This is a genomic window from Alkalibacillus sp. S2W, assembly GCF_046764385.1.
Classification (GTDB): domain Bacteria; phylum Bacillota; class Bacilli; order Bacillales; family Alkalibacillaceae; genus Alkalibacillus; species Alkalibacillus almallahensis.
The window spans coordinates 2652490-2710160 of the sequence record NZ_CP177234.1; the positions used below are offsets into that span (position 1 = coordinate 2652490).

Annotated in this window: 59 protein-coding genes (2 of these 59 only partly in view); 26 read left to right on the plus strand and 33 right to left on the minus strand. The window is 38.6% G+C overall.

The features are described 5' to 3' along the window. From ACKXGF_RS13700 to ACKXGF_RS13720, 5 genes are all read left to right on the plus strand, one after another. Nucleotides 1–123 carry the final stretch of an ATP-binding cassette domain-containing protein gene (locus ACKXGF_RS13700; RefSeq protein WP_411954252.1) on the plus strand. The gene continues 726 nt to the left of window position 1, outside the view, so the window shows 123 of its 849 coding nt (coding positions 727–849); its start codon lies beyond the left edge, outside the window; its stop codon occupies nt 121–123. Nucleotides 124–139: 16 nt separating this feature from the next. Beyond that, complete coding sequence (locus ACKXGF_RS13705) at nt 140–1075, plus strand: ABC transporter ATP-binding protein (RefSeq protein ID WP_411954253.1); 936 nt, start codon at nt 140–142, stop codon at nt 1073–1075. Next, nucleotides 1065–2303: an ABC transporter permease gene (locus tag ACKXGF_RS13710; protein ID WP_411954254.1), complete on the plus strand. Its 1239-nt coding sequence runs from the start codon at nt 1065–1067 to the stop codon at nt 2301–2303. Before ACKXGF_RS13705 ends, ACKXGF_RS13710 begins: the two co-directional genes overlap by 11 nt. Before the next feature lie 93 nt (nt 2304–2396). Beyond that, entirely contained in the window at nt 2397–3116 is a 720-nt protein-coding gene (locus ACKXGF_RS13715; RefSeq protein WP_411954255.1) for a DUF421 domain-containing protein, read from the plus strand. 63 nt (nt 3117–3179) lie between these two features. Continuing rightward, the gene (locus ACKXGF_RS13720) at nt 3180–3896 is read left to right on the plus strand and encodes a hypothetical protein (RefSeq protein ID WP_411954256.1); all 717 of its coding nucleotides are present in this window, start codon (nt 3180–3182) and stop codon (nt 3894–3896) included. An 18-nt stretch (nt 3897–3914) separates the two neighbouring features. Here ACKXGF_RS13720 and ACKXGF_RS13725 read toward each other — a convergent pair whose 3' ends face one another. Next, nucleotides 3915–4271 (minus strand): hypothetical protein, encoded by a 357-nt coding sequence (locus tag ACKXGF_RS13725; RefSeq protein WP_411954257.1) that lies wholly within the window; start codon nt 4269–4271, stop codon nt 3915–3917. Nucleotides 4272–4508: 237 nt separating this feature from the next. On the opposite strand from ACKXGF_RS13725, the gene cudC reads away from it, so the two are divergent. Further along, the gene (gene cudC / locus ACKXGF_RS13730) at nt 4509–5072 is read left to right on the plus strand and encodes a choline uptake/conversion transcriptional regulator CudC (RefSeq protein ID WP_411954258.1); all 564 of its coding nucleotides are present in this window, start codon (nt 4509–4511) and stop codon (nt 5070–5072) included. Nucleotides 5073–5333: 261 nt separating this feature from the next. Continuing rightward, nucleotides 5334–5744, plus strand: a complete 411-nt coding sequence (locus ACKXGF_RS13735) for an ester cyclase (RefSeq protein WP_411954259.1) — start codon at nt 5334–5336, stop codon at nt 5742–5744. 84 nt (nt 5745–5828) lie between these two features. On the opposite strand, the gene rlmN is transcribed toward ACKXGF_RS13735, so the two are convergent. The 3 genes from rlmN to ACKXGF_RS13750 all read right to left on the minus strand — a co-directional run bounded on the left by rlmN (nt 5829) and on the right by ACKXGF_RS13750 (nt 9349). After that, the gene (gene rlmN / locus ACKXGF_RS13740; protein WP_411954260.1) at nt 5829–6902 is read right to left on the minus strand and encodes a 23S rRNA (adenine(2503)-C(2))-methyltransferase RlmN; all 1074 of its coding nucleotides are present in this window, start codon (nt 6900–6902) and stop codon (nt 5829–5831) included. 104 nt (nt 6903–7006) lie between these two features. Next, on the minus strand, nt 7007–8062 hold the full coding sequence (locus tag ACKXGF_RS13745; protein ID WP_411954261.1) for a hypothetical protein: 1056 nt from the start codon (nt 8060–8062) through the stop codon (nt 7007–7009). A 120-nt stretch (nt 8063–8182) separates the two neighbouring features. Then, complete coding sequence (locus tag ACKXGF_RS13750) at nt 8183–9349, minus strand: TraB/GumN family protein (protein WP_411954262.1); 1167 nt, start codon at nt 9347–9349, stop codon at nt 8183–8185. A gap of 234 nt (nt 9350–9583) precedes the next feature. Here ACKXGF_RS13750 and ACKXGF_RS13755 point away from each other — a divergent pair, with 234 nt between their 5' ends. The 7 genes from ACKXGF_RS13755 to ACKXGF_RS13785 all read left to right on the plus strand — a co-directional run bounded on the left by ACKXGF_RS13755 (nt 9584) and on the right by ACKXGF_RS13785 (nt 17978). Further along, entirely contained in the window at nt 9584–11188 is a 1605-nt protein-coding gene (locus ACKXGF_RS13755) for a glycoside hydrolase family 13 protein (protein ID WP_411954263.1), read from the plus strand. Between the two features lie 4 nt (nt 11189–11192). Then, nucleotides 11193–12062, plus strand: coding sequence for an ROK family protein (locus tag ACKXGF_RS13760; protein WP_411954264.1), 870 nt, complete (start codon nt 11193–11195; stop codon nt 12060–12062). 179 nt (nt 12063–12241) lie between these two features. Continuing rightward, entirely contained in the window at nt 12242–13546 is a 1305-nt protein-coding gene (locus tag ACKXGF_RS13765; protein ID WP_411954265.1) for an ABC transporter substrate-binding protein, read from the plus strand. A gap of 85 nt (nt 13547–13631) precedes the next feature. Next, entirely contained in the window at nt 13632–14492 is an 861-nt protein-coding gene (locus ACKXGF_RS13770; RefSeq protein ID WP_411954266.1) for a carbohydrate ABC transporter permease, read from the plus strand. Further along, the gene (locus tag ACKXGF_RS13775) at nt 14492–15304 is read left to right on the plus strand and encodes a carbohydrate ABC transporter permease (RefSeq protein ID WP_411955598.1); all 813 of its coding nucleotides are present in this window, start codon (nt 14492–14494) and stop codon (nt 15302–15304) included. The genes ACKXGF_RS13770 and ACKXGF_RS13775 overlap by 1 nt, the downstream gene beginning before the upstream one ends. Before the next feature lie 18 nt (nt 15305–15322). After that, nucleotides 15323–16345 carry a LacI family DNA-binding transcriptional regulator gene (locus tag ACKXGF_RS13780; protein ID WP_411954267.1) on the plus strand — a complete coding sequence of 341 codons (1023 nt, stop codon included), beginning with the start codon at nt 15323–15325 and terminating at the stop codon, nt 16343–16345. 13 nt (nt 16346–16358) lie between these two features. Further along, a complete protein-coding gene (locus tag ACKXGF_RS13785) occupies nt 16359–17978 on the plus strand; it encodes a glycoside hydrolase family 13 protein (protein WP_411954268.1) in 1620 nt (539 codons plus the stop codon). A 160-nt stretch (nt 17979–18138) separates the two neighbouring features. On the opposite strand, the gene ACKXGF_RS13790 is transcribed toward ACKXGF_RS13785, so the two are convergent. Continuing rightward, the gene (locus tag ACKXGF_RS13790; RefSeq protein WP_411954269.1) at nt 18139–19419 is read right to left on the minus strand and encodes a glucose-6-phosphate isomerase; all 1281 of its coding nucleotides are present in this window, start codon (nt 19417–19419) and stop codon (nt 18139–18141) included. 751 nt (nt 19420–20170) lie between these two features. On the opposite strand from ACKXGF_RS13790, the gene ACKXGF_RS13795 reads away from it, so the two are divergent. Further along, a complete protein-coding gene (locus ACKXGF_RS13795; protein WP_411955599.1) occupies nt 20171–21595 on the plus strand; it encodes a DEAD/DEAH box helicase in 1425 nt (474 codons plus the stop codon). 45 nt (nt 21596–21640) lie between these two features. On the opposite strand, the gene ACKXGF_RS13800 is transcribed toward ACKXGF_RS13795, so the two are convergent. From ACKXGF_RS13800 to ACKXGF_RS13810, 3 genes are all read right to left on the minus strand, one after another. After that, the gene (locus ACKXGF_RS13800) at nt 21641–22375 is read right to left on the minus strand and encodes a GntR family transcriptional regulator (protein ID WP_411954270.1); all 735 of its coding nucleotides are present in this window, start codon (nt 22373–22375) and stop codon (nt 21641–21643) included. A gap of 42 nt (nt 22376–22417) precedes the next feature. Continuing rightward, entirely contained in the window at nt 22418–23464 is a 1047-nt protein-coding gene (locus tag ACKXGF_RS13805) for an SDR family NAD(P)-dependent oxidoreductase (RefSeq protein WP_411954271.1), read from the minus strand. A 249-nt stretch (nt 23465–23713) separates the two neighbouring features. Continuing rightward, a complete protein-coding gene (locus ACKXGF_RS13810) occupies nt 23714–25348 on the minus strand; it encodes a BCCT family transporter (RefSeq protein ID WP_411954272.1) in 1635 nt (544 codons plus the stop codon). Nucleotides 25349–25736: 388 nt separating this feature from the next. Between ACKXGF_RS13810 and ACKXGF_RS13815 the strand changes: the two genes are divergently transcribed. Further along, a complete protein-coding gene (locus ACKXGF_RS13815) occupies nt 25737–26369 on the plus strand; it encodes an NUDIX hydrolase (RefSeq protein ID WP_411954273.1) in 633 nt (210 codons plus the stop codon). Between the two features lie 161 nt (nt 26370–26530). Beyond that, complete coding sequence (locus tag ACKXGF_RS13820) at nt 26531–27433, plus strand: MerR family transcriptional regulator (RefSeq protein WP_411954274.1); 903 nt, start codon at nt 26531–26533, stop codon at nt 27431–27433. A 27-nt stretch (nt 27434–27460) separates the two neighbouring features. Here ACKXGF_RS13820 and ectB read toward each other — a convergent pair whose 3' ends face one another. From ectB to ACKXGF_RS13855, 7 genes are all read right to left on the minus strand, one after another. Beyond that, on the minus strand, nt 27461–28738 hold the full coding sequence (ectB, locus tag ACKXGF_RS13825) for a diaminobutyrate--2-oxoglutarate transaminase (RefSeq protein ID WP_411954275.1): 1278 nt from the start codon (nt 28736–28738) through the stop codon (nt 27461–27463). A 77-nt stretch (nt 28739–28815) separates the two neighbouring features. Beyond that, entirely contained in the window at nt 28816–29373 is a 558-nt protein-coding gene (gene ectA, locus ACKXGF_RS13830) for a diaminobutyrate acetyltransferase (protein WP_411954276.1), read from the minus strand. A gap of 228 nt (nt 29374–29601) precedes the next feature. Then, entirely contained in the window at nt 29602–30300 is a 699-nt protein-coding gene (locus ACKXGF_RS13835) for a VCBS repeat-containing protein (protein ID WP_411954277.1), read from the minus strand. A 152-nt stretch (nt 30301–30452) separates the two neighbouring features. Next, nucleotides 30453–31319 carry a MetQ/NlpA family ABC transporter substrate-binding protein gene (locus tag ACKXGF_RS13840; protein WP_411954278.1) on the minus strand — a complete coding sequence of 289 codons (867 nt, stop codon included), beginning with the start codon at nt 31317–31319 and terminating at the stop codon, nt 30453–30455. A 13-nt stretch (nt 31320–31332) separates the two neighbouring features. Beyond that, on the minus strand, nt 31333–31995 hold the full coding sequence (locus tag ACKXGF_RS13845; RefSeq protein ID WP_411955600.1) for a methionine ABC transporter permease: 663 nt from the start codon (nt 31993–31995) through the stop codon (nt 31333–31335). Then, nucleotides 31988–32737, minus strand: a complete 750-nt coding sequence (locus ACKXGF_RS13850; RefSeq protein WP_411954279.1) for a methionine ABC transporter ATP-binding protein — start codon at nt 32735–32737, stop codon at nt 31988–31990. The genes ACKXGF_RS13845 and ACKXGF_RS13850 overlap by 8 nt, the downstream gene beginning before the upstream one ends. A 266-nt stretch (nt 32738–33003) precedes the next feature. After that, nucleotides 33004–34554: a malate:quinone oxidoreductase gene (locus tag ACKXGF_RS13855; protein WP_411955601.1), complete on the minus strand. Its 1551-nt coding sequence runs from the start codon at nt 34552–34554 to the stop codon at nt 33004–33006. Nucleotides 34555–34877: 323 nt separating this feature from the next. Here ACKXGF_RS13855 and ACKXGF_RS13860 point away from each other — a divergent pair, with 323 nt between their 5' ends. After that, nucleotides 34878–35396 (plus strand): DinB family protein, encoded by a 519-nt coding sequence (locus ACKXGF_RS13860; protein ID WP_411954280.1) that lies wholly within the window; start codon nt 34878–34880, stop codon nt 35394–35396. 130 nt (nt 35397–35526) lie between these two features. On the opposite strand, the gene ACKXGF_RS13865 is transcribed toward ACKXGF_RS13860, so the two are convergent. The 3 genes from ACKXGF_RS13865 to ACKXGF_RS13875 are packed head-to-tail and all read right to left on the minus strand — an operon-like array spanning nt 35527 to nt 38502. Next, nucleotides 35527–36018 carry a cupin domain-containing protein gene (locus ACKXGF_RS13865; protein ID WP_411954281.1) on the minus strand — a complete coding sequence of 164 codons (492 nt, stop codon included), beginning with the start codon at nt 36016–36018 and terminating at the stop codon, nt 35527–35529. A 14-nt stretch (nt 36019–36032) separates the two neighbouring features. Continuing rightward, nucleotides 36033–37553 carry an ABC transporter permease/substrate-binding protein gene (locus ACKXGF_RS13870; protein WP_411954282.1) on the minus strand — a complete coding sequence of 507 codons (1521 nt, stop codon included), beginning with the start codon at nt 37551–37553 and terminating at the stop codon, nt 36033–36035. After that, on the minus strand, nt 37546–38502 hold the full coding sequence (locus ACKXGF_RS13875) for an ABC transporter ATP-binding protein (RefSeq protein WP_411954283.1): 957 nt from the start codon (nt 38500–38502) through the stop codon (nt 37546–37548). Before ACKXGF_RS13875 ends, ACKXGF_RS13870 begins: the two co-directional genes overlap by 8 nt. A 251-nt stretch (nt 38503–38753) precedes the next feature. Here ACKXGF_RS13875 and ACKXGF_RS13880 point away from each other — a divergent pair, with 251 nt between their 5' ends. The 3 genes from ACKXGF_RS13880 to ACKXGF_RS13890 all read left to right on the plus strand — a co-directional run bounded on the left by ACKXGF_RS13880 (nt 38754) and on the right by ACKXGF_RS13890 (nt 41332). Continuing rightward, nucleotides 38754–39647: a fructose bisphosphate aldolase gene (locus tag ACKXGF_RS13880; protein ID WP_411954284.1), complete on the plus strand. Its 894-nt coding sequence runs from the start codon at nt 38754–38756 to the stop codon at nt 39645–39647. 327 nt (nt 39648–39974) lie between these two features. Further along, nucleotides 39975–40322, plus strand: coding sequence for a DUF4260 domain-containing protein (locus ACKXGF_RS13885; RefSeq protein WP_411954285.1), 348 nt, complete (start codon nt 39975–39977; stop codon nt 40320–40322). A gap of 203 nt (nt 40323–40525) precedes the next feature. Continuing rightward, nucleotides 40526–41332 carry a helix-turn-helix transcriptional regulator gene (locus ACKXGF_RS13890; RefSeq protein ID WP_411954286.1) on the plus strand — a complete coding sequence of 269 codons (807 nt, stop codon included), beginning with the start codon at nt 40526–40528 and terminating at the stop codon, nt 41330–41332. Here the strand turns inward: ACKXGF_RS13890 and ACKXGF_RS13895 are convergent. Continuing rightward, a complete protein-coding gene (locus ACKXGF_RS13895) occupies nt 41273–42508 on the minus strand; it encodes an MFS transporter (protein WP_411954287.1) in 1236 nt (411 codons plus the stop codon). The genes ACKXGF_RS13890 and ACKXGF_RS13895 overlap by 60 nt on opposite strands. A 186-nt stretch (nt 42509–42694) precedes the next feature. On the opposite strand from ACKXGF_RS13895, the gene ACKXGF_RS13900 reads away from it, so the two are divergent. Together ACKXGF_RS13900 and ACKXGF_RS13905 are read left to right on the plus strand one after the other, a co-directional pair. Further along, nucleotides 42695–43249, plus strand: a complete 555-nt coding sequence (locus ACKXGF_RS13900; protein WP_411954288.1) for a short-chain dehydrogenase — start codon at nt 42695–42697, stop codon at nt 43247–43249. Between the two features lie 182 nt (nt 43250–43431). Beyond that, entirely contained in the window at nt 43432–44418 is a 987-nt protein-coding gene (locus ACKXGF_RS13905) for a quinone oxidoreductase family protein (RefSeq protein WP_411954289.1), read from the plus strand. 199 nt (nt 44419–44617) lie between these two features. On the opposite strand, the gene ACKXGF_RS13910 is transcribed toward ACKXGF_RS13905, so the two are convergent. Together ACKXGF_RS13910 and ACKXGF_RS13915 are read right to left on the minus strand one after the other, a co-directional pair. Continuing rightward, nucleotides 44618–45706 carry a LysM peptidoglycan-binding domain-containing protein gene (locus tag ACKXGF_RS13910; protein WP_411954290.1) on the minus strand — a complete coding sequence of 363 codons (1089 nt, stop codon included), beginning with the start codon at nt 45704–45706 and terminating at the stop codon, nt 44618–44620. Between the two features lie 232 nt (nt 45707–45938). Next, nucleotides 45939–46373: a VOC family protein gene (locus tag ACKXGF_RS13915; RefSeq protein WP_411954291.1), complete on the minus strand. Its 435-nt coding sequence runs from the start codon at nt 46371–46373 to the stop codon at nt 45939–45941. Between the two features lie 169 nt (nt 46374–46542). Here ACKXGF_RS13915 and ACKXGF_RS13920 point away from each other — a divergent pair, with 169 nt between their 5' ends. The 3 genes from ACKXGF_RS13920 (at nt 46543) to ACKXGF_RS13930 (ending at nt 48466) form a co-directional block, all read left to right on the plus strand. Next, a complete protein-coding gene (locus ACKXGF_RS13920; RefSeq protein ID WP_411954292.1) occupies nt 46543–46980 on the plus strand; it encodes an NUDIX hydrolase in 438 nt (145 codons plus the stop codon). A 23-nt stretch (nt 46981–47003) separates the two neighbouring features. After that, nucleotides 47004–47726, plus strand: a complete 723-nt coding sequence (locus ACKXGF_RS13925) for a DUF3784 domain-containing protein (protein WP_411954293.1) — start codon at nt 47004–47006, stop codon at nt 47724–47726. Nucleotides 47727–47809: 83 nt separating this feature from the next. Continuing rightward, nucleotides 47810–48466, plus strand: a complete 657-nt coding sequence (locus tag ACKXGF_RS13930; RefSeq protein ID WP_411954294.1) for a DUF4396 domain-containing protein — start codon at nt 47810–47812, stop codon at nt 48464–48466. A 74-nt stretch (nt 48467–48540) separates the two neighbouring features. Here ACKXGF_RS13930 and ACKXGF_RS13935 read toward each other — a convergent pair whose 3' ends face one another. The 12 genes from ACKXGF_RS13935 to ACKXGF_RS13990 all read right to left on the minus strand — a co-directional run. Then, nucleotides 48541–49278, minus strand: coding sequence for an SDR family NAD(P)-dependent oxidoreductase (locus ACKXGF_RS13935; protein WP_411955602.1), 738 nt, complete (start codon nt 49276–49278; stop codon nt 48541–48543). Nucleotides 49279–49447: 169 nt separating this feature from the next. Next, the gene (locus tag ACKXGF_RS13940; RefSeq protein WP_411954295.1) at nt 49448–49816 is read right to left on the minus strand and encodes an iron chaperone; all 369 of its coding nucleotides are present in this window, start codon (nt 49814–49816) and stop codon (nt 49448–49450) included. Between the two features lie 297 nt (nt 49817–50113). After that, complete coding sequence (locus ACKXGF_RS13945) at nt 50114–50878, minus strand: putative hydro-lyase (protein WP_411954296.1); 765 nt, start codon at nt 50876–50878, stop codon at nt 50114–50116. Nucleotides 50879–50890: 12 nt separating this feature from the next. Then, nucleotides 50891–52168: a TRAP transporter large permease gene (locus tag ACKXGF_RS13950; protein WP_411954297.1), complete on the minus strand. Its 1278-nt coding sequence runs from the start codon at nt 52166–52168 to the stop codon at nt 50891–50893. After that, the gene (locus tag ACKXGF_RS13955; RefSeq protein ID WP_411954298.1) at nt 52165–52620 is read right to left on the minus strand and encodes a TRAP transporter small permease; all 456 of its coding nucleotides are present in this window, start codon (nt 52618–52620) and stop codon (nt 52165–52167) included. The genes ACKXGF_RS13950 and ACKXGF_RS13955 overlap by 4 nt, the downstream gene beginning before the upstream one ends. Nucleotides 52621–52699: 79 nt before the next feature. Then, entirely contained in the window at nt 52700–53707 is a 1008-nt protein-coding gene (locus ACKXGF_RS13960; protein ID WP_411954299.1) for a TRAP transporter substrate-binding protein, read from the minus strand. Nucleotides 53708–53710: 3 nt separating this feature from the next. Continuing rightward, a complete protein-coding gene (locus tag ACKXGF_RS13965; RefSeq protein WP_411954300.1) occupies nt 53711–54514 on the minus strand; it encodes a carbon-nitrogen family hydrolase in 804 nt (267 codons plus the stop codon). Beyond that, on the minus strand, nt 54514–55185 hold the full coding sequence (locus tag ACKXGF_RS13970) for a DUF2848 family protein (protein WP_411954301.1): 672 nt from the start codon (nt 55183–55185) through the stop codon (nt 54514–54516). The genes ACKXGF_RS13965 and ACKXGF_RS13970 overlap by 1 nt, the downstream gene beginning before the upstream one ends. Before the next feature lie 27 nt (nt 55186–55212). Further along, a complete protein-coding gene (locus tag ACKXGF_RS13975) occupies nt 55213–55875 on the minus strand; it encodes a GntR family transcriptional regulator (RefSeq protein ID WP_411954302.1) in 663 nt (220 codons plus the stop codon). Nucleotides 55876–56005: 130 nt separating this feature from the next. After that, nucleotides 56006–56470: a pyridoxamine 5'-phosphate oxidase family protein gene (locus ACKXGF_RS13980; RefSeq protein ID WP_411954303.1), complete on the minus strand. Its 465-nt coding sequence runs from the start codon at nt 56468–56470 to the stop codon at nt 56006–56008. A gap of 95 nt (nt 56471–56565) precedes the next feature. After that, nucleotides 56566–57237, minus strand: coding sequence for a GOLPH3/VPS74 family protein (locus ACKXGF_RS13985; RefSeq protein ID WP_411954304.1), 672 nt, complete (start codon nt 57235–57237; stop codon nt 56566–56568). A gap of 74 nt (nt 57238–57311) precedes the next feature. Next, nucleotides 57312–57671 carry the final stretch of an OsmC family protein gene (locus tag ACKXGF_RS13990; protein ID WP_411954305.1) on the minus strand. The gene runs 417 nt beyond the window's last position, so the window shows 360 of its 777 coding nt (coding positions 418–777); the start codon falls outside the window, past its right edge; its stop codon occupies nt 57312–57314.

Consider the following 57671-nt stretch of genomic DNA (forward strand, 5'->3'; position numbering starts at 1 on the left):
CAATCGATTATTACAGATCAGCCAGCATCATTCGAACAGTATTTAAATCAACATGATCAGTCATGGTTTAAAAAGGAATCACTTAGCTTGGAAGACACCTTAGCTTTCATGCTAACCATATAAAAAGGGGGAGAATCTTATGGAATCAGTTTTAACTGTGCAAAACTTGCAAAAATCATTTAAAGACACCCAAGTCCTACATGACATTTCTTTTTCCGTGCAAAAAGGTGAAATCATGGCGATTTTAGGGCCTAACGGAGCCGGAAAATCAACGACTATCCGTAACATTATGGGGATTATGTACCCAGATGAAGGTGAGGTTATTTTTCATAATCATAACGGTAACAAAATCCCACGCCATAAAGTAGGTTATTTACCGGAAGAACGCGGTTTATACAAAAATGTCAAAGTCATGGATATCTTACTTTATTTCGCTGAATTAAAAGATTATCCACTCGATAAAGCAAAAGAACGTGCCCTGACTTATTTGAAGAAGTTCGACCTTGAAGGGAAAGAAAATGTTGTTGTCGATGAATTATCAAAAGGGATGGGGCAAAAAGTTCAGTTTATTGGTTCGATTATTCACGAACCAGAACTACTGATCTTAGACGAACCATTTTCTGGTCTAGATCCATTAAGCCAAGATGTGTTCAAGCGTGAAATCCGCGAGCTTGCTGAAAATGGCACCGCTATACTACTAAGTTCACACCAAATGAATCTTGTTGAGGAAATGTGTGACCGCTTGTTTTTAATTAATAAAGGTCAACAAGTGATCTACGGCAAGATGAAAGATGTCAAAGCAGAGTATGCGAACTTCAAGTGTATGATTTATGGCGAGAATGACGTTCAAACGCTCGAAGCCATACCTGAGGTAACCCGGGTGGAACAAGATGGTGATACATCTGTTTTATATCTAGAACCAAGCGCAACATTACCCAATTGGTTAGGCAATATTCCGAAAGATTTAGATGTCCAAGAAATCTCTGTCGACCGTATTTCCTTACACGAAATATTTGTCGATGTTGCTTTAGGACGTTCAATCGCAGAAAAGGAAGGTGTTTTAGATGCGCAATAGTTTAAAAGTCGGTAAATGGGAAATGAAACGTAATCTCAAAAGTAAATCATTTTTAATTTCGTTATTTTTAACGCCTTTAATCTTTATCTTCTTTGCGACTGTTCCATCCCTCTTAATGGATGATGGTGGCGATGAGGAAAGTGGCACAACGGTTTACGTTAATGACTCAATCGGTGCTTATTCCATGCTTGAATCAATCGCTAAAGAACAGTCATTTCTGTCGTGGAACCTTGAAGAAACTGACCAAAGCCTAGATGAAGCTCAATCAGCTATTGATAGTGAAGATGCTTTCATTCAGTTAAATGAAGAAACTCTGGAAAATGGTGTCGTTTCTTATGTCACAGGTGATGAGGTCAGCAATCAATTCATGACCCAACTCCAAACACTAGAACAACCTATTAAACAAATGCAAATCCAACAGGCAGACTTAAACGAAGAACAAATGGCATTAGTATCTAGCCCAATTCAATTCCAAGTCGCTGAAGCAAGCGCAGGATCAGAATCAGTTGAAATGAGTTCATCACCGTTCTCTGAGGATCCATTTGAGAATGGTATTCCTGCCTTATTTGCAGGTATTGTCTTGTTCTCAATCGTCATTACAGGGATGATGATATTCCAAAGCGCTTCACAAGAAAAGAAAGAAAAAGTCGCCGAAATCGTGCTATCATCCGTGACACCTAACGAACTCATGCAAGGCAAAATCATCGGATATTTCGCACTTGGCCTCATTCAAGTGACAGCATGGATGGTGTTTATTATCCCGTTAGCTTTATATTTAGTGGATGACATTCCAATTATGGAATATCTCTTAACACCTCAGCTGCTGTTATTTGTCTTGATCGCGATTCTAGGTTACCTATTATTCGCGTCATTATTTGTTGGCTTAGGGGCAACATTAGAAGATGCTAGTTCAGGTAGTAACTTCCAAGGTATGGTGATGATGCTTCCGTTCTTGCCAGTCGTATTAATCGGTCCTATTCTTGCCGATCCAAACGGCTTTGCAGCACAAATCGGAACATATATACCATTCACATCACCAGCTGTCTTATTGATGCGATTAGCCTTAATCGACCAGTGGCCATGGGTTGAAATCTTGATTGGTCTAGCGATTTTAATCGTCAGTATCTGGTTATTTATGAAACTTGCTGGTAAGATCTTTAAAGTCGGTATTTTAATTTACGGTAAAAATGCAACACCACAAGAAATTTGGAAATGGTTAAGAGCTTAAAGATAAACGGACGTCTAATTTGGCGTCCGTTTTTTATGTTTTCATCAAGTTTGTCACATACTAACGGCAAATATGTTTCGAGGAGAATCAACTATGATGGAAACTTTACAACAGTCACTCGTTGTCATCGGTCGTGTTGTCACGATTTTACCGTTATTGTTACTGATGACGCTCTTTATGGGTAAACGAACGATTGGCGAAATGCCCGTTTTTGACGTTCTAATCATTATATCGCTAGGGTCCATTGTTGGGGCCGATTTAGCTGATCCATCCATTAGTCATATTTATACAGCTGTAGCAATCGTCGCTGTTGCTTTTTTACAGAAAACGATCACGGCATTAAAATTACGTTTTCGAAAATTTGGCCGCCTCATTACGTTTGAACCGACAGTTGTTATTCAAAATGGCCAAGTGTTAAAACGAAATATGAAGCGAATCGGTTATTCAATCGATAACGTGCTACAATTATTACGAGAAAAAGAAGTTTTCGATATTAGTACCGTTCAAACTGCCGTCATTGAACCTAGTGGTCACCTAAGTGTTTTAAAAACTTCTGCCGATAGTCCTGTTACACGTGAAGATCTGTCCATTACGAATCAACCAGCACAGATTGCTTTACCTGTAATCCTTGAGGGTAGAATTTATGAGCAAACTCTGGCTGAAGTGGGCGTTGACCAAGCATGGCTCATGGATCAGTTGCAGTTAAGAGCCATTAAATTCGAGGATATTTTTTACGCAACATTAAACAAACAACAGGAATTAAACATTTCATTGAATCAAGATCATCAACGAATACCAAATATTTTACACTAGAATGCATAAGTCACCTCGCTTATCGATAAGATACAGTAATCCATTATTCGCGAGGTGTTAAGTATGACGAGAGTCGAACCAAATCTGGATTTACAATTTAACGACGAACGATTAGTTGAAGCTGAGTTGTATTTAAACAATCAATATATGACAACGATTGATACCCAAACCACAGGAAAATTAGATGATATCAATAATTTAACCATTGTCGCTACGACGGCATCTGGTGAACACCAATCATTTACTATACCTGTCGTCACAAGAAGGCCAAACGATTTTCGTCCAGGAGATATTTTAGTTGCAAGTGATAATTTTGGTGATATTTTTCCATCAGGTTATATTGGCCATTCAGCCATTGTTGTGGATGAGCTCCATATTATTGAATCTGTTAGTTCGCATCCACAAGTACGTCGATTACCTGCTTATAACTTTTTATCGGTTCATACACAAGTGATGCACGCTCGTCCTAAAGATGCCTCTATCGGGTTGGCTGCTACAGCTTATGCAAAAGAATATTTAAAAGCGTATAATAACAATTTAAAACAAGGGAAACCCGTTCCGGAGTATTCATTCACTATTCAAGTTCCTTTAAACGATCCTAATGAAGCCATTTATTGTTCAAAACTAGTCTGGCTCAGCTATTATTACGGCGCAAATATAGAGTTTGATAATAATTTCTTTTTATTTGCACCAGTTGATTTAGAAATCAATTTAGAAAACGACGATCGCTTTGATGTGCTTTATAAACATCCTGATTTTGATTTTAAAATTAACTTTTAACTAAAAAAACGTCTCTAACTAGTCGTTAGAGACGTTTTCTTCTACTTCTGGCGGCTTAATAATTTCATACTGTCCGATAAGTGGTAATGGTTTGACCTCTTCTTTTGCTGCATTTAAAATACCAATGACCCATAGCACAAAGACAAATAAATTTCCTAGTGGCAGGATCAATAGCCAGCCAATGATCGGAATGGCTGAGCCGATAATGTTTATAATAATAGCTGTAATGAGTAACAATAATCCTTGATTCGCATGATACATCGCATAATAGGATTCTTTTGCTGCGATTAGTGGAATGAAGAAGATAATATAAGCGACAATTGCTAAGCCTTTGTGATCATCAATATCTTTCTTCGACGGCTGATGACCAGACATAAAATCCCTCCTCCCCTATCAAGTTGTATAATTTATTATATGTTACTCTTGGAGCACATTATCATAATATTTCTAATTTTCTTTCATTTTATATGACCCATTTTAAAATGTCAACAAATCAACACTTGAACTGATCAAATGGCACCTTTTTAGCTTGTTTATTTACAAAAATATGGTATAGTTAAATAAGATAAATATGTACTTAATAAACTTAATGGAATGATTAGGAGGTCTTTCATGGCACAATCCGATAAAAAAGCACAACAATCAGTTGATCAAGCTAAAGACTTTGTCATTGAATCAATTGGTGAAACAATGGATTTGTACGGTGTCACTCGAAGTATCGGAAACCTCTACGGAACCATGTATTTTGAAGATAGTATGACACTAGATGAAATGCGTGAAAAATTACAAATGAGTAAGCCGAGTATGAGCACAGGCGTTAAGAAACTGCAAGAATACGATATTGTCAAACAATCATTCAGACGGGGATCACGTAAACAGACGTTTGTGGCTGAGAAGAATTTCTTTAACTTCTTCAATAAATTTTTCACGAAAAAGTTAGAGCGTGAATACACACTTAACTTGAGTGCAATTGCTGAGTCACAACCCATTTTAGAAGATGTGATGAATGATGAAGGCGTATCTGAGGAAATACGCGAAGAAGCTCGGGAAATTTATGATCAATTAGAAAATTCCAAAGCCTATTTTCACTGGTTAGAACAACTTGTAGAAGGTATTCGAAACGGCAAAATCTTTGAATGTTTCCCACCTCCTGAAAATCACCATCACGAAGAATAGATTGGCCTTACCTTTTATCTTAGGTAAGGTTTTATTTTTAAGCTCGGTTAAAGATTGTTGTTGATATTTGATTTCTTAAACACATACGAATTAATACCACAATAAACGTTTCTATCATCAAAAGGAATTTAATCCCAAATATCAAAACTTATGACAATATGATGATCTGAATTTTACTGCATAAAGTTATAACTTCTATTCAATTAACGGACAGGTTAACTTAATACTATATACTTATATGAAGAAATGGGGAGAAATTGAATGGACAAGAAACGAGTGGTTGAGAGATGGTTTAGTGAAGTTTTCACGAAAGGTGATATCAATACATTAAAAGAGATAACTGCACCTAACTTTGTAAGCCATGTTCCAAATCATGACTTCAAAGGACATGATGAGTTTATTAACGATTTCATGAAATGGTTTAGAACAGTGTTCACAAATGACGTTTGGAGCATTGACGATTATTTGGAAGAGGATAATAAGGTGGCTGTGAGATATACAGGACACATGACTTACAAAGGTGGCTGGGAAGATATTCCGTCCTCTGACCAGCGTGTAAAAGAAACAGGTATGATGATTATTAGATTTGAGTACAGTTTGATTAAAGAAATGTGGTGTGAAATGAGCGACCTTGATGTTATGAATCAATTAAAAGATAAAAATAGGCAATAAATTGATCAAGTGATGTCCAAACTACCTGAAGTTATAAAGAAGTCACTAAAAAAGCACCCAGCGGCGGCTGGGTGCTTTAATTATTTAGGCATTGGTTTTTTCTTTTTGCTTTTTGTTCATCTGCTTACTTCTTAACTGTCCGCAGGCTGCATCGATGTCACTGCCTTGTTCAACACGGACGCCACAGTTAATATTGTTCTCAAGCAACGTCTCATAGAATGTTAAGATATTTTGCTTACTGCTTCGTTCATAAGGATGGTCCGCTACAGGATTATACGGAATTAAGTTCACATAGGATAAGTGACGTTTGTCTTTTAGCAGTTCCACCAACTCAAGAGCTTGCTCACGTTGATCATTCACATCATGTAGCAGAATATATTCAAACGTAATTCGACGATTTGTCTGCTCCAAGTAATAATCGACTGCATCCATCAATTGTTCAACTGGATAGGCACGATTAATCTTCATAACGCTCGTCCGCAGTTCATTATTCGGCGCATGCAGAGATAACGCTAAGTTGACTTGCAATCCTTCGTCTGCGAATTCATACATTTTCGGTACAATACCACTTGTTGAAATCGTGATGTGGCGCGCTCCGATTGATAAGCCTTTTTGATCGTTAACAACCTTAATAAAGTCAAGCGTGTTGTCATAGTTATCAAACGGCTCGCCGATACCCATCACAACAATATGACTGACGCGTTCGCCGTCTCCACGCGCATCTAAGTCATGTTGCACGTTCATGATTTGCTCAACAATTTCACCGCTTGATAAATCACGATTCTTCCGTAAAATACCGCTAGCACAGAATGAACAACCAATATTACATCCGACCTGTGTCGTCACACAAACGGATAAACCATAATCAAAACGCATTAAGACTGTTTCAATATGATTGCCGTCTGGTAATTCAAATAAAAACTTAACCGTGCCATCGACTGATTCTTGTTTGATTGTTTCATTCAACGACTGAATTTGATAATGTTCGTTTAATAAATCAATCGTAGCCTGGTTGACGTTTTTCATCTCTTCAAACGACTTAACGCGTTTTCTATATAACCAATCCCAAACTTGATCAGCGCGGAAACGTTTTTCACCGTTTTCGACCAACCAATTCTGTAATTGTTCTTGTGTTAAACCATAGATTGATGGTTTCATGTTTATACCTCATTTCAAACCTAGTTACTTTGTATATCGTAAGGGATAGAAGCCAATCATTCAAGCCAAAACTATTGACGTTTTCTCCCAGTTTTGCTATAGAATTATTTCATTTTCTTTGCAGCCGAGCGAAGTGCAAACAATACCAATAGTAATGTAAGCACACCTGTTACGACATATAACCATATAAATCGAGCCGTAAATTGCTTTTCACTATCAAGATTGAGCGCCATAACCATCATACGATCTTGGTCTAGTGGCTGATATAATTTACGATAAGATGCACCTTCATGTTCAAAATCAAACGATTGCCTGGCATCCTCTTTCATAGCCGCTTCAACATTCGATTCATCTTCCGTGACATCAAGTGTTAAATGACCATATAAAACCGGAATATCCGTTGATGGTTCAATCACCTCATGATCATCACCAGCCAACCATGCAGGCCCATTAAGCACCGCAATCTCTTCAATCACATCATAATTTGCCTCTAAATGCGAAATCATTTCAGACGGTCCAGATTCAAATGTCATCCTATATATTTCTTCATCTTCTATATAGGCATTGACCATGTAATCAGTCGTGCCATCATAATAATAAGCAAACTTATAGTAGAGTCCCTCAAATAACTCCGCTTGTGAAATCGGACCTACCCAAAAGTTCTCTCTTGCATACCCTTCATCAATGGTCACGGTTTCCCCGGACATCAACTGATCAAATGCCTGATACCAATAACCCCAATCACGAGCGGATAGGTTGATTTGTGAGTTGTCAGTCGATTGTGTCACCGTGATATCATTTTCATTTCGTTCCCATAAAGAAATTTCTTTTACATCCCAATCATCTGCAATATCTCTTAGTTCATCTTGTTGAATCTCATCAATACTGCGCCCTCTTAAATCGGTCATAATTCCTTTAGATGATGTATAAAGTCGCTGTTCAATCATGTGTTCAATTGTCTGAGTAGACTCTTGTGACGTTTCCATTGCCGTTCTGACACTATTAAAAGCTGTATTCGCTTGATCTTCTTGGAAAGTTGTGATTCGTGACTGTAAAATTAAAGCTCCTACTAGAAATGCGACTGTGACTATGACGCCGATGAAAATTCCCATTTTAATAATCGTTCGTTTAGAATTGTGCTTCATTTCAATCTCCTTCACAAACTAGTTCCTATTTAACTAATTCCTATCATAACAAAATCATAAATTTATAGTAGGTTGTTTTTAAAATTTTTCCAATAAAAAACATGCCGTAGCCATAACGACATGTTTCAGATTAATTTATAAATTTTCAAAGAAAACGCGAATCACATCAGCTCCACCGATAAATGTTCCGAGTGAGCTGCCAATATTCGTTAAAACCACAATCAGTAAAATTCGAGTGACTTTGTTTTGCCAAAAGCCTTTTAATGATTGTACGTCTTCTGATAAATTCTCAAAATGTGACACATTCGGTTTTCGAATCCATGTCTGCATCAATCCTGCAAACCACCCCGCTGCAAGCATTGGATTTAAAGAACTTAACGGTGCGACTAAGAAGGCAGTTATGACTGTTAACGGATGACCCAAAGCAACAGCTGCCCCAATCGCCGAAAGCGAACCATTCCAAATAATCCAGCTTAACGTCTGTTGATACGCCGCTTCAGGATTGTTCATCAATGTATACAAAATAATCGACACAATGACAATCGGAATCGCCCAGCCAATCATTTTAGGCACTTTGGATTTTGGAGGAATTGTTGTTAGTTGCTCCAAGCTCTGCTCACGATGAATTTCCCGCTTCACGCCAGGTACGTGTGCTGCCCCTAAGACAGCCACCACCTTTTCACCAGGTGCTTGCTTAATCTTCTCAGCTAAGTATTGATCTCGCTCATCAATTAATGGCTTTTTCAATCGTGGAAATGCTTCAGTAAATTCTTGCATGACTGAATTCAGCATATCTTGTTGCTTCATTTTCTCAAGCTCTTCCTCTGAAATCGTCTCACGGTTAAAAATGCTATAAAACACCGACATCATTAATTTCGCTCGACCAGAAAAGCCGATACTACGCCATACCCTTGCAAATGTCGTTTGAATATTACGGTCAGCTAAGACAAGTTCCGCTCCGATTTCGTCGGCTGAATCAATTCCTTGGACCATTTCTTGCCCTGGATTAATGCCGAATTGTTTTGCAACACGATTTTGGAACGAAGAAATCATCATATTCATTAATAATAGCGTTGACTTCTTTTCTTTAACGACTTTGAAAATATTCATATTCTTCCACTTGTTTCCCTCACGAACAGATTCATAACGCTGTTCATCGAGTTCCACACAAACTGAATCAGGTTGCTCAGCTTCGATTACGTCTTTTACTTGCTCGGCGCTCTGTTTAGACACGTGAGCTGTACCGATTAAGACAACTTCTTTATCATCTAATTGAATTCTCGTTATATTGGCTTCCGTCATCCCGAACTCCCTTTTCAACGAATTTAACTCTATCTTACAGTCTAACATTATTTGGGCTTATTTATGGTAACGATTTTCTTACAAATTATAAATAATCAACAAATGATTTAACTTCAATTAAATTCTGATTAACCCCTCTCCCTCAATAACTTCTAAAAACCATTCGACAATCGCTCAAAAGGTGTTATAATAATCGCAATGAAATCGCATCCATACATATGGAGGAGGTATTTGATGACATCATGGTGGCAAAATGTGACGGTTTATCAGATTTATCCACGGAGTTTTAACGATTCGAATGGTGACGGAATTGGCGATATTCTAGGTATAATCCAAAAGCTTGATTATTTAAACGATCTCGGAGTTGAAATCATTTGGTTAAGTCCTGTTTATGACTCCCCTAATGATGATAATGGTTATGACATAAGAGATTATTACCAAATCCATGCTGATTTCGGGACGATGAACGATTTCGACAGGTTGCTTGAGGAAGTTCATAAACGTGGGATGAAGCTTATTATGGATTTAGTCGTTAACCATACCTCTGATGAACATCCGTGGTTTAAAGAACGTCCTGATTTTTATATATGGCGTGATCAACCGAATAATTGGAACTCCATTTTCGGAGGTCCAGCTTGGGAGTTTGATGAAACGCGTAGTCAATACTACCTGCACTTATTTAGCTCAAAACAGCCAGATTTAAATTGGGAAAACCCTAAGCTTAGAGAAGCGGTTTATGACATGATGCATTGGTGGCTACAAAAAGGGGTTGATGGGTTCCGAATGGATGTCATTAACTTTATATCCAAACATCCTGACTTACCAAATGCTGAAGGTGGTGATGGCAGTCCTTACTTTATGAACGGCCCTCGCATTCATGAATTTTTGCGTGAGATGCACAATGAAGTGCTGAAACATTATGATTGCATCACAGTTGGTGAAATGCCTGGCACGTCACCTGAAGACGCACAAATCTATACAAATCCAGCTAACCGTGAAGTCAATATGATTTTCACGTTCGAACATATGGATTTAGACCATGCACCGGGCGATAAGTTTCACTATCTACCACTTAACTTAATCGATTTAAAAGAAAACTTAAATAAATGGCAACAAGCTTTGCACGAGCACGGTTGGAACAGTTTATATTGGAATAACCATGACCAGCCAAGAATCACATCACGTTTCGGCGACGACCAGACGTATCGTTATGAATCTGCTACAATGCTTGCCACTTGCTTACATATGATGCAAGGTACACCTTACGTTTATCAAGGTGAAGAGATTGGCATGACAAATGTCGCTTTCCCATCAATTAACGATTACCGCGACATCGAAACTTTAAATACTTACGAGGAAAAGCGATTAGCCGGCGTTGAAGAAAGCGTGATATTAGATCAAATCCACCACGTCAGCCGTGATAATGCGCGTACACCCATGCAGTGGACAGATGAGGATAATGCAGGCTTCACGACTGGTACACCTTGGCTTTCAGTCAATCCAAACTACAGAACGATTAATGTTGAACACGACCTTAGACACGACCAATCTATTTATCGTTATTATCAACAGCTGATTGCGCTTCGGAAACAACATGATGTGATTACGACAGGGGATTTCACCTTAATCGAGCGAAATCATCCTGAGCTTTTCGCCTATGTTCGCGAAAACGACAAGGAATATTGGACGATTTATTGTAACTTTAGTGAACAATCCATCACACTTAACGACATACAAAGTGGTGACATCATCATCCAAAACTACAATGACACCCTTTTAACAGACAACACACTACGGCCGTATGAAGCGGTCGTCTTACGAAACGCTAAGGAGGCCTAACCTAATGAAAGTACTAGGCATTGATATTGGCGGGACAAAAATTCGTTTCGGCATAGTCGACGAGAGCTATACAGTCCATCTCGATACGAAAGTGCCCACGAGCTTTCCGCTTTATGACACATTAGAAAAAGAAGTTTTAACCTTATTAGAAAAGCACCCAGAAATCGAGAGAATTGGGATTGGCACACACGGTTTTGTAGACTCAAAACGGGGACGTGTCGTGTATGCCACTGACCTCCTACCTGGCTGGTCAAATACAGAGGTCAAAGCTCAACTCGAACTTTCAACCAACCGCCGTGTTGAAGTTGATAACGACGCTAATGTCGCCGCCCTAGCTGAAGCTAAACTTGGGGCTGCGCGCTCATCAGAACGCACCGTTTGTTTAACACTTGGCACAGGATTAGGTGGTGGTATTATTTTAGATGACTATGTTGTAAGCGGTGGACCGAACGGCGGAGCCGCTGAGATCGGCCACACAATCTTGTATCCGCACGGCCATCCATGTCCATGTGGCCATAACGGGTGCGCAGAACAATACGTGTCAGGCACCGCACTAAAACGTCGAATTGATGAAGCCGGTTTACCTTACACTCCTGTAACATTATTCGAACACATGAAAGACGACCCCAAGGCAGAAACTCTCGTTCAGGCATTCACGAGCGATTTAGCCGTAGTCATAAGTTCACTACAAGCAATTTTTGATATGGACACAGTTGTCATTGGTGGTGGTGTATCGGAATCAGCAGATCGTTGGTTCGATTATTTGCACGCTGAACTTGAACAACATTTACTCAACCCGATCCATGTCACAACGGCTCAATACGAAAATGATGCTGGCATGCTAGGCGCTGCATCGCTCGTATTAGATGGCTAATCACCTTTCACAAGGTATGCTTAAGTGCCTTGTGAAAATGTTTTGAATAATAACGTTGCGCAAACGTTTTCATTGTGATAAGATATGACTTACAAAACATGAAAGCGTTTTCGCACACTCTTTTTTTACCCATTTGTGCAAACGTTTTCACTATTATTCATTTAGGGGGATTTTGTTCAATGAATTGGAAGAAATGGAGCACAGGCGTATTAGGAACATTAGTGTTGACTGGCGGTCTACTTGCTGGTTGCGGAGGGGATGACGGTGAATCATCTAGTGGTAGTGATGGTGAACAGGTTGAGATCGACGTTTTCCAATTTAAAGTAGAGTTCCGTGAGCAATTTGAAGAATTAGCAACAACATACGAAGAAGAAAACCCAGATGTCGATATCAATATCACGACCGTTGGTGGCGGTGAGGATTACGGTTCAGCACTCCGTTCACGTTTCAACTCTGGTAATGAACCATCGATTTTTAACGTCGGTGGACCACAAGACGTTGAAGATTGGGAAGAATACTTAGCCGAACTATCTGATACTGAAGCAGCTGATGCAGCACTACAGGGAACGCTTGAAGGTGTCACAGTTGATGATGGTGTTTACGGGTTACCATATAACCAAGAAGGTTACGGCTTCATTTATAACACACGTGTATTTGAAGAAGCTGGCCTAGATGCTGAAGCTATTCAAAGCTACGATGATTTAGTCGAAGCAGTTGAAACATTAGATTCCCAAAAAGAAGACTTAGGACTTGATGCTGTATTTGCATTCCCTGGTTCAGAACAGTGGGTAACAGGCCTACATTTATCGAACACGTTTTTAGCACCTGAATTCGATCACAATGTGATGAACGCTTTTAATGCGGATAGTGTTGACTTTGAATACGGTGATGCTTACAAGTCAATTGTTGACTTACAAAACGAATACTCGGTTCAGCCCACTGTAAGCTTAAACTACTCACAACAAGTTGAAGAGCTATTCTCACTTGAGCGTGTCGCGATTATTCAACAAGGAAACTGGGTTTACCCATCGATCGAAGGTATTGACCCAGAGTTTGCAAGTGACAGTATTGATATGATGCCAATCCCAGTAGAAGGCTATGAAGAGAATGCATTGCCAGTTGGAGTACCAATGTACTGGGCTGTAAATAGCAATAAAGATGATGATGAAGTTCAAGCTTCGAAAGATTTCTTAGATTGGTTATACACTTCTGAATCTGGTAAAGAAGCAGTCGTCAATGATTTCAATTTCTTACCAGCCTATGAAGGTTATAATGCAGAAGACGTTTCTGACCCATTATCACGTACAATCTATGAGTACTCTGAAGATGAACAAACAATCGGTTGGGTCTTTATGGGTTACCCAACAGGTTGGGGAGAAGATCAACTCGGTGCTAATATTCAAAAGTATTTAAGTGATGAAGCGAGCTGGGATGAAATTATTAGTGAAACTCAAAAAGCTTGGGAAACTTCACGGTCAGAATAATAACGGTTAAAACTAGAAATTCAAAACAAAGTAGCAACCTTGCTACTTTGTTTCGTTTTCTAGCGAATAAGAGGGAGAGATTGTTGTGCGTACGAAAGATTTATCATATTGGCTATTTCTTACACCTGTACTCTTTGCACTCATTACCGTTGTCATCTTACCACTCGGTGTTGGTACATACTATTCATTTACAGAATGGAACGGCATTGAAACAGGTGATTTCATAGGATTCGAAAACTATATCAAGGCGTTACAAGACGAACGATTCATTGATTCACTTTGGTTTACGATTAAATTTTCAATCGCTAGTGTTATTTTAATAAACGTAATCGGCTTATCACTTGCTTTAATTGTAACTTCGAAAATTAAAACAAATAACCTACTGCGGACCGTCTTTTTTATGCCAAACTTAATCGGGGGTCTTATTTTAGGGTTCATTTGGCAATTTATTTTCATTCGTGTATTTGCCAATATTGGGCAAGCATTTGGCATTGAAGCAATGCAAGGCTGGCTATCAACGACAACAACTGGATTCTGGGGTTTAGTAATCCTCATGAGTTGGCAAATGTCTGGTTATATCATGGTCATTTACATTGCCTATTTACAAGGAGTTTCAAAAGATTTAATTGAAGCTGCTCATATTGACGGTGCTTCAGCTTGGCAACGTTTTCGTCACATCTTGTTTCCTCTCGTTGCACCTGCATTTACAGTCAGTATGTTTTTAACATTATCTAACACATTTAAACTGTACGACCAGAACTTAGCCTTAACCGATGGTGGACCTTATAACTCAACAGAGATGCTCGCAATGGAGATTTATAATACCGCCTTTGTACAAAACTCATTTGCTTATGCGCAATCTAAAGCCGTCATTTTCTTCATCGTTGTCGCAGCTATTACACTAGTACAAGTGTACTTTAATAAAAAACGGGAGGTGCAAATGTGATGAAATGGAAAAAATGGCGTCTTGAAATACTTGGAGTTGTTCTTGGTATCATCTGGCTTGCACCATTCTATTTAATGTTTGTGAACTCCTTTAAGTCACAACGCGAACTATTCGAAGGAACGTTGAACCCGCCTTCTTCATTCAATTTCGATAATTACATTGAAGCGTTTCAAGAAATGAACTTCTTACAAACTTTGTTTAATTCGGTTTTAGTAACAGGCTTAAGCATCGTGTTCATTATATTTTTCTCGGCGATGGCTGCCTATGCTTTAGCACGTACAAGAAGTAAATTAAGTACTGTAATCTTATTCGTGTTCATTTCAGCCATGCTGATTCCATTTCAATCTGTTATGATACCGTTAGTTTCCTTATTCGGTGAAGTCAATTTATTAAATCGTGGTGGGTTAATCTTTATGTACCTTGGTTTTGGATCAAGTTTATCAATCTTTCTCTACCACGGTGCATTAAATAATATACCGGAAACATTGGATGAAGCAGCACGGATTGATGGCGCTAGCAAATTCCAAATTTTTTGGTACATTATCTTCCCGATGTTAAAACCCATTACAGTAACGGTGGGTATTTTGAATACGATTTGGATTTGGAACGATTACTTATTACCATCTCTTGTCATTAATAACCCTGGAAGTGAAACGATTCCGCTTAGAATGTTTTATTTCTTCGGCCAATATACAACGCAGTGGCATCTTGCTATGGCAGGTTTAACTTTAGCTATCTTGCCAGTTATTATCGGTTACTTCTTTGCTCAACGCGCTATTATTAAAGGGGTAACAGATGGAGCGGTGAAATAAGATCGAGGAGTGACAATGGTGACAATTACAATCAAAGATGTTGCGAAAAAAGCAAATGTATCACCTTCTACAGTATCGCGTGTTATTGCGAACAATTCACGGATTACAAAAGAAACGAAGCAACGCGTGCGTGATGTAATGGAAGAGCTAGGCTATTATCCAAACTTTCAAGCACGTAATTTAGTGAGTAATAAAACGAACACGATTGGCATTGTCATGGCTAATTCAGCGACCTTATCCTTTCAAAACCCGTTCTTCCCTGAAGTACTACGCGGCATTTCGGAAGTTGCTCACGACAATCAATACGGCTTGTACCTAACGACTGGCGGCACTGAACAAGAAGTGTATGATGAAGTGGTGTCGATGGTGCAAGGCAAACGGGTTGACGGTATTATTTTACTATATTCACGTAAAAATGATGCAACCATGAATTACTTAGCTCAATCTTCTATTCCGTTTACGATTGTCGGTCGACCGTTTGAAAACCCGGATCAATTCACGTATGTCGATAATAACAACGTTGACAATGCTCGAGAAGCGGTTAGTTATTTAATCAATCTCGGTCATAAGCGGATCGCATTTGTCGGAGGTGGTTTAGATTATATTGTGTCGCAAGATCGTTTAAAAGGCTATAAACAAGCACTTGCCGATGCTAACATCCCGTTTGATGAACGCTATTTCATCAATGAGGAAGAAACCGCAAGCTTGAGCCGTGAAGCAACCATTGACTTAATGACGATGACAAAACCACCAACTGCGATTGTCACTCACGATGACCTCGTTGCATACGAGATGATACGTTATTTAGAAGAATTAAAAATGACTGTGCCTGAAGATGTCTCGATTGTTAGCTTTAACAATCACAAGATTTCTGAACATCTTCGACCACCTCTCACATCAGTCGATATTTCGATTTATAACTTAGGGTACGAAGCCAATCGGCTACTTATTGACAAAATCAATCAACCTGACATAGAGAAAAAGAAGATCATCGTACCGTCTACACTGATCAAACGTGGGTCATGTAAGCGGCTAACATAGAAAGGACGATCATATGAAAAACAAAGTTTGGTGGAAAGAGGCAATTGCCTATCAAGTGTATCCACGTAGCTTTTTCGATTCAAATAATGATGGCATTGGTGACTTACAGGGTATCATCAAAAAATTGGACTATTTAAAAGATTTAGGGATCGATGTCATCTGGGTATCTCCGTTTTATGAATCACCTAATGATGATAACGGCTATGACATTAGTGATTATCAAGCGGTGTTAGCTGAATTTGGCACGATAGATGATTTCGACAGACTACTAGATGAAACGCACAAGCGCGGCATGCGACTCATCATCGACCTCGTCATCAATCATACGAGTGACGAACACACTTGGTTTATCGAGTCGCGCCAAAGTCGTGACCATCCTAAACGGGATTGGTATATTTGGGCTGATCAACCAAACAATTGGCAAAGCATTTTCGGTGGACCTGCTTGGGAATACGATGAGTTAACTGGGCAATATTACTTACACCTCTTTTCCCGGAAGCAACCTGATTTAAATTGGGAAAATCAAGATGTTAGACAAGCGATTTATGACATGATGAACTGGTGGCTTGATAAAGGGATCGATGGATTTCGAGTCGACGCCATTACTCATATGAAGAAAACGGAGGACTTACCAGATGCCAAAAGTGATTCTGAGCCACCGTGGGAACATATGATGAACGTCGATGGGATTCATGACCATTTACAAGAATTGTACGATCATACGCTAAAACATTATGACGTGATGACTGTCGCAGAGGCCAACGGAGTTGGAACGGAAGACATACATCGCTGGGTTGGGAAAAGTGAAGGTAAGTTTAGCATGATTTTTCAGTTTGAGCATTTAAATCTTTGGGGCCAAGAAGGCAAAACAGGTGTCGATGTCCCGCAATTAAAAGAGGTGCTCACTCGCTGGCAAAAAACACTAGAAACAGATGGTTGGAATGCATTATTTATAGAAAATCATGACATTCCACGTTCGGTTTCAACGTGGGGAAATGATAAGACGTATTGGTTCGAATGTTCAACTGCTTTAGGCATGATGTATTTTTTCATGAAGGGAACACCCTTTATTTATCAGGGACAAGAAATTGGAATGACGAATAATTGTTTTCATTCAATTGACGAATTCAATGATGTTAAAGATCACAATTATTACCGCAACCAGCGTGAGAAATGCGTTAGCGAAGAGACAATTATCAACACGCTAAACATTACCAGCCGTGATCATGCTCGCACACCGATGCAATGGAACCGAAGTAAAAACGCTGGATTCACAACAGGGGATCCTTGGTTGAAAGTGAATCCAAATTATTTATCCGTTAATGTGGAAGATCAGCAAGACGATCCGAATTCTATTTTATCATTTTATAAACATATGATTGCATTACGCAAAAAGCATGAAACGCTAATTTATGGTCAATACGACCTCGTCTTAGCCGAACATCCACAATTATTTGCTTATACGCGTACATTAGGTGATGAACAGTTTTTAATTATATGCAATTTAAGCCCGTCTTTGGTCGAGACTGATTATCTCGATCACTATGACACAGCGTTAAAACTATTAAGTAACACTAATCAATCTTCTAAAACATTTAAACCTTATGAAGCACGGCTTTATCAGTTACGTTAAGAAGATATGCCAATATAGATTCAGGTAATTAAACCCGAACGATTTTATCGTTCGGGTTTTTCACTTAAAAGACGCTTCATCAAAACATTACGCTTGGTCCTTTCAACATAAACTCAACACCAGCTCTGCTAATGCAATCACACAGTTTCTTAATTAATCGTTAATTCTCAAACCCTGGTTTCTTTAGCAGTTTAAAAATATTCGTCTTATACGCTTCAACGCCAGGTTGATCAAACGGATTAATCTCTAACTGATAAGCACTAAAGGCACATGACAACATGTAGAAATAAAGCAAGTAGCCTAAGTGATACTCATCTAATTCAGGTATGCGAATAGTCACTTGTGGCACACCACCTGATAAATGGGCTTGTGACGTACCTTGATAAGCCACTAAATTAAACTCATGAAGCGATGTTCCCGCTAAATAATTGAGTTGATCAGCGTCATTTTCCTTTTCTAAAACTTGAAGATCCTCATCGACTTCATCAACAATCATAAACGTTTCAAATAAGTTGCGTTTTCCGTCTTGGATATATTGACCTAAGGAATGTAAATCAGTTGTATACGTGACAGACACAGGGAAAATGCCTTTATGTTCTTTCCCTTCACTTTCACCAAAGAGTTGTTTCCACCACTCTTGTACATATGCTAAGGCTGGTTCGAATGTTGCGAGTACTTCGTTCGTGTAGCCTTGTTCATATAAGTGATGACGTAAAGCTGCATATTGTAAAGCTGGATTCTCCTGACCAAATTCACTTAATTCAACTTCCGCTGCTTGGCCACCTTCAAGTAGTAACCGAATATCAAACCCAGCGGCTGCAATCGGAAGTAATCCTACGGCTGTCATAACAGAATAACGACCGCCTACATCATCTGGAACAACGAAACGCTGATAACCTTTTTGAGTCGCTAAATCCAGTAAGGCGCCTTTATTCGAATCTGTCGTGACGTAAATTCTTTCTGACGCTTCATCGCCGTAACGCTCTTCCATATACTGCTGTAAGAAGCGAAACGCTAAGGCTGGTTCAGTTGTTGTACCTGATTTAGAGATCACATTCAACGCGACATCACGATCTTCAACATATGCCATCAGTTGTTTAAGATAAGCGCCACTTACATGTTGGCCAGCAAAGATCACTTCAAACTCTTGCTCAGATTTAAAGTATGGACTCAATGCTTCAATTACTGCTTTGGCCCCTAAATAAGATCCACCAATTCCAATGACAATCAGCACGTCTGCTTGCTGTTGAATTTGTTCAGCTGTTTGTTGAATATGATTAATCCACTCATCTGTTGAACGGCTTGGCCAGTCTAGCCAACCTAAGAAGCTATTCCCCTTCCCTTGTTTTTCATATAAGTTATAATGAATGGATTCGAGCTCTTGCCATTTGTTTTCCGTTAAAACGTCAGATAAATTGCCTGAATAATTAACTTGTAGCATACTGTAATCTCCTTTAGGATAATTTGGCTCTGTTAAAGTTTAGTATTGCCTTGAAATTTATTTATAAGCTCATAGTTGTTGAATTGTGAGAAGCGAAGGTGGCGACTCCTGGTCGACTAAGTTCGGTCACGTCCTGTGACCAACGTCGACATTAGGCCGTCCGGGCCGTCACGGGAACAGCACGTGTCTCGAGACCCCCAGAGGCCCACAGGATGTGGGTCACTTCGGCGTTCGGACAGGACGTCCGGAACTTAGCCAAAGTTCCTTTAGCGGCCGAGGAGGCTCGAGCCGTGCCCGCGGAAAGCGTCCACCGAGAGCGGATCACAATATCAACAACGGATTTTAACAGAGCTAATAATTTAACGCTATTATACCAAAAATATTTCATATCAGCAGTGAAGTTGGTGATAACGATGGGGTACATTTCATACATGATTGACTTTTTCCATAATACGGGTTATAATTAATCGTCTTAACAACTATTGATATGAAGAAAAGTTACGTGGCTACTAATAAATGGTGGAAGGCACTTTTTTTCCTCATTTACAATGGGCTACTTTTTTTATGTATACGGATAAAATGAATATTAAATAAACAAAATATTATTAGCTCATGAACAAAGCTATATGGTAAATGACATCAACATTATTGTTAAAGATAAAATTTGAAAGAATCATTTTTAGGAGGAACAAGTTTGAAAACATTTAGTGAATTGAACATTGAAAGCGATGTGCTTAAAGCCATCGAGAATATGGGGTTTGAAACAACAACACCTATTCAAGCAGAAGCGATTCCAACCGCAATCGCAGGAAAAGATTTAATTGGGCAAGCCCAAACCGGTACGGGTAAAACAGCAGCATTCGGGGTACCAATGCTCCAAAAAATTGACCCAAACAATCCAAATATTCAAGGGATCGTCATTGCGCCAACGCGTGAATTAGCGATCCAAGTGGGCGAAGAATTGAATCGTATTGGCCAAAACAAAGGTGTTAAAACGGTACCTGTTTATGGTGGCCAAGATATTAATCGACAAATCAAAGCATTAAAACGCCGTCCACAAATTATTGCCGCGACACCTGGTCGTTTACTCGACCACATCCGTCGCAAAACGATTAAACTACAAAACATTCATACAGCTGTTCTTGACGAGGCTGATGAAATGCTTAATATGGGCTTCATCGAAGATATCGAAGCGATTTTGGCAGAGATTCCAGCTGAGCACCAGACATTGTTATTCTCAGCCACAATGCCAAAACGAATTCAACTTCTAGCTGAGAAATTCATGCAACAACCTGAGATTGTGCGCGTGAAATCAAAAGAATTAACCGTTGACCATATCGACCAATTTTATTACGACGTTAAAGAAAACCAGAAATTTGATGTCTTATGCCGTTCATTAGACATTGAATCACCTGAACTAGCAATCGTCTTTGGTCGTACGAAAAAACGTGTTGATGAACTCGTTGAAGGCCTAATGAAACGCGGTTATTCAGCTGAAGGAATTCATGGCGACATTCAGCAATCTAAGCGTGAGAAAGTCATTCGCCGTTTTAAAGAACAAGCGACTGATATTTTAGTGGCAACGGATGTTGCTGCACGTGGTTTAGATATTTCAGGTGTGACACACGTTTATAACTTTGATTTACCACAAGATCCTGAAAGTTACGTTCACCGTATAGGACGTACAGGACGCGCAGGTGAAAAAGGGAATGCTTATACATTCGTTACACCTCGTGAAATGGATCATTTGAAATCAATCGAAAAATTAACTAAGCGTCAGATTGATAAAAAACCAATCCCATCTTATGAAGCTGTTTTAGAAGGATTGCAAGAAGGTGCCGTTGAACAGTTGCGCCAGGCGATCTGGGCAAATGAAGGTGAAAGCTACCAAGAAGCAGCGAAACGCCTATTATCAGAAGAAGAAGCTGTTGATATTGTATCATCAGCGATCAAACTTCTAACAAAAGAACCGAGCCAAACGCCGGTTAAACTTACAGCTGTTGAACCATTACGCGCGAAAAAAGCCAAAGGTCAACAAAATAACCGTAATCGTGGTGGTCAAGGTTACAAAGGCGGCAACCGTAACCGCAACTATAACCAAAACCGCAATAAGCAACACAATAAACAAGGCGGCCAGAAACGCCAACAACGTAAAAACCAAAACCATTCTTCATAACAAAAAGGTCACCTCGTCTAATTAACTTAGATGAGGTGACCTTTTTTAACGTTTTAAAACAGATGTTAATTCATATTGATCAGATCTTAAGACGATTTGTGAGCATTCTAAAGGAATATCATATGAATTAAAGGTTTGCTGACTTAAATGAAGCGCTGGATCACCCATCGTCAAATTCAGTAATTTCGCTTCTTCAGCATTTAGAGCTTTCGCCGCAAACTTACGCACACCATATGAGATTGGCGAGCTAGAAAACATTTCAATTGATTTAAACAACCCATCTTGATTAAAGTTAGCTCGTTCAATTCCAGGACAGCGATCAACCGCAATCCAACTTTCTATAATCAACGCTGGCTCACCGTCAATTCTTCTCACACGTTTAATATAAAACACTAGATCATACAGACTAATATTAAGATAGTTTTGCACCCATTCTGGTGGTTGAACAATTTTTTGTGTAATAATGTCTGTATCAAAATTATAATCTTTCATTTCCATAGCTTCAGCAAAGGAAATCAGCTCTTGCGCAAAGGGATAAGAGATCTTTTGTTGCCTAACATAAGTCCCACTACCCTGCTTTTGCTCTAACAAACCCTGCTTCATTAATCTTTGGATAGCTTTTCTTAAGGTACCACGACTAACATCCATTTCTTTAGCCAAGAATTGTTCTGGTGGTAAGCGATCGCCACCTTCCCATTTTCCATTCTCAATTTGTGCAGTCATCCAGGATTCAATCTGTTGATATAGGGGTTTTGATCCTTGCTGTCTTTGAAATTCCATTTCATTTCTCCTCCAAAAATGAAATACAAACATGTCTTAGCTTTATAGATCTTCTAAAAATCCATCAACAATTCGCAGTAACATGTCATGATCCATATTTAAATCCTTTTGATTCGTCTGATTTAATAAGGCTGTAACATTCGTACGATCAAATGTGATGGATCGGTTTAAATATTGCTTAAACACCTCTAATGGTTGATTAAGACGTTGCTCTTCTTCTGACAATTCATCTTTTTCATTATAAGACACAATCTTAACTTGATCAAAATCCATGCCCTCTTTAATAGCTGTGAATATTTCACCATTTGTTGGGGGATTCGGATTTGTCGCATGATAAATCGTTCCTGCTTGGCCATGCGTTAGACTCGCATGGAGTACCCCGATGACAAAATCGACAGGTACCAAATTTGAAACAGTGTCTTCCTCTATTAACAAGTGGAAAATATGGTCATCTGATTTCCGTTGAGCTCGCTTTTTCAATAAATAGACGGTTCGTAAAATGCCATATAAACCAAACGTTGTATCAGCTTCGCCTGATTGAGAATTGCCAATAATAATAGCGGGTCTTACAATCATTGTCTTAAGATTGTCTTGTTCTGCCATCACTTCATGCTCTGCAAAACACTTACTTTCTTCATACGTATTGACGAAAGCTCCGTCTGTTGGATGAAGCGTTTCATAACCTGTTGTTGCCTCACCTAGGGTATAGGCCGTACTGACATGGATGAACGTCTTGATCCCAATCGATTTCGCAAAAGCCAATGCTCGTTTAGTTCCATGTAAATTTATATCAAATACAAGGTCTCGCTCCGCCTCATCAAATGATAAATAAGCTGCTGTATGATATAGCGCATCGATTTGTCCAAGTAAAGTTGCTTTCTTTTCAGGTGTTATACCTAACTCTTCTTGTAACAAATCCCCTTCGACGACGTGTACTAACTCTTGTTGTTCATCTGTAAGTGATTGATAGAGGGGTTCGAGTTTTTGTTGGTTACGAACTAATAAATAGACATGGTGATGATCATTAACGAGTTTCTGTGTTAATTGTGTCCCTAAAAATCCAGTCGCTCCCGTAATTAAAATATTCATAAATGCGCTCATACCTTCCTTTATTGCTGTCAATCTCTAGTCATAGTGTATATGGTTAATCGACAAAAATCTACCGTGATCAATAAATAATCATGAACTCATCTCTATTATATAACAAACCGCCACGATCTTTCATTTCTAATCGTCCTATTTTACTTTTTAAACAAGAACCCTAATACATATCCTGAAAGTCTAACCAATAAATTTAACCTCCCAGCAATAGCTGAGAGGTTAAAGTGTTGGATTCGATTAATTATTGTTCTGCTCGTATTCGTCTGTAATGACGTCATCAGCAACTTTATTTTCGTCGCTAAGGTCTTCAAGTGCTTGATAAATACGTTGACGTTCACGTGGTAGTGAACCATCATCGAGTTCTTGATAAAGGGCATATATCAAGCTATACATCATCAGGAACATGATAACCATGAATGGGAAGCCACCAATTAAGGAAGCTGTTTGTAAGCCTTCTAGTCCGCCTGCTGCTAATAGTACAGCGGCGAATAAACCTTCAATGATTCCCCAAGTGATACGTAAGCCGATTGGTGGGTTCATGTTACCCTTCGACGTTAACATACCAATGACATACGTACCAGAGTCAGACGATGTGATAAAGAATACTGTTAATGAGATCATCGCAATCACAATTAACACTGATGAGAATGGGAAGCCTTCTAGCATTGCAAAGAACCCTTGTGCCTCATCTTCCATGACAGCATCCATAATACTATTATCTGTAAAATGCTCGTTATATAGTGCCGTACCACCAAAGACACTGAACCAGAAAATACTGACAGCCGTTGGTACGAGCAGCACGCCGATTGCAAAGCTACGGATTGTACGACCTCTAGAGACACGGGCAATAAAGGAACCTACGAATGGCGCCCAAGCAATCCACCATGCCCAGTAGAAAATCGTCCAGGCATCATACCAGCCATCTGCACCTTCGCCTGCTGCATCAATTCCGAAAGACATGGAGAATAGGTTTTGTAAATAACCACCCGTACCATGTGTCATTGCTTCCAAAATAAATAATGTTGGACCTAAGATAAAGACGAACACTAGTAGCATGCCGGCAACACCTAAGTTGGCCTGACTTAACCACTTAATCCCTTTATCTATACCTGTAGTCGTTGAAAGAATGGCTAATGTTGTCACAACTGCAATAATAACCATCCAAAGACCTGTTTCATTTGGAATACCAAACAATCTCTCAAAGCCACCACCGATTTGCATAACACCTAAACCAAGTGATGTCGAAATACCAAATAATGTTGAGAATACACCGATAATATTAACCGTATTTCCCCAGAAACCATTTAAGTTGTCACGACCAATTAATGGCTCTAGCGCTGAACTTAATAGCATCGGTAAGTTTTTACGATAAGAGAAATACGCTAGTGATAATGCTACAACTGCATAAATCGCCCATGGATGTAAGCCCCAATGGAAGAATGAATATTGAAGAGCATCATGAAGGGCTGCAGCTGTACCACCTTCACCACCATTTGCAGGCCAATCATAGTGATTAATTGGTTCTGATGCACCCCAGAAAAGTAAACCAATACCCATACCAGCACTGAATAACATCGCAAACCACGCTGGCGTGGAATACATCGGCTTTTCATCATCTTCACCCAACTTAATTTCACCTAACGGGCTTAAAATTAAAAAGACGGTTACAATAATAAAAGCACTAGCACCTAAAATAAATGACCAACCGAGATATTCGATGATCCAATTGTAAGCACTATTAATATAAGTATCAAATCCAGGTAAAAATCCACCTGCCAAAACAAATAACAAACCTATTGTTATTGAAATTATAAATGCTGGTGTTTTGACAGCTTTACTAAAGGAAGTAATTCCTTTTGGTTTCGCTGACATAAACTTCTCCTCCTTATAAGTTTGATCTGGTGTCAATGAATTACCTAGTATGTCAGTTAAAATATGATATACATAACGATATACCCTTATTTACCGTTATAAAACATTTTCTTAGAAATAATTGCACTGTTCACATACTAGTAGGGAATCCTTGACCAATATTTTGATGGTATACTAGCGACATACGTTCAAAACCTTAACATAAAGAAAAATTTTAAACAACCCAACCTGACATCGCTCAACTATTGTCAACATCATTCAACGGTGAAATTCTCACTCATTCTATAATTTATTACGTAATTCGACATCATCTGATTTCATATCAAAGTTCATGCAAACTAATTATGAATCCGTTATGCTAGAAGAAACAGGAAGAAAGGGGATAGTCATGCAAGCAGACAATATTCATCACATTCTGAAACATCACCAACCCACATCATTAGGTCCACATAAACCACGTGAGTCAGCTGTCATTTTGCCACTTATTGAAAAAAGTGACGGTTTGCATATACTCTTTGAAGTCCGTTCGAAAACCATGAGAACTCAACCAGGTGAGATTTGCTTTCCTGGAGGGCGAGTAGATGAAGATGATGACAACGCGAATGAGGCTGCTTTACGTGAACTTAATGAAGAACTGGGAGTTGATCAAGATGGGCTTCTTTATACACAATCACTCGGCTGGGTACAGACACCCTTTGGATTGAACGTACATGTTTATGTTGGCCTATTAACAAATACGTCTGAGTCATCATTTGAGCTTAACCCTGGTGAAGTTGACGATGTATTCACTGTTCCTCTTCACTTCTTTTTACAAAACGAGCCAACCATTCATTATATGAATATGGCGATCGAACCCGACGAGGCGTTTCCAATAAGCGATGTCCCGAATCAGTCGCTTTATACGAAACAAACCTTTCAAATTGAAGAACATTTTTATTATTACGAAAATCGGGTCATTTGGGGGCTTACAGCAAGGATATTGAAAGAATTCATCCATATCTTGACCTCAGCAAAGACCTGATCTGCAATCATTATAAAAGGGAATTTAAGGTCACAAATTAAATATAGGAGTGATATAATCCCTAATGTCATACGCGTTCCAAATATTAAATACACCTCATCAGATATTTATTTTGCCTTATGTTGTATAATTTATGTATAATAAATATGAGGTGAGGAATTATGTACTCCATTAAAAAAGTAGCAGAGTTAACTGGAATCCCAACAGTCACCATTCGCGCCTGGGAGAACCGTTACCATATTGTCTCACCTTCCAGAAGCGAAGGTGGGCATCGAATATACAGTGACGAAGATGTTCAGTTGTTAAAATGGCTTAAGTATAAAACCGAATTTGAAAACTATAAAATTAGTGATGCAGTGAGGCTATGGGAGGAACAAGATGGTGAGATAACGCCTGTTTATAACACTCAAAACAGTCAATATTCTGATACGATTTACAAGCTTTATAACCATCTAACTGGGTTCAATACGAAAGAAGCGAATGATACCATAAACCTCGCTTTTTCTCAGTACGATTATGAAGATGTTATCCATCATATCTTTGTACCGATATTACATCAGATCGGAGATGAATGGGAGAAAGGCACATTGTCCGTTGCTCAAGAGCATTTTGCTTCTGAATTCATCATGCAACGATGTACAGAATTTTTACGAATATTACCTATTGATCATTCACTACCGAAAGCCCTTGCTTTTACACCTGAAAACGAACTCCATCATATTGGCTTACTTATGTTCAGTTTATTTTTACGAAAACAAGGGATGGAAGTACTTTACTTAGGTGCAAATACACCAATAGACCATGTCACACATGTGCTTGAGTCAAATGATATTAAATTAATCGTGACTTCTCTTACGTACCCTGATGATGAGCAACTCAGTAAATTAAAAGAGGGAATCGAGGAATTTATTCATCACTATCCAGAACTGGAAATAGCAATAGGTGGTGCTGGCATCTCTTCTAATACCATGCCACTTTCATCCGATCGTCTTCACCATTTAAATCAGAAGTCTTGGGATACCTGGTTTCAACAAACCATAAAAAAGTCTGACGCAACTATTTAGTTGTACGTCAGACTTCTTTTCTGTGATTTAGTTTAATACAGGTTCTTTCACTAGCGTCTTCACGCTTTCTTCAATAATCGCTAGACCCTGTTTCAATTCATCTTCACTAATTGTCATAGCTGGGAATAACTTAAACACTTCATCATTCGCACCAGCTGTCTCCATAATTAAGCCAAGTTCAAACGCTTGAGCTGCCACTTTTTCCGCCATGCCTTCATCTTCGCATGCAATCCCAACCATCAAGCCTCGACCTTTTACCGTCCCTTTTAATTCAGGATAATCTTTAACGAGACGGTGTAAGAATTCATGTGTCACATCAACCTTTTGTTTAATCGATGCCTCGAATTGGTCATCTTTCCAATAATCAAGTGCGGCTGTTGCTGTCACAAACGCGTGATTATTACCACGGAAAGTTCCATTGTGTTCACCAGGTTGCCAAATATCAAGTTCAGGCTTGCTTAACATAATCGCTAGTGGTAAGCCGTAACCACTTAATGATTTCGATAAGCAGACAATATCAGGGTCAATTCCTGCTTCTTCAAAGCTGAAGAATGTGCCTGTACGCCCAATTCCTGCTTGAATATCATCAACGATTAAGAGAATATCCCAACGTTTACAAATCTCGTCTAATTTCTTCAACCATTTAAAGCGCGCTGCGTTAATACCACCTTCACCTTGCACTGTTTCTACGATCATCGCCGCTGGAATATCAACGCCACTACCACCGTTTTCTAAGAAACGCTCTAAATATTCTAATGTCTCTAAGTCTTCACTAATGAAACGATCATATGGCATTGTTACCGCGTGCTCAAGTGGCACACCTGCACCTTTACGTTTCATTGCATTACCTGTCACTGACAGTGAACCAATTGTCATACCGTGAAAACCGTTCGTAAAACTAATGACATCCGTGCGGCCTGTTACCTTACGTGCTAGTTTTAAGGCACTCTCTACAGCATTTGTACCAGTCGGACCTGGGAACATCATTTTATAATCCATTTCACGCGGCTTTAAAATGATGTCATTAAATGCTTCAATAAACTGTCCTTTTGCAGTCGTTGCTTTATCCAACGAATGTGTAATGCCGTCTTGTTTAATGTAATCGATTAATGCTTCTTTCATGGTCTCATTGTTATGTCCATAGTTTAAAGCACCAGCGCCTGAGAAGAAGTCAATATATTCATGTCCTTGTTCATCCCACATTTTAGAGCCTTTAGCTTCATGAAACACTGTCGGAAAGCTACGGCAATAACTGCGCACCTCTGATTCGTATTTTTCAAAAATAGTCATATCTGTACGTGTCACAATCAAATCCCCCTAAATTACCCCTGCGGGTATATTGGTGTATATAATATTTCACCGAACGAACGATCAAAGTAAGCTTATTTTTCGATTGGCCCGATCAAAAAGCTTAATTCCGCTTCATGTTCATCGCTCGGGAATAAATCTTTTGAAAAGCATTCTGTTACTTCGCAAGTCGTATGATGTTCTGTTGCGAATTTCTTAAATAAAGCTTGGGATGCTTCATTAGATGGAGTAACCGTGGCTTCTAAATAGCGGACATCACGGCAAGCATCACGATCAAACAGTTCGTTTAATATTTTCGACGCCAGTCCTTTTCCACGTTGTGATGAATCGACGCCAATTTGCCAAACGAACACGACATCTTGCCTTTCTGGAGGTATAAATGCGGTGACAAAGCCTACCACTTTGCCTTCTTCCTTCGCTACAACACATGTTTCTGCGAAGTGTTCACACATCATAATGTATTTGTATGCTGAGTTCTGATCTAAAGACGAGTTGTTAACAAGTTCCCACATAGCTGACCCATCTTCAACACTTGGCTTCTCAAGCACCAGTGTATCAGTCGGGTTCAAAGTAGCTGTTTGAGTGTTAATGGTAACGACTCCTTTCAAATTTTGGTTAACGATTGTTTCCATAATTAATCATAACGAGCGCACCATTTTTTATCAAACAGGTTTAAGCTTGATTAATCATCATTCAACAAGCTTATTCGTGATGAGCCAAACTAAGAGTTAGGAACTTAATAAATGCTACCGTATTGTTTCGATTGCTTAGAATTATTCAAGATTTAATGATTTTTTCGAAAATTCGCTTTATGGAATGTTTTGAGGTGAAACATTAAAGGGTTAAAGATTTGAAGTGAATTAAACATTCGGTTGACCAAATACTTCTACATATTGTTGACTAAGTTCAAAATAATTGTCTTGCCAATCCAGAACCGTTTGAACATAACCAATCGCATCAGCATTATAACGACCAGCAATTCGTTGCAGAATCATTAGTTCGTACACACCATCGCCATCAAAATCGACTGGATACAATCCACTCATTGGATTGACCCATCCCTCAATCGGCTCTAGCAGAACACCGTCTTGATCATAAATCTCGTTTAAATACTCACTAGGTCGCAACGATAAATCTATACTATAAAGCTCTTGGTTACTCTGACTTAATACATGCACAAGATATTGATCCTGATAATTGACTTGATAAGCATACTGATTCTGAAATTGTTCACTATCAAATAACGTCGCTAACCGCTGAGGCTCATATTGAAAAACATAAGCATTAATTGTGGCACCACTGCCTCCTGTTTGAATCGTTAACACAATATCATCGACACCATTACCTGTTACATCGCCAAGCCAAATACTTGGATCATAACCTTCAGATTGACTGAGAGGTTGCCGAGCTATCTCGCCTGTAACCCCATTTTGAACATCAATCGTTAACCCCTCCCAATAAGGCGTATCAGGCTTATGCCATCCCCACACGATTACAACATCAAACACGCCATCACCTGTCACATCCCCATAAACCATTGTTGCTACTTCATATTGCATACTCATCGCTCCTTTTACTTTAATATAAGGTTTTCAAATTTGATGACTCATCATCGAATAGGCGTTACAGCAAATATGATGTCACCATTTTGAAAGCAAAAAAATCCCTCTAGCATCACTATATGCTAGAGGGACCATTAAGCATGATTATATTAGAATGCAGGAACTGATGCGCCGCCTTCACGTGATTCTAAGAATTCACGCACTTCTTCACTCGTCATCGCCTCAGCTAATTGTTGAATAAGTTCTGAGTCAGCATTATCTTCACGCGCAACTAATGTAATCGCGAATTTACTATCTTCTGTTTCTGTTACTAGAGCATCATCCGCTGGTGTTAAGTCAATATTGCCAGCATGCGTTGGGTTCAAGATAACCCCATCAACATCTTCATACAAACGAGCTAAAGCCGCAATACCTGCTTGCTCAAAGCTGTAGTTATGAGAATCTTCTTTAACATCTTCTAACCCATATTGTTCGCTGTCTGTATCCTTCATTTCGATCAGGTCATGAGCTGCTAATAATCGAAGGGAACGATCAATATTGGATGGATCATTCGCAATACCAATCGTCGCATCATCCGGAAGAGCTTCTAGACTATCATATTCTTTCGCATAAAGACCGAAATTCGCGAAATAAATCGGTTGAACTTCAGTTAAATTAGCGTCTTGATTGTTATTATATTGTTTCATAAACGGGACGTGCTGAGAAAAGTTAGCATCGATTTCTTCATTCGCAAGTGCTTCGTTCGGCTGAATATAGTCACCCATTTCAACGACTTCAACTTCAATATTCTCTTCAGCTAAGTTTTCTTTTGCAATCTCAACAACATCTGTCATGGGTGATTCAACAGCTGCCACACGCAATGTTTGTGTCTCACCTTCACTGTTACTGCTTTCATTCGTTTCTTCTGAAGAATCATTTGTTGATTCATCTGCATTTTCACCGTTGTCATCACTGCCACCACATGCAACTAATACTGTCACAAGGGTAACCATCATGATTAATAACCATTTTTTCATTTGAAACTCCCCTTTATCGTTTATCAATTTTTCGAGCTAACGTAATGCCAGCGTATTGGATGAATTGAACGAATACCAAAATAATAATGATGACATAAATCATCAAATCAGTGCGAAATTGTTGGTAGCCATAACGAATGGCAAAGTCGCCAATTCCGCCACCACCAACAACGCCCATAATCGTTGAATACGATATAAAGCTGATTGTTGATGTTGTCATGCTTAACACAAGTGCTGACCTTGCTTCAACATATAGAAATTTAAAAATAATATCCTTAATTGACGCACCCATCGATACAGCCGCTTCCATGACACCCTTTGGCACATCAAGCAGTGACTGCTCCACTAGACGGGAATAATGCGCCATCGCAATAATCATCATGGGTAAAGTCGCGGCTACTGTTCCAATTGCCGTCCCCATAACAAATCGTGTGAAAGGAACCATAAATATGACAAGTAATAGAAACGGAAAAGAGCGAATTAGATTTACAATTAAATTAAGTGATGAGAACACAAACTGATTTTCGAGTAGCTGGCCTTTACGACACAGAAATAGAAATGTTCCGATTGGAAGACCTACTAATAGGGCCGCTAAAATCGCAAACCCTACCATAACAAAGGTCTCACCGATGGACACCCAGATTTCGCTTTGATACTCGACTAAAACATCAGGAATCATTTGCGTCACCACCTGACCGTAGCCGTTTTACAAATCCTTCTGCACTATGCTCCATATGCTGTACGCCTGTTGGGTTATTCTCTACAGTATCGTATACTTTACCATCAGCCATTACCGTAACACGCTGACAAAGACTTTTAATAACCTCCATCTCGTGACTGACGATTACGATGGTGACCCCTAATCGCTCATTAATCCGCTTCAAGACCTCGAGCACTTCTGCGGTTGTATTCGGATCTAATGAGGATGTCGGCTCATCACACAAGAGCACACTCGGATTATTTACTAATGCGCGTGCAATGGCCACTCGTTGCTTCTGACCACCACTTAACTGACCAGGATATTGATTTTTTAATGTTTCTAAACCAACAAACCGTAAACTTTCTAATACGCGTTCCGCACGATCTCTCCTAGGCACTTTAGACAATTCAAGCGGCACAGCGACATTGTCGTAGACCGTTTTGTTTCCAACGAGATTGTACCCTTGGAAGACCATGGCTAACGACTGACGGATGTGACGAATTCGTTTATGCTTCACTTGATCTAACGCTTCACCATCAATGACCACACTACCTTCGTCTGGCCTTTCGATATAATTCATCATACGAATCAACGTCGATTTGCCTGCACCGCTAGCGCCAATAATGCCATAGATTTCGCCTGATTTAATACTTAATGAGACGTTCTTTATCGCTTCGAACGATTCGAACTGTTTGCTGACATTATGTAATGTAATCACAAAAAAACCCCTTTCTTAGATGAAAGGTGATTGAGAACTACTTTATTATAACTTACGTCCATATTATTGTCATTAGTTAACAGTAACTTTAATAGAGCACCGCGCTAAATTTTTAAATAATCCCTTTAAGTTTCGAAATAACTGAGATCAGTTATTTCAAAACTAAAGTTATTTATCTCATAAATTAGCGAATTCATCTAATAAATGAAAAGCTCATACAAAAGGCCCTTACGCACTAACAATACGTAAAGGCCTTCTATGATTAACTATTGATGAACTGTTTTTTCACTTAAACCAAGCGTCTCGTCAGTCGTCTCATGAACTTGACGAATCAACTCTGTATCATTACGCAACTCTGAACCGTACGACGGAATCATTTCTTGAAGTTTTGGCTTCCAATCATCCATGTAATCTGGGAAACACTTTTCCATAATTTCCAGCATGACATTTACTGCTGTCGAAGCACCAGGTGATGCACCTAATAAAGCTGAGATCGTTCCATCACTTGAACTGACGACTTCTGTTCCGAATTGGAGTGTCCCTTTACCGCCTTCTTCAGTATCTTTAATCACCTGAACACGCTGACCAGCTACAACAATCTCCCAATCCTCACTTTTCGCTTCAGGAACAAACTCACGTAATGTCTCCATGCGTTGTTCTTTTGACTGCATCACTTGGGAAACTAAATATTTCGTTAAGCCCATTTCCTTAGCACCCGCTGACAACATCGTAAACATATTGCTTGGACGAACAGATGTCATTAAATCACTTAAAGCACCTGTTTTTAAGAAGCGAGGTGAAAAGCCGGCGAACGGACCAAATAACAACGTCTTCTTACCATCAATATAACGTGTATCAAGGTGAGGCACCGACATAGGTGGCGCTCCAACTGGGGCTTTCCCATACACTTTCGCCTGATGCTTTTCGATCACATCTGGATTGTTACAAACCATAAACAATCCACTAACAGGAAAACCACCAATGCCTCTACTTTCAGGAATACCAGACTTTTGTAATAAATGCAGACTTCCACCACCTGCACCAATAAACACGAATTTCGCAGAATGATGTTGGATATCACCTGATCTTAAGTGGCGAACTTTTACATCCCAAGAACCATCCGCATTTTGAGTCAGATCATCGACATTCTGATTATATTGGACATCAACGCCTTGATCCGTCAGATGATCAAACAATTTACGCGTTAGAGCACCAAAATTCACATCCGTGCCACCGTCAATCTTCGTCGCAGCCATCGGTTCCTGATCTTGGCGACCATTTAGGATAAGCGGGAACCATTCTTTCAATTGCTCTGGATCTTCAGAAAACTCCATCGTATCAAACAATGGATGGTTCGACATTTTTTCATAACGTTTCCGTAAGAATTCAATATTGTCACGACCACGCACCATACTCATATGTGGAAGTGGCATTATAAATTCTTGTGGATCTTCTAATAGCTGACGATTAACGAGATAGGACCAAAATTGTTTAGACACCTGGAACTGCTCATTGATATTAATCGCCTTCTGAATATCAACTGATCCATCAGCTTGTTCCTTCGTATAATTCAACTCACATAATGCCGCATGTCCTGTTCCTGCATTATTCCATTCGTTCGAGCTTTCATCACCTGGTGTATCCAATTGTTCGAACACTCTAATATTCCAATCTGGCGCAAGTTCCTTTAACATTGTGCCTAATGTCGCACTCATAATGCCTGCACCAATTAGGATGACGTCTGTATTATTTTGTTCATCACTCATGTCAATCTTCCTATACTTGTAGTTTTTATTTAATAGTAATACTCTCTTAATCTATTATATAACAGTTACTATTGATTTAAAAGTAAGATTGATTTTTTGCTCGTAATTGTAGATTTTCTATCTAAGTTTATAAAACGACATTCCGAGCAAATTCTTAAACGAATTACTCGAAATGTCGATTCATTGTTTCGTATTGGAAGTAGAATCTAACAGACTATTCGTTAGATAAGAATGCAATCTCTGAAAGGTAGCTTGTAATAAAGCTACCTTTTTTGAATCTAATTACATCATAACATTAATTTCCATAAAATATCAGACTTTATTTTTTTCCATTTATTGATAAACTTTATATAGACTTGATGGGAGGTAATTGTGTGATTGATTATCGGATTAAAAACATTGGAAACTTCTCTCCAAAGATTGGTGAACTTGCATCGATGTTAGAGCATACAAGAGCAGTTACATTGCAAGAAATAAAGGATCTTAGTGAAAAAGATTTGGATTATTTGGTAGAGGAAAGCTCCAATACTATAGGTTCACTTTTGCTTCATATCGCCTCAATTGAATTTGTACATCAGGTTATATCTTTTGAAAACCGAGATATTAATGAAGAAGAACTGAAAAAATGGAAGTCTGCATTAGTACTTGGTGATGATGCTAGAAAAACAATTAATAAAAATACTATCAATTATTATATTGATGAATTATCTAAAGTCAGAGAGAAAACTTTAACACGCTTCAAAGAGTTAAACGATGATTGGTTATACGAGGAAAAGGAATGGGGAAATGGAGTTCCTTATAATAATTACTTCCTTTGGTTCCACGTATTTGAGGACGAAATCAGTCATCGTGGTCAAATTAGAATGATCAAACGTATGCTTCCGAAAAACTGATACGCTTTTTATCTATTAAATAGAATGACGTTAGACATATGTTTGAAAAAGTTGATCAATATAAAGTCTTCTTAATAAAAACACCAGAACGATGCAGTAATCATGCATCATTCTGGTGCTTGTCATTCCTTTATTCTTCAGGCGTTAACCACTTAATCACGTCCTCATGCTCTGGATATTGCTCCAACAAGTCCGCTTCATTAAACAATTCAAAATCCGCAAAATCAAATCCTGGTGCGACCATACAGCCGACAAGCGAATACGTATCACCTTCCACGACTGACGAGCCGAAAATCGTGTGCTTCGGGACTAATAACTGTGGCGTTTCACCATTCTCCAAATCCAAACCGAGCTTATGCTTCTGATACTCGCCATCTGGACTAATCGTGTGCACATACAGTGGACTTCCGCCATGAAAATACCATAGTTCATCAGACTGCAAACGGTGAAAATGAGAAACGTCTTGTGAGCGTAATAAGAAATAAATACTCGTATATAACGATCTTTCCGCACCACTTGCATCTGTCGTCAAATCCGATTGATAAGTCCCTCGGAAAAAGCCCCCTTCTGGGTGAGGCTCCAATCCGAGTTGATCAATAATCGTTTGGGCTGATTGTTTCATATCACGACCTCCTCTTACTCATCTAACAATCCTTCTTCAACTAAATACTCACGGGCAACCTCTTCTGCTGCTCGTCCTTCCGCTCCGACTTGGTAATTCATTTCTCGCATTTGATCACCAGAAATCTTACCTCCAAGTTGATTTAAGACTTCTTCTAATTCTGGATGTTCGTCCAGCGTTTCCGCACGCAATAACGGCGCTCCCTGATATGGCGGGAATAAATTTTGATCGTCTTCTAGGACGACGAGGTTATAACGTCTTAACTCGCCATCTGTCGCATAAGCGTCCATTAAATTGATATCGCCTTCTTCAATTGCTGTATATCGAAGCTGAGGCTCCATCGTGGTAACATCAGGGAACTCCAGACCATACACATCTTGAATACCAAGATAACCATCTTGTCGGTCACTAAATTCTAGTGTAAACCCAGCTTCAATCTCATTTTCTACCGATTGCAGATCAGAAATTGTTTCTAAATTGTATTCATCCGCAAACTCTTGCGTCGTCGCTAGCGTATACGTATTGTTAAACGCCATTGGTTCTAAGAAACGTAGGTCATACTCTTCTAACAAACCAGCACGTGCTTGATTATAGACAACTTGTGCATCATTACTATCAGCTGTTTCGTCTAAGAACTGTGATAATGCTGTACCCGTAAATTCTGGATACACATCAATACTGCCTGTTTCTAGAGCATTAAATACAAATGATGTTTTTCCTAAACCTGTTTCAAGTTCAACATTCAAATCAGTATCTTCTTCAATTAATAACTCGTACATATTAATTAAAATCTCTGGTTCAGTACCAAGCTTACCACCAATCACGATCGTATCATCATCTTGGCCTGTCACATATGGTACGACAATAAATAATAGAGAGATTAACACAATCACAATCATAGTAATGATCGACTGTTTGAATGATAAAGTTTCCATTTTGCGTAATAAACGATCGAAAAGTAAAGCTAGTAACGCCGCTGGAATCGCTCCTAAAACAATCAACGCAGTATCATTACGATCGATCCCGAGCAAGATTAAGTCACCTAAACCGCCTGCTCCAATTAAAGCAGCAATCGTTGTCGTCCCAACTATTAGAACCATTGAAGTACGAATACCAGCCATAATAACGGGCAACGCAATAGGAAGTTCGACTTTCATTAACCGTTTCTTCGTATTCATCCCCATGGCAGTCGCCGCTTCAATTAATGAACGATCCACTTCTAAAATCCCGGTATATGTATTGCGCAACACCGGTAATAATGCGTATAAAACTAAAGCAATCACAGCAGGTACTTTTCCAATCCCAAACAACGGAATAAATAAACCAAGTAACGCTAAGGACGGCACTGTTTGCGCTACGGCCGCTACACCAATAATCGGCTCAGCGATACGCCCTTTCCGTGTTAAATAAATCCCTAGTGGCACCGCAATTAACACGGCGAAAAACAAAGCAATAAGCGAAATTTGAATATGTTCGATTAATGCCTGCCACAACTCACCTTGCCTATTTTGAAATACATTCCACAATTCACTCATGACGTTCTCCTCCTTCATTCAAGGATGAAGCCACGTAGTCAATCATATGTTGGCGATTAATTAAACCTATAACATCTTGCTCGTCTTGGACATAAATAGATTCATCTTGTGATAATGCGCTCAACGTTTCTTCTAATGTCGCATCCACATCAATCACATGAGAGGGTTCGCCGCTTAACTCAACAGGTTCAACCATGTTGCGCAAATCAAAGCCAACTTCAAGCCCTTCTGGTGCTCCCACGAACTGCCTAACAAAATCATTCGCTGGGTCAGTCAATAATTCATGCGGCGTTCCTAATTGCACCATTTGACCTTCCTGCATAAGGCAAATCCGATCACCCAACTTCATTGCTTCCTCAATATCATGCGTCACGAAAATAATCGTCTTATTAATTTGATTACGTAACTCAATCAAGTCATCTTGTAACTTCTCTCGACTGATGGGATCAAGCGCACTAAAAGGTTCATCCATCAAGATCACATCAGGATCAGCTGCAAGTGCCCTTATCACGCCGACACGCTGTTGTTCGCCACCTGATAATTCATGGGGATAACGATAGCGATACGTCTCAGGATATAGACCCACCATCTGTAATAACTCCGTTACACGAGACTGGATATCACCCTTATTCCACTGCTTTAACTCAGGAACTACTGAAATATTTTCTTCAATCGTCATATGAGGGAATAGTGCAATTTGTTGTAAAACATAACCCATATTCCAACGAAGTTCATTAATATCATAATCACTGATCCGCTTCCCATCGACAAAAATCGTCCCCTCCGTCAATGGAATAAGCCGATTCATCATTTTAAGTGAGGTTGTTTTGCCACAGCCACTCGGACCAATCAAAACGAAAAATTCACCCTTCTCAATAGAGAAGTTCATATCATCAACAGCCAATGTACCATCTTCAAATTGCTTAGATACATGTTCAAACGTAATCAATCGCCTGTCCCCCTTCAGTAAACACCTTGTATTGTCATAAAATTATAACTACTTTATTATCATAACAAGAAATGATGATTAATCCCATTCAAATACTATGAAACATGCTATTTTTTGTCTAAAGCAAACAATGATACAATAAAATTACGAAAAAATGCCGAAAGTTCGAACCTTACTCGTACCATTTCAAGCTATTCAATGTTAAAATGAAAGTATGTGAGTCAAGATTATGTATTTTAGGAGTGAATAACATGAATCAAAAGCATTTTGACAAAATGAAAAACGGGCAAGGGTTTATTGCAGCACTTGACCAAAGTGGTGGCAGTACACCTAAAGCACTTGCAGGATATGGCGTCACAGAAGATCAATATTCAAACGAGAATGAGATGTTCGACCTCGTACACCAAATGCGTACTCGTATCATCACATCACCAGCTTTTAACACAGAGCAAATCCTTGGTGCTATTCTGTTCGAACAGACGATGGACCGGGAAATTGAAGGACAATACACAGCGGACTACCTAGCAAGCCAAGGCATCGTTCCTTTCTTAAAAGTCGACAAAGGACTAGCTGACAAAGAGAACGGCGTACAGCTTATGAAGCCAATTCATGACTTAGACGAAACACTTCGTCGTGCCAATGAGCGCAATATCTTCGGTACGAAAATGCGTTCTGTCGTTCATGAACCAAATGAAGAAGCCATCAAAGCTGTTGTCGACCAACAATTCGAAGTCGGTAAACAAATTATTGAAGCTGACTTAGTTCCAATTATCGAACCTGAAGTTGACATTAACAGTTCTGACAAATTGAAGAGCGAAGAGATTCTTAAAGACGAAATTCTTAAGCATCTAAACGCACTTAACGACGATCAATACGTGATGCTTAAGCTAACAATCCCAGAACAACCAAACCATTACAAAGAATTAATCGACCATCCAAATGTTGTGCGTGTTGTTGCGCTATCAGGTGGTTATTCACGCGACGAAGCGAACAACCGTCTTAAAGACCATGTCGGTTTAATCGCAAGCTTCTCACGTGCCCTTGTAACAGAGCTAAACGTCAATCAAACAAAAGAACAATTCAACGACGCTCTACAAGCAGCGGTTAATTCCATTTATGATGCGTCAGTTAATAAAAACAAATAAAAGCTATTAAAAAAGTAGCATTGATCATTAAGTAGTTCAGTTTTGGAGTGCAAATTTACAGTTTGCACCCTTAATTGAACTACTTTTTTATTTGAAATTGTACACTAAAATATGAATTTAATTATGTGAATTTTATAATTATTGGCAAATATATGGTAAGATAAGTTAAAAGATGTTTTTCAACTAACAATCGCAAGAATGCAATAAGGGGTTGTCGTTTCGGCAACTCTTATTGCGATAAAGGCAGTTGTTAGTGTAACAGTAGGTATTAACGGAATGAAGAATACAATATATTGATTAAATGATATTTTAGGGGGAGATGAGAAATTGAATAAAATCCTATTGCATATAGAAGGTCTAGCACTCCTTGTATTAAGTCTTTATTTTTACGGATATAGTCAATTTAGTTGGCTATTATTTTTTATCTTATTGTTAGCACCAGATATTTCAATGCTTGGTTATTTAATTAATAATAAGATTGGTGCAAGGCTTTATAATTTTTTTCATACTTTTACCATAGTGATTATAGTTATCTTTTGTGGGCTATTATTAGAGAATCAAACAGCTTTAGCAATTGGTTTAATATGGTCGGCCCATATTGGAATGGATAGAATGATTGGATATGGATTAAAGTACCCAACGAATTTTAAAGACAACCATATGAATCGAGTTTAAGTCTAAATTTCAATATTAATAACTAAGTATACTTTCACTAACGAGAGTATGAGATAAAAAACGGTTGTTACTTGATCATGTTAGAAAATCGCTGAAGAGTTATTTAAGAAATTTGAATTTTAAAGCAGAGTGGATATAAAAACCGAACTCTATTGGTTATAGAGTGGATGATTGAATAATAATTTTGGAATGGCGGGACTAAAATGATATTAAATAACCATAATGGCCTTCTTCTTATGCGCCATGATCGCTTACATGAACGAGACTGGAGAAACGATGATTCCTACAAAATTATTTTCTCTCCATATGGACAAGCTGAATATCAATTAAAACAAGGCGATGTTTCTATCCAACAAAATGAATTTTTCATTTTTAACCCAAATATTGATCATAAACAATTAAAGACTACAAAGGAAAAATTCCTAGTTGAGATACAACCATCATTACTAAAAGAGACAGCACAACAAATAGGATTTAAAATGGTGGAACCTGAATTTTCTATGCTTTCATACCGACATCCCCAGATTCAACAATGGACATCATTCATAAGAGAGTTCTTAATAATAAACAAGAATTCTGATCCAATGTCAAACCAACTTTTTCTTGAAAATAGTTTAGCGCAAATTTCTATTTTAATGCTTCAATATGGTTCTGGTTCACACCAAAATCAGTTTCCAAAGATAGTTAGTAAGCAAAATATTAATTTTGTATTAGACGCACTTAAGGAAAGCTATCAGGAAGATTGGACGTTGGATCAGATGTCTCTAGTCGCAGGCATGAGTAAATACCAGTTCGCTCACTTATTTAAGGAGGAAACTGGTATATCTCCATATTCATGGCTTCAGCTCTATCGCTTATTTAAAAGTCAACACGCACTTATTTTTACAGAGCAAACAATTTTAACAGTTGCTCTTGAACATGGTTTTAATAGTGTGTCTTCTTACAATCATTTATTTCGAAAAATCTATAATAAAACGCCGACGCAATTTCGTTCTATTCACGGAAAATAATAACCCTATAACACTGCTTATAATTATTAGAATACCACTAAACAACATTAGATTTTGTATTGAAACGAAAGATACTAAAAAACCGTAGACTCCTAAAGAAATCGTATTGGAAAAATACAATAAAACTGCATTAAAGCTAAAAGCTCTCCCCATTTTATCTTCAGGTACGAGTGATTGAATAAGGTAAATGCGTGATAGCCCAGCAATTGGTAACCCAATTGCTACTATTGCGCTGCCAATAAAAAAGTGGTTTATACCGTAATAGAGACCATAGTAAGCTATCCCCATTCCCCAAATCATTGCCCCAATAAGATGGATCTGTAGGGTCATCTTCTTTAAGAATATTGGTAGGATGATATTGGTTAATATAACCACTCCTCCAAAAATTCCTTGGAGCATACTGTACAACTCTTCACTTTCGCGACTCATTTCACTCAGCGCAAGTAAAAGCCCTACTTCCCACACCCATGTGTTAAAGAAAACTGTTACAAAAGTGAAAAGAAAGAGTTTTCTTATGCTAGTGTTTGTTTTAGCCCAATAGGCAAATTCTGCGATAGAACTATAAACTTTCTTAACTGATTTGTTAACTACCTTTTTTCTTTCCTTTAAATATAGCTTTGAAATACAGTATGTACTAACTGCGTATGATAAAGCATCAAGGGTAAAGAAATGGATAGCTCCATAACTGTTTAATAGCCAAACAGATAGAAATGGACTTAAAACAGTCACCCCTCTAGTTAGGGTGTCATTCAAACTGTTTACTTCAGTTCTTTCTTCCTCTGCTGTAATCATAGGCAAGACCGTTCTGTGGGTCGGATTAAAGAAGCAACCAATACTCTGAATAAGAAAACTAACAACTAACAAGTAAGAGTAGGAGAGTAATTCTAAATAGAACAGGCATACAATGGAAAATATTAAAGGGATCCGGATCATATCTAAGACAATTAATAATTTTTTCTTAGGTAGCCAGTCTGCTGTCACCCCACCAATTAGGCCAAACACTAAATAGGGTAATGTTTCTGCAATTGCCATACCAGTTGTAAGAACTTTAGATCCTGTTAAGTCGTAAGCCAAAAATAGAAAGGCCATCCCCGATAGAACATCCCCAAGCTTAGAAGTACCTCCTCCAAGTAAGTAGTACCGTATATTTTTATCTTTCCAAATCCTTTTAAACAATTAAACCACCTCAGAGACAACTATAAGGATAAAGCTAATTAGAATCTGTTTGATTATTGTTGTAAAAAAGGACAATTTGCAGCAAGAATATTCTTTCTTAAAAGTATATTCTAATTTTAAGGAGGATACTTTTCATATTCACTTAATTCTTTTTTTAATGAAAGTAACTATTTTAAAAACTGGGGAGTGGATCAATTGAAGCATGCATTGGTAGTTGGTGGTACTGGAATGTTAGCAGATTTAACGATTTGGCTAGTTAAGAACAGTTATCATGTATCTGTAATTGCAAGGGATAACAGTAAAATGGAAAACTTAATTCAAAGAACTGGCAAGCACAATGTCACACCAGTATTAGTTGATTACAAAAAAGATAAAGAATTAAGATACAAACTAAAGGAGATTAATCAAATAAACGGTAAGATTGATCTTGTTGTAGCTTGGATTCATTCCAATGCAGAAAACAGACTTGAAATAATTACTAAAGAATTAACCAACAAAGCTTATGATTGGGATTTATTTCATGTTTTAGGGAGTAGCACTGATCCTGAGGACCTAAAAAAGACTATAAACCTTCACGAAAATTGTATTTATCACACTATTCAACTCGGTTTCATTCTTGAGGAGAACCACTCAAGATGGCTAACTAACAAAGAGATTTCTGAAGGAGTTGTTGAAGCAATCGAAAATGACAAGTCAAATCATGTTGTTGGGGTTATTGAACCTTGGGAACGTCGCCCTTAATGAGGTTTTTAGCATAACTAAGTAAATAGCATGACGGTTTGCTTATTTGACCTTTATTAAAGAACAGAAAAAATTAGTAATAGATACGTAAAAAAGTTTTAACTTATTGTTTTAAAAAGTGATAATGAAAAGTTCGATTATGTAGCTAAAATATAATATTAGATTCTAAACAATTGAAGGGAATGAAAAAAATGAAGGCCGTGGTTCAATATGAATATGGAGATGCAGATGTACTAACATACACCGATGTTGAAATACCGAAGATAGGTGAAAACGAAGTCTTAATAAGAGTTGCCTACTCGAGTGTGAATTATGCAGATATTAAAAAGCGTACAGGAAATAAAGGAAAAGATGAATTCCCCCTAATGTTAGGATTAGATGTTTCGGGTAAAATTGAAGAAGCTCCATCTAATTCCACACTTTTAAAAGGTGATAGGGTAATAGCTTTTCCAAAAAACGGTTCATATGCAGAATATGTAGTAGCAAATGAACAATTGGTTTTTAAAATCCCTCATAGCCTCCCACTTGAGAAAGCTGCAACTATGCCAACAGTGTCTGTTTTATCTTACATTCTTCTATATGAAATCGGCCAGGTTCAAGAGTCAGATACCATTGTTATACATAGTGCAGCTGGTGGTGTGGGCTCAATGCTTGTACAATTAGCAAAGTTAGCTGGCATCCAGAGCATCATCGGTACAGTAGGAGATATAGGTAAAGAAGATTATGTGAAAGCATTAGGAGCTGATACAGTATGCACTTATGAAACATTCGCACAGGAAGTATTAAAGCTGACGGACGATCAAGGAGCTAATGTTATTTTTGACTCTGTTGCAGGTGAGATTAGCAATAATAGTTTAGATTGTTTAGCATTATTCGGAACACTTGTCCAATTTGGCAATAGCAGTGGTAAAGCTGGTACTTTTAAAACCAGCGACGTACATAGTAGTTGCAGGACTATTAAAGGGTTTAGTTTAGGAACAACTAGAAAGCATAATCCAGCACGTTTAGCACCTGTTGCAGAAAAAGTCTTGAAGCTATTTGATTCCAATGAAGTTACTCTTCCTGTTACACAAGTGTTCAATTTAAATGATGTTGAAAAAGCTCATAAACTAATTGAAAGCCGCAGTTATAAAGGAAAAGTTTTAATTAAAATTAATCATAGTCTTTGATGAACTAAAAGGAACAATTAAATAATAAGGGATCTTCGATTAATAAACCCCAAAAGTTAGAGCTTTTACTCTAACTTTTGGGGTAAAATACCTGCAATATTCATTTTATAAAACATCTGTATCGTTCGTACTTCAAAACCGAATTACTTACAACTTAAAAACAAATCTTTCACCTAAAGAATTAATACGCTACCTTCCCTTAGTAGAAACGTTTGAAATCTGCAAAATGCTTACTCCAGTAGCTATTGTCTAGACTTGTAATCTCTACGCCACCAGAACCAGCATGGATAAATTCATTATCACCTAAATAAATACCAACGTGAGAAATACCTGACTTATAAGTATCCTCAAAGAAGACTAAATCACCAATCTTAGGTTCATCAACATAATGCGAACGATCATAATAACCATCACTCGAATGGCGTTGAAGGTCTTTACCAGCTTGGTTATAAGCATATTGAATAAAGCCGCTACAATCAAAACCACTCGGACTGTTGCCTGCCCACTGATAACCTACACCTTCCATATCAGTCGCTACATTAACTAACTTCGAAACATTGTAATCGACACTAGAAGGCTTCTCCTGTTCGCTCGTATTCTCAGATGGTTGGCTATCCACGCCTTTCACCTCTAATGTTTGGTCTACATAGATGAGGTGAGACGATAGATTGTTCCAAGATTTCAAGTTGGCAACCGTGACGCCATATTCTCCTGCAATCTTACCAAGTGTATCCCCTGAGTTTACCGTATGAGTTGTCGCTGAATCATCATTACTTGATTGACTATCATTAGAATCGTTATTTGACTCATTTTGATCAGAGCTTTCATTCGAGGTGCTTTCTTCATTGCTTGATTCGTTAACCTTCAACTGATCACCAGGATAAATTAGCGTCGTATCTAAATCGTTCCAATCCATTAAATCACGAAGCGAGACACCATATTGACTCGAAATAGCACCTAACGTATCACCACGTTCAACCGTATGATGTTGACTTGAGCCACTCTCCTCATCCTGTGAATCAGTAACCAATTCGACATCATTGTCATTTGACTGATCAGCAGACTCTTCACTCGTTTTTAGCGTTTGATTAGGATGAATAGTATTCGAGTCTAAATCATTCATATCCTTTAACACTTGTACACTAATATTATAATCCTGCGCTATGTTCCATAATGAGTCACCTGATTGCACCTCGTATGTAGAGGCTTCCGCTTCACTCGCAAATACAACAGTAGACGCAAAAGCAGCCCCCACTGTAAAAGAAGCTACGATTTTCTTGTTGACCATCCATACACCACCTTTTAAGATTTCAGATAATTCGACATCTTTTGAGTTCCATTATACTAGATTCTTAGATTAGCACAATCTTTATAAAGGCCTAATTTCCAAAGATAGCTAGGTGGCGCACTTCCACAACTTATGAATCATAATAAATCTCTACTGAACAATCATTTAACCTATTTGAGCTTAATAAAAAAACGTTACCTAAAATGGCAACGTCTCTTCTAAACATTTAGAATTATAAAGTAAGCATAGCACCGCGCTCATCAAATGTTGAATCGGGATTATATGCGACTTCCCAAAAGTTATATTCAGGGTCCGTAAAACTAGCTGAATAACCACCCCAGAATACACCACTCGGTTCTTTCAACACCCTCCCTCCTGCTTGTTTCACCTGTTCAATGATCGCATCAACTTGATGAGGTTCATCAACGTTAATCGAAAATGTTATTCCTTTGAAGACATTTGGTGATAGTGGACTGACTTCCAACCCCGACTCCTTAGCAAGTTCCTCTACTGAAAAGAGCGACAGCATGACACCAGCCGTTTTAAAAGTTGCAAAATCTTGATAGCCGTGATCTGTTTCTTCCCATCCCATATCCTGATAAAACTGCCGTAATAACGGTAATTCATGACATCCGATTGTCACGAGACTTATACGTTGTAAAACCATATGATTCACTCCTTTTTAAAGTTTTAATTCTAGTTAGGCAGAAGAATCCCCTTCTTTTTATCGTCCATTAAACTTTTTCTGAATTGGAATTAATCGTCTGAAATTTCTCTTCAACTTCCACCATTCCTAAAGATAACCTCATGTTAAAATGTAGTAAGAGGTGATATTCATGAGTAAAAACCGTTTTACGTTACTCGCAGCTGTTCATGTATTTTTAATTCAAGATGATCACGTACTGTTACTAAGACGTCATAACACCGGTTATCAAGATGGGAATTACAGTGTATTAGCTGGGCATTTAGACGGTGGTGAAGACGTCATTCAAGCTGCGCAACGAGAAGTGTTAGAAGAAGGTGGCGTCACGGTTCCTTATGACCACTTTTCCATGGTTGGGGTGATGCACCGCCAGTCAGGTGACGAGCGCATTGACTTTTTCTTAACGGCTCATGATTGGGAAGGCGAGATCACCAACATGGAGCCACACAAATGTGATGAATTATCATGGCACCCCCTCAATCAGCTTCCAGACAACACGATTCCTTATATCAAACGAGCAATAGATAATTATCGGAACGAACGTTCATTTGATATTGTCGGTTTTCAATAAAATAACGTAAGAGGTGGTCGGCCGTGTCAGAAGGCATGATTATTTATAGTATCGTTATGGGCTTTACTTTAATCATCATGGGTGGTTTAACGTTTCTCGTTTATAAACGAAACGATTTCACGCTAATCAATGGATTTGCAAATCGCTCAAAAGAAGAACAACAACAACTGATTCAAAACGGATACACGGATGCAATTAAACGCTATTTATTACATACTTTCATCATTTTGCTTGCGACGTTCATTGTCGGCTTCTTGCCTATACCATACGGCATGGAAATTGGGTTTTCCATATTATTACTATACAGTTTAGTTGGGATTGTTTGGATTCAACGTTATGAAATTGAATCGAAGCGCAAGCGAGGATACTGGATTACAGGAAGTATCGCTGTTGTGTTAATCGTTGGCATTACTGGCCTTACCATTTGGGCATTTCAACCAAATCAAGTCACCATCACCGACACACAGTTTAACGTATCAGGATTGTATGGAGTTGAATGGTCACAATCAGATATTGAAGAAGTGCAGTTGCTTGAGGAGATGCCTGATGTATTAATTCGAACGAATGGTTTCGCGATTCAGAACTTAGCAAAAGGTCATTTTCGCGTCGATCAATATGGATCTGCACGACTATTTCTAAGGGGCGACCACGAACCTATTCTTTATATCGCTACTAAACATGAGCAATTATTTATTAATCATGAAGATAACGATACAGTTCACAAGTGGTATGAAACGTTGGATTGATAACTATAACTACTATTTTATCGCACCTGTTTCGTTCCATTTTCTAAAGGGTAAATCCCGATTAAGAGGAGGGATATACCCTTATGTTAACAACCATTTCATGGATTGCTTTAATTATTGGCATAGTGTCATTTATTATTATCGCCGTCGATGTATTCAAACATCCACAAATGATGACCATCATGAATATTGTTTGGCCAATTAATGGCTGGTTTTTTGGACCTTTTGCGATCTGGACCTATTTCAAATGGGGACGATTAAAAGCGAAAGACTCGAATCAAGAAGATGAACGTCAACAATCAGCAAAGATATTTGTTTCGGCTAGTCATTGTGCTGGCGGTTGTACATTTGGTGACATCGTAGGTGTTCCCATTGTAGCATTGACTGGTATGACCATTGCTGGGTCGACTCTATTCGCCCATTATTTAGTTGAGTTTATATTAGCTTATCTGTTTGGCATTATCTTTCAATTTTTAGCTATTTATCCAATGCAACAAAACAAACATAAATTCCATGCCTTTAAATCAGCAATTAAAGCCGATACTTGGTCAGTAGTCACTTTCCAGATTGGTATGTTCGGGTGGATGGCAGTTGTTCATTATTTACTTTTCTCAAATCCACCGACTCCAGTAGAACCGACATTTTGGTTTATGATGCAGATTGCTATGATTCTTGGTTTCTTAGTCAGTTATCCAGCAAATTGGTGGCTTATTCAAAAAGGCATAAAAGAAGCGATGTAAAATTGAATTCATCTGAATCAAAAGTCATATAAAAAGGGAAATCTCATACGAGATGAGATTTCCCTTTTTTAGATTTATTGCGCTGTCACGCCACCGTCGACGATTAAACTGGCGCCTGTCATGAAGGAAGAATCATCGCTTGCTAGGAATAAAACTGACTTAGCGATTTCTTCTGGTTGTCCGAGACGTTTAACTGGAGTTGCTTCTGCTAAGGCTTCGCGACTCTCTGGAGGTAAAATTGGTGTGTCAATAAAACCTGGACAGAGAGCATTTACGCGAATGTTTTCTTCAGCATATTCAACACCTAATGAACGCGTAAGGTTAACGACGCCACCTTTTGCTGCATTATAAGCAGCTGTTTGTGGAGCGCCTACATGCCCGTACATGGACGCTGTATTCACGATTGTACCGCCACCTGTTTCACGCATTTTACGAATGCCTTCACGCGCCACTAAAAAGACACCATCTAAATCAACGCTGACTGTCTTACGCCAATCGTCGTAGTCTAGTTCATGCGATGGACCTTGTGAGCCAATCCCTGCATTGTTAAAGACGATATCAATTTGGCCGAAAGCTTTCGCAGCATCGTCAAAAGCTGCTACAACTTGATCTTCCTTCGTCGTATTCACTTGATGAAAAGCCGCTTCAGTACCATTTCCTTTTAACTCATCCACGACAGCTTGACCCTTCTCATCATCTAAATCAGCAATGACGATTTTAGCCCCTTCTTTCGCAAATAAACGCGCCGATTCAGCACCAATACCTGATGCACCACCTGTGATAAACGCCACTTTGTCTTGTAATTTACCTATGGACAATTCCTCCTTATGAAAATTTCATAATTGTGATAATCCTTACACTTTAATTATATCAAGTTGACACACGACCACAATCAGCAAACTTTCAGAGAGTGTCGGTTAAATAGACACTTTATACAATAATGTCTAAAAAACATAAAAAGGTCGCCCTAGATAAACTGGTCTACCGCCAAAATTTCGTATAATCTCGTTTATCCTCAATATTAAATGCAATCATCTTCTCTAGTAATTGATAATCAATCGGATCTTTCCATTTAATCTTAAGCAGCTCTTTCGTTGTCTCATAACCCGCTTCTTTTATTTCATCAAGAAATTGTTCGAGCGCCACACGTTCAGGTGCGATAGACATATGATGTTTGGCCATACTGAATGCGATAATAAACGTCCCATGATCTTGAAACATTGGCTGATTCCACTTGACCACTGGTTCTAATTGCGGGAATGTCTGCTTCACCCAATTCAACACTGTTTCCATTCGTTTCTTTTGATTAGGATCATCAATCTTTGCTAAATAATCTTGAAACACGTCCACAAACAAACTCCCCCCCTTTTTTCATACTCGATAACTTCTAACTATTTTCTTTATCATATATAATGAATACATAAAAGTAAACGGTAACTAGGGTTAGGAGGCTCGTTATGTTTGATAACCAGAATTCAAATGACACGTTTGACCGTGGATTCTTTGGTAGTCCTGGTTGTATGATCATTCTCATTCTCGCGATCATTATCATTTCGGTGATTAGTAACTTGTAGAATGGTTACTGGTCATAAAAAACTAGAACACCTTCTCAGTAGAAAAGCGTTCTAGTTTAAATTAGTGGCTATTTTATCTATATTGTTCGACGCTATCTGTAATAAACATATGCCCTGGGGCATGACTTACGAATATTGGAATACTCGCTTTTTCTAATACATTCTGAGGTGTCACACCACAAGCCCAAAACACTGGCACTCTGTCATCTTCAAAATCTACTGATTCTCCGTAATCTGGTTGATTAATATCTTCTATCCCTATCTCAGCGGGATCTCCAATATGAACGGGCGAACCGTGTGAAGTTTTAAATTCACCCGTAATATCAACAGCTTGATCGACTTCACTTGGTTTTAAAGGCCGCATACTAACAACGAGGTTCCCTGCAAACCTCCCAGCAGGCTGACTCGGGATCGTCGTCCGGTACATCGGTATGACCCTTTGTTGCTCTTGATGCAATAACTGAATCCCTTGTTCAACCAAAGCCTTTTCAAATGTGAAACTACATCCAATCAAAAACGTCACAAAGGATTTGTCCCAATCATCATGAAGGTTAAGCACTTCTTTTGAAAAATGACCGTTTTCATAGATACGATATTTCGGCACATCACTTCTGATATCTGCACCAAGTGCTGTAACCGGCTCTACTTGACCAGGTTCAAGTACCTCTATTAATGGACAAGCTTTCGGGTTACGTTTGCAAAACAACAAGAAGTCAAACGCATACTCATAAGGTAATGAGATGAGATTCGTTTGTAAATAATGTGGACACAAATCACTCGTTGTTATCACACGCTCGTTCTTACGAAACAAGTCTCTCATTTCTTTAGGACTTCGCATCACTCAACACCTCTAATTATTAAATAACTCAACCGGGAACAAAATGACATCTGGGATATAAGTGATCACTAACAAGACAACGATTAATATCGCAACTTGTGGAAAGAGAAACTTAAACATCTTAGGCACACCAATTTCTGCAATGGAAGATGTCACGAATAAACATACCCCGAGTGGTGGCGTTACCATACCAATGGTTAAGTTGACTGCCAAAATAATACCAAAATGCAGTGGGTCTACACCTGCTTGTTCCACGAGTGGCAATAATAATGGTGTGAAAATGGAAACCGCACTAATCGTATCAATAAAGGTTCCTGCCAATAGCAATATGACATTAATTAATAGTAATAATAAAATCGGATTGTCTGCGACGACTCCTAATGCACTAATTAATTGTTGTGGAATTTGGTTAAATGATAAGAACCAAATGAATAGGGATGCCCCGCCAATTAAGAAAACAATAGCAGACGTTGTTTTGGCCGTTTGTAATAAAATCGGTTTTAGATCTTTAAGCGAAATTTCCCTATATACAAACATGCCAATAATCACAGCATACACAACCGCAATCACACCTGATTCTGTTGCCGTAAACATGCCTGATACAATACCACCAATAATGATCACTGGCATCATAAGTGCAAGAACAGCATGCTTGAATCCATGTAAGACTTCACTTAAAGAAGCCCGCGTTTCACTAGCTCTATAGTTATACTTCTTACCAACGAAATAACTATAGACCATCAATCCTAGCCCCATTAACAACCCTGGAATGACACCAGCAATGAATAAGTCACCGATAGATTCATTGGCCATTACCCCGTACAAGATGAGGACAATACTTGGCGGTATAATAGGACCAATCGTTGCAGCTGATGCTACTAGACTTGATGAGAACCGCAGATCATAACCATCTTTCTTCATCTCCGGAATCATCATACCACCAATGGCCGCTGCTGCAGCTATGGCTGTACCTGTTAATGCAGCAAAGAAAACGCTAGTTATAATCACAACCATTGCTAGTCCACCAGGTAATGGACCAACAATTGTTTTAGAGAAGTTGATCAAGCGTTTTGAAATGCCGCCTTTTGTCATTAACTCGCCAGCCAGAACAAACAATGGAATGGCGACTAATGTGAATTGGTCAATCCCATTAAACACATTGCGAGGTACATTAATTAGTAAATCAGGACTGCTGAATAATATACCTATAATCGATACAAATATTAGCGAGAAAGCAATTGGTATTCTAAGTAGTATAAGAGCAAACAATAATACAACAAGCCAAATCATTTGAACACCTTCCTAACATGGAAGTAAAACATTAAGATGGCACTGACTGGTAAAGCTAAATAAACATAAGCTTTTTGAATGTCTAAAAACCCTAATGTTTGACCAGAATCTAAATTGTCTTGTACCAGTTGAATTCCATAAATAATCAAAAAGATAATCGTAAATCCAACTAAGACAAACTCCAACACTTTTAATATTTTAATCGTTATACCTTTTGCTTCCTCAAATAAATCAACTGTCAGATGGCCACTATTATAAATTAACAATGCAGCACCAAACAGAATACTATAAACGAACGAAATCATCAGGACTTCTTGCGACCAACTCAAAGGTTGTTGGATCACTTTGCGAAACAAAACTTGTAGAAACGTCACAACCACAGTTGTCGATAATGTAATAGCAACTATGACTTCTACAAGTCGATAGATTAAGGTATCTATTTTGTTAAGCAATAGAAACACCTCATTTCATTGACAATTAAGATAAGAAACTAGCTCCTAGCTTTCAATTGGTAGGAGCTAGTTCAATTCATTAGTTACGTGCTTCTTCGATACGGTTAATTAGATCCTCAGGAACTCTGTCTGATACAGCTTCTTTTACATCTTTAGTTGCTTCACGGAAAGCTTCACGATTTGGTTCAGTAATCGTGACACCATTATCCTTAAGCTTTTGTTTAATCTCATCTTCTTTTTCAGCTAATGTCTCTCTGTGATATTCTGTTGTTTCAGTCACAGCTTCTTGGACTGCTGTTTGTTGCTCATCACTTAGGCCGTCAAATACTCCTTGATTCATAACCACAATCGCTGGTGAATAAGTATGAGACGTTAAAGCAACATGATCCTGTACTTCATAGAATTTCATCGAATCAATAGTCGGTAATGGGTTCTCTTGTCCGTCCACTACACCTTGATCTAATGCAGAGTATAATTCATTGAAATCAACTGGAGTCGGCTCAGCACCTAAAGCTGACATATGCTCTTCCCAAACGTCTGAAGGTTGAACACGAATCTTCAAGCCCTCTACATCTTCAGGTTGATTAATTTCACGTTTATTGTTCGTTAAATGTCTGAATCCTACTTCCCAGTAGCCTAACCCTTTCATGTCATACTCTGAAGTTTTATCCAATAAATCTTGTCCGATTTCACCGTCTAAAACGCTATAAACATGCTCCTCGTTCTCAAACAAGTAAGGGATACCAAAAACATTCATTTCTTCAACTGTATTGGCAAATGAACTATCCGCAGCGACTGTCGTCATACCCACTGAACCATCCATCACTTGTTCAACTGCTTCACCTTCACTACCTAATGTCGCATTTCCATGAATTTCAATCGTAACGCTACCATCAGTTTTTTCCTCAACTAGCTCTTTAAACTTTTCGGCAGCTATTTGATACTGATGCGATTCAGAACCCGAATGCGCTAGTTTAATACTAGTTGATTCTCCATCATCAGACCCAGATTCCGATTCACCGCCGCTTCCGCAGGCAACCATGATCAATAAAGTTGTTGATAATAACAATAAAAGTACTTTCTTCATTTTCTACACTCCTCTATCTTTTTTATAAATTTCAGGTACCCGACTATCGAAAATCGGAACATCGTGCCTAACCTTTTTCACCTTTTCTAAATCTAGTCTTAGGCTTAACGTTTCTTCCTGACTATTGCTACCTTCTGCTAAAACATCTCCCCATGGGTCGACAACCATGGAATTACCACTAAATTCTTGACCATCATATTCACCAATTCGATTACTCGAAACGACGTACATTTGATTTTCAATCGCTCTAGCAATTTGTAAGTTTCGCCAATGTTTCCTACGAGCAGCTGGCCATTCCGCCACGACACATAATACCTGAGCTCCTTCTAAAGCTAATGGTCTAATCAGTTCTGGAAATCTTAAGTCATAACAAATGATTAAACCGAATTTGACGCCATCTAATTCAAATACCTCTGCTGCCTTCTCACCCCCTGTGAGATAATGATGTTCATTTAACATAGGCACTAAGTGCGCCTTATCATATTGATAAACTAATTCACCTTCACGGTTGATCACCACAGCCGTGTTATAAATCCCTCCTTCTTTTTTATTTGCTATAGATCCACCCACGATATTCACATGGTGTTTTTGAGCTAAATCTTGTAAGAATGAAATAGTAGGTTCACCATCTTGATCAGCTATATCCTCTAATTCGGGTAATGTATAAGCTGTCGTCCACATTTCGGGAATCACAATTGTGTCTGGACTATTTTCCTCAACATCACGTTCAATCCATTTAACAAGATTCTGTCTGTTTGCCTCTGGATCCCCTGGGGCTATATCCATTTGAAAAACTGAGAAGTTCATTATGATTCACCTGCAATTTGGTTAATGGTATATTCAGTTTCAATCTGTTTATTAGAAACTGGATCTTTCAAGCGCATCTTGAATTTCTCTCCGAATTTAAAACCATCTAATAAAGGGACCGTGCCTGCAAATACTATCGACCCCTGCAAAGGCACATCATTTTGATTCAAGTAATCTTTTATTTCTTCGTATGGAATAATTGCTGTTAAATCATGATGCTGATAAGGAACCCATTCACCATCTACATAAATGTCAGATGACAATTCTAGTTGGTCCCAATGATCTTGAACATCTGATAATTTCCAAACATCATTAGCGAATGGTTTGTCACAAACTTGCTTGGACTTGTTAATATCGACTGTTTCTAAACCTCTATCGGTATGGTCACTACCAACTGTGATATAAGTCTCGTCACCGAAAATCAATACAATTTCAGCTTCTCCACTTGATTTGCCACCGATTACATCCATTTGGCCTAGTTGATTCAAGCTTGTTAATCTAATCGGATACAATGCTGGGACTTGGCTTGGTTCAGGGATTCCCATCTCTTTCAGCTCTTTAATATGTTCTAACGTTTTTTCCTTATTACGCCCTGTGTAGCCAATGCAATACACTTCCGAGAGATTGACAGGTGTTTTTTCCCCTTGATAGTTTAAGTTGAATTGATACATTATGCCTTATACCTCCATGCCTAGTTGTTACTCAATATTTTTAACAACCGTTTCTGTATTGCTTAAATGATAGTCTAGCTTGTCCATAGCTATATGCTCATCTTGTTCTTGTAAACCTTCTAATATCGCTCGGTGTTCTTTAATAACTTCTTCCATACGTCCCGGCTTCATCAACGCTTCATGACCAATCACTCTCGTTAAGTTATGCAAATCGATAAAGATCTTTTTGAACATATTTTGCTCGGCAAATTCTAGTATTGTTTTATGAAACATTTGGTCAAGCTCGATATTGCGTAATCGATCATCATTTTGAGCCGCATCTTCCTGTTCAGATAAGATATCATCAAGCTCTTGAATCTGTTCTTCAGTAATAATCGGAGCTAACTTCCGAACACCTTCTTTCTCCATTGATTTCCTCAAATAAATAATCTGTTCTTTTTCATTTTCAGAAATATGCCTTACTTTGAACCCCTTCCTCTGTTCATGTTCTAATAATCCTTCTTTCGTTAATTCCGCCAAACTTTCTCGGACTGGTGTCCTTGAGACATCAAATGATTTGGACAACGATATCTCCGTAATTAATTCATCTTTAGGAATTGTTCCGTGTAAGATTGCACTTTTTAACTCATCGTAGACTAACTCTTTCGATGTTTTGTTTTTTTGAATGGGTTTTAAATCAAATTTACTCATAACATCCACCTCTATGTATGATGTATACATCACACACTATATTATGTAAGCGGTTTATTGTCAAACAATTTTAAAATTTTGTTTGAACAAAATAAAACAGGTAGAGCGTATCTACCTGTTTTCTAGTTCATTAAAATGTGTAGACGTCACCGTCGTTTGGTAACGAGTAAGATTGATCTCTAACCACCACAGTATCTGGCTTGAACTTAACCAATACACTACTTCTATCTATCTGTCTAAAGCGTGGAGGCCAATCAGTTTCGTTTGGTCCCAAATAACGTGCCAATAACTTGTTAGCAATGATTTCATCGAAGGGTTCAACTGTTGCAGTCCCTCTAAAACCAGCATGCAATACCAAGCCAGTATGAGGATTAAAATCAATGATTCCAATGGCACATTTTGGATGTTGTTTGATCCTATTTGGAAACGTATCAGATGGGGTTCCTATGATCCATAAGTGCCCATCTTCCCAATGAAACCAACAAGGCGTGTCTTTAGGTAAATCATTTTCCACCGTTGCAAGATGTGCAAACAGTGGCTTTTCAAGTAGTTCTTCTAATTCAAAACTTTTATGACGGTCTGCAATGATCTTCATTTTTGTTCACTCTTTTTAGTTATTAATTTGCTTTCACTATTCAGAGATTGCTTAACATTTCTATAATCATTTCCTTCAACTACTTCTTAGTACAATTATGAAGAGGAGCTAGAAGCAACCGCCGCACCTGCAACAGCTCCCATCACAGCTGTTTCGACGGCTTGCACCGCTTCAGAAACCGACCGTGCGAGCACATCGCTTTCCATAATTGCCTTCAATCGTTTTTTCGCTTCTTTCTGTTCTTCTTTTGCAAACAAGAATTTCCGTAACTCGGAAACATAAATGAGTCCTAGCAAAGATACAATACGGGAATCCTCTAACTGTTCCAAGTCCTCTGTAAACGTTGCTTCTTTTATCTCACTCATGAGCTCTTCTAATACCACTGATTGTTCAATTGGATAACGTCGCATTGGGAAAATACCTAGGAATTGGTGTGTGTCATCACGAACGACACCTTCTTCAACTAAACGCTCATAAACTTGTAACTGCAACCTCTTGCGTCCCAACTTCTGTACCCAGTGCTTTGCTTTACGAGGTTTCTTGGACCGTCTGATTTCGTTTAAAGCATCATCAAGATATGAGATTCCTGTTGGTTCCGCATCGACCACATGCAGCTGCTTTTTACTGATATCAAGCTTTTCGCGAAAAGCCAGTTCCATTAATGTAGCTCCTGCTAATCCATAAGTCATCCGAGTTGCCACCGACATAGGAATCGTCCCTTTTTCACGCCTTGTTCCTAATAACAACAACCGTTCAGGTAATAGCATGGCGAGCCTCCTGTCTATTTTAGTTGCCTCATTATAACATAAAATAAGTCTGAATTCTCTAAAAACTCATTTCATCACATGCGACTAAACAAATCGTTTACTTTATTCATAAATCGATCACTAAGTTCAGGAGACAGCTCCATATCATGTAACGTCTCACGCATCGTGTCTAACCACATTTGGCTTCGTTCAGAGTTTGTGTCAAACGTATGACGTTGTTGGACTTGCTCTAAAAGCGCCTCTTGATCTTCGCCTTCATCCGCCACTTGGGCAAGGAATGTCTTTTGACGTTCCTTTAATTTCTCTACATCAACATCTCGTTCTTGAAATAATGATTGAAAAGCCGGAATGTCTATTAAACGCTGATAAAACGTTTCGACCAATTCATCGATTTGAGCCTGATCTAATAATTGATTAACCAAGTGAACATAACC

Bases quoted from the DNA above. Each gene is read 5' to 3' on its own strand.
- ACKXGF_RS13705 (WP_411954253.1), top strand. From the start codon at position 140: ATGGAATCAGTTTTAACTGTGCAAAACTTGCAAAAATCATTTAAAGAC.
- ACKXGF_RS13710 (WP_411954254.1), top strand. From the start codon at position 1,065: ATGCGCAATAGTTTAAAAGTCGGTAAATGGGAAATGAAACGTAATCTC.
- ACKXGF_RS13715 (WP_411954255.1), top strand. From the start codon at position 2,397: ATGATGGAAACTTTACAACAGTCACTCGTTGTCATCGGTCGTGTTGTC.
- ACKXGF_RS13720 (WP_411954256.1), top strand. From the start codon at position 3,180: ATGACGAGAGTCGAACCAAATCTGGATTTACAATTTAACGACGAACGA.
- ACKXGF_RS13725 (WP_411954257.1), bottom strand. From the start codon at position 4,271: ATGTCTGGTCATCAGCCGTCGAAGAAAGATATTGATGATCACAAAGGC.
- cudC (WP_411954258.1), top strand. From the start codon at position 4,509: ATGGCACAATCCGATAAAAAAGCACAACAATCAGTTGATCAAGCTAAA.
- ACKXGF_RS13735 (WP_411954259.1), top strand. From the start codon at position 5,334: ATGGACAAGAAACGAGTGGTTGAGAGATGGTTTAGTGAAGTTTTCACG.
- rlmN (WP_411954260.1), bottom strand. From the start codon at position 6,902: ATGAAACCATCAATCTATGGTTTAACACAAGAACAATTACAGAATTGG.
- ACKXGF_RS13750 (WP_411954262.1), bottom strand. From the start codon at position 9,349: ATGACGGAAGCCAATATAACGAGAATTCAATTAGATGATAAAGAAGTT.
- ACKXGF_RS13755 (WP_411954263.1), top strand. From the start codon at position 9,584: ATGACATCATGGTGGCAAAATGTGACGGTTTATCAGATTTATCCACGG.
- ACKXGF_RS13760 (WP_411954264.1), top strand. From the start codon at position 11,193: ATGAAAGTACTAGGCATTGATATTGGCGGGACAAAAATTCGTTTCGGC.
- ACKXGF_RS13765 (WP_411954265.1), top strand. From the start codon at position 12,242: ATGAATTGGAAGAAATGGAGCACAGGCGTATTAGGAACATTAGTGTTG.
- ACKXGF_RS13775 (WP_411955598.1), top strand. From the start codon at position 14,492: ATGAAATGGAAAAAATGGCGTCTTGAAATACTTGGAGTTGTTCTTGGT.
- ACKXGF_RS13785 (WP_411954268.1), top strand. From the start codon at position 16,359: ATGAAAAACAAAGTTTGGTGGAAAGAGGCAATTGCCTATCAAGTGTAT.
- ACKXGF_RS13790 (WP_411954269.1), bottom strand. From the start codon at position 19,419: ATGCTACAAGTTAATTATTCAGGCAATTTATCTGACGTTTTAACGGAA.
- ACKXGF_RS13795 (WP_411955599.1), top strand. From the start codon at position 20,171: ATGGGGTTTGAAACAACAACACCTATTCAAGCAGAAGCGATTCCAACC.
- ACKXGF_RS13800 (WP_411954270.1), bottom strand. From the start codon at position 22,375: ATGGAATTTCAAAGACAGCAAGGATCAAAACCCCTATATCAACAGATT.
- ACKXGF_RS13805 (WP_411954271.1), bottom strand. From the start codon at position 23,464: ATGAATATTTTAATTACGGGAGCGACTGGATTTTTAGGGACACAATTA.
- ACKXGF_RS13810 (WP_411954272.1), bottom strand. From the start codon at position 25,348: ATGTCAGCGAAACCAAAAGGAATTACTTCCTTTAGTAAAGCTGTCAAA.
- ACKXGF_RS13815 (WP_411954273.1), top strand. From the start codon at position 25,737: ATGCAAGCAGACAATATTCATCACATTCTGAAACATCACCAACCCACA.
- ACKXGF_RS13820 (WP_411954274.1), top strand. From the start codon at position 26,531: ATGTACTCCATTAAAAAAGTAGCAGAGTTAACTGGAATCCCAACAGTC.
- ectA (WP_411954276.1), bottom strand. From the start codon at position 29,373: ATGGAAACAATCGTTAACCAAAATTTGAAAGGAGTCGTTACCATTAAC.
- ACKXGF_RS13835 (WP_411954277.1), bottom strand. From the start codon at position 30,300: ATGCAATATGAAGTAGCAACAATGGTTTATGGGGATGTGACAGGTGAT.
- ACKXGF_RS13840 (WP_411954278.1), bottom strand. From the start codon at position 31,319: ATGAAAAAATGGTTATTAATCATGATGGTTACCCTTGTGACAGTATTA.
- ACKXGF_RS13865 (WP_411954281.1), bottom strand. From the start codon at position 36,018: ATGAAACAATCAGCCCAAACGATTATTGATCAACTCGGATTGGAGCCT.
- ACKXGF_RS13870 (WP_411954282.1), bottom strand. From the start codon at position 37,553: ATGAGTGAATTGTGGAATGTATTTCAAAATAGGCAAGGTGAGTTGTGG.
- ACKXGF_RS13880 (WP_411954284.1), top strand. From the start codon at position 38,754: ATGAATCAAAAGCATTTTGACAAAATGAAAAACGGGCAAGGGTTTATT.
- ACKXGF_RS13890 (WP_411954286.1), top strand. From the start codon at position 40,526: ATGATATTAAATAACCATAATGGCCTTCTTCTTATGCGCCATGATCGC.
- ACKXGF_RS13905 (WP_411954289.1), top strand. From the start codon at position 43,432: ATGAAAAAAATGAAGGCCGTGGTTCAATATGAATATGGAGATGCAGAT.
- ACKXGF_RS13910 (WP_411954290.1), bottom strand. From the start codon at position 45,706: ATGGTCAACAAGAAAATCGTAGCTTCTTTTACAGTGGGGGCTGCTTTT.
- ACKXGF_RS13915 (WP_411954291.1), bottom strand. From the start codon at position 46,373: ATGGTTTTACAACGTATAAGTCTCGTGACAATCGGATGTCATGAATTA.
- ACKXGF_RS13920 (WP_411954292.1), top strand. From the start codon at position 46,543: ATGAGTAAAAACCGTTTTACGTTACTCGCAGCTGTTCATGTATTTTTA.
- ACKXGF_RS13930 (WP_411954294.1), top strand. From the start codon at position 47,810: ATGTTAACAACCATTTCATGGATTGCTTTAATTATTGGCATAGTGTCA.
- ACKXGF_RS13945 (WP_411954296.1), bottom strand. From the start codon at position 50,878: ATGCGAAGTCCTAAAGAAATGAGAGACTTGTTTCGTAAGAACGAGCGT.
- ACKXGF_RS13950 (WP_411954297.1), bottom strand. From the start codon at position 52,168: ATGATTTGGCTTGTTGTATTATTGTTTGCTCTTATACTACTTAGAATA.
- ACKXGF_RS13960 (WP_411954299.1), bottom strand. From the start codon at position 53,707: ATGAAGAAAGTACTTTTATTGTTATTATCAACAACTTTATTGATCATG.
- ACKXGF_RS13965 (WP_411954300.1), bottom strand. From the start codon at position 54,514: ATGAACTTCTCAGTTTTTCAAATGGATATAGCCCCAGGGGATCCAGAG.
- ACKXGF_RS13970 (WP_411954301.1), bottom strand. From the start codon at position 55,185: ATGTATCAATTCAACTTAAACTATCAAGGGGAAAAAACACCTGTCAAT.
- ACKXGF_RS13975 (WP_411954302.1), bottom strand. From the start codon at position 55,875: ATGAGTAAATTTGATTTAAAACCCATTCAAAAAAACAAAACATCGAAA.
- ACKXGF_RS13980 (WP_411954303.1), bottom strand. From the start codon at position 56,470: ATGAAGATCATTGCAGACCGTCATAAAAGTTTTGAATTAGAAGAACTA.
- ACKXGF_RS13985 (WP_411954304.1), bottom strand. From the start codon at position 57,237: ATGCTATTACCTGAACGGTTGTTGTTATTAGGAACAAGGCGTGAAAAA.